Origin of the sequence: Micromonospora sp. II (assembly GCF_001709195.1) — a bacterium.
GTDB lineage: Bacteria > Actinomycetota > Actinomycetes > Mycobacteriales > Micromonosporaceae > Micromonospora > Micromonospora chalcea.
Window position 1 is genome coordinate 1 of sequence record NZ_LYXF01000004.1, and the last position, 56,990, is coordinate 56,990.

General features: G+C 72.5%; 53 protein-coding genes (1 of these 53 running past the window's edge). 31 read left to right on the forward strand and 22 right to left on the reverse strand.

Annotation, left to right across the window (positions count from 1 at the left end; all coding sequences use genetic code 11):
- Positions 1–169: 169 nt before the first annotated feature.
- Both A8711_RS01195 and A8711_RS01200 read right to left on the reverse strand, forming a co-directional pair.
- Complete coding sequence (locus A8711_RS01195) at positions 170–586, reverse strand: VOC family protein (protein ID WP_069087230.1); 417 nt, start codon at positions 584–586, stop codon at positions 170–172.
- On the reverse strand, positions 562–1,134 hold the full coding sequence (locus A8711_RS01200) for a cob(I)yrinic acid a,c-diamide adenosyltransferase (RefSeq protein ID WP_013475364.1): 573 nt from the start codon (positions 1,132–1,134) through the stop codon (positions 562–564). Before A8711_RS01200 ends, A8711_RS01195 begins: the two co-directional genes overlap by 25 nt.
- Between A8711_RS01200 and murA the strand changes: the two genes are divergently transcribed.
- Together murA and A8711_RS01210 are read left to right on the forward strand one after the other, a co-directional pair.
- Entirely contained in the window at positions 1,133–2,554 is a 1,422-nt protein-coding gene (gene murA, locus A8711_RS01205) for a UDP-N-acetylglucosamine 1-carboxyvinyltransferase (RefSeq protein ID WP_069087231.1), read from the forward strand. The two genes, A8711_RS01200 and murA, sit on opposite strands and share 2 nt — an antisense overlap.
- A gap of 69 nt (positions 2,555–2,623) precedes the next feature.
- Complete coding sequence (locus A8711_RS01210; RefSeq protein WP_069087232.1) at positions 2,624–3,472, forward strand: 3-hydroxyacyl-CoA dehydrogenase family protein; 849 nt, start codon at positions 2,624–2,626, stop codon at positions 3,470–3,472.
- Positions 3,473–3,512: 40 nt separating this feature from the next.
- Here the strand turns inward: A8711_RS01210 and A8711_RS01215 are convergent, their stop codons facing one another.
- From A8711_RS01215 to A8711_RS01225, 3 genes are all read right to left on the reverse strand, one after another.
- Positions 3,513–4,322, reverse strand: a complete 810-nt coding sequence (locus tag A8711_RS01215) for an alpha/beta hydrolase family protein (protein WP_069087233.1) — start codon at positions 4,320–4,322, stop codon at positions 3,513–3,515.
- Between the two features lie 86 nt (positions 4,323–4,408).
- Entirely contained in the window at positions 4,409–5,254 is an 846-nt protein-coding gene (locus A8711_RS01220) for an ABC transporter permease (RefSeq protein ID WP_043328679.1), read from the reverse strand.
- On the reverse strand, positions 5,251–6,099 hold the full coding sequence (locus A8711_RS01225; RefSeq protein ID WP_069087234.1) for an ABC transporter ATP-binding protein: 849 nt from the start codon (positions 6,097–6,099) through the stop codon (positions 5,251–5,253). The genes A8711_RS01220 and A8711_RS01225 overlap by 4 nt, the downstream gene beginning before the upstream one ends.
- An 86-nt stretch (positions 6,100–6,185) precedes the next feature.
- Between A8711_RS01225 and A8711_RS01230 the strand changes: the two genes are divergently transcribed.
- The 4 genes from A8711_RS01230 (at position 6,186) to A8711_RS01245 (ending at position 11,644) form a co-directional block, all read left to right on the forward strand.
- Positions 6,186–6,710 carry a PadR family transcriptional regulator gene (locus A8711_RS01230; protein ID WP_069087235.1) on the forward strand — a complete coding sequence of 175 codons (525 nt, stop codon included), beginning with the start codon at positions 6,186–6,188 and terminating at the stop codon, positions 6,708–6,710.
- Positions 6,707–7,387, forward strand: coding sequence for an ABC transporter ATP-binding protein (locus A8711_RS01235; RefSeq protein ID WP_069087236.1), 681 nt, complete (start codon positions 6,707–6,709; stop codon positions 7,385–7,387). The genes A8711_RS01230 and A8711_RS01235 overlap by 4 nt, the downstream gene beginning before the upstream one ends.
- Positions 7,384–9,537 (forward strand): FtsX-like permease family protein, encoded by a 2,154-nt coding sequence (locus A8711_RS01240; protein WP_069087237.1) that lies wholly within the window; start codon positions 7,384–7,386, stop codon positions 9,535–9,537. The genes A8711_RS01235 and A8711_RS01240 overlap by 4 nt, the downstream gene beginning before the upstream one ends.
- A 103-nt stretch (positions 9,538–9,640) precedes the next feature.
- Entirely contained in the window at positions 9,641–11,644 is a 2,004-nt protein-coding gene (locus A8711_RS01245) for a protein meaA (protein WP_069087238.1), read from the forward strand.
- A gap of 105 nt (positions 11,645–11,749) precedes the next feature.
- On the opposite strand, the gene A8711_RS01250 is transcribed toward A8711_RS01245, so the two are convergent.
- Both A8711_RS01250 and A8711_RS01255 read right to left on the reverse strand, forming a co-directional pair.
- Positions 11,750–12,046: a DUF1540 domain-containing protein gene (locus A8711_RS01250; RefSeq protein ID WP_043328704.1), complete on the reverse strand. Its 297-nt coding sequence runs from the start codon at positions 12,044–12,046 to the stop codon at positions 11,750–11,752.
- 59 nt (positions 12,047–12,105) lie between these two features.
- On the reverse strand, positions 12,106–12,723 hold the full coding sequence (locus tag A8711_RS01255) for a DUF4126 domain-containing protein (RefSeq protein WP_043328707.1): 618 nt from the start codon (positions 12,721–12,723) through the stop codon (positions 12,106–12,108).
- A gap of 71 nt (positions 12,724–12,794) precedes the next feature.
- Here A8711_RS01255 and nucS point away from each other — a divergent pair, with 71 nt between their 5' ends.
- Complete coding sequence (gene nucS / locus A8711_RS01260; protein WP_030503891.1) at positions 12,795–13,454, forward strand: endonuclease NucS; 660 nt, start codon at positions 12,795–12,797, stop codon at positions 13,452–13,454.
- Between the two features lie 9 nt (positions 13,455–13,463).
- On the opposite strand, the gene A8711_RS01265 is transcribed toward nucS, so the two are convergent.
- The gene (locus A8711_RS01265) at positions 13,464–14,966 is read right to left on the reverse strand and encodes an aldehyde dehydrogenase family protein (protein ID WP_069087239.1); all 1,503 of its coding nucleotides are present in this window, start codon (positions 14,964–14,966) and stop codon (positions 13,464–13,466) included.
- Between the two features lie 218 nt (positions 14,967–15,184).
- Here A8711_RS01265 and A8711_RS01270 point away from each other — a divergent pair, with 218 nt between their 5' ends.
- The 7 genes from A8711_RS01270 (at position 15,185) to A8711_RS01305 (ending at position 21,998) form a co-directional block, all read left to right on the forward strand.
- On the forward strand, positions 15,185–15,631 hold the full coding sequence (locus A8711_RS01270; protein ID WP_043328712.1) for an FHA domain-containing protein: 447 nt from the start codon (positions 15,185–15,187) through the stop codon (positions 15,629–15,631).
- 469 nt (positions 15,632–16,100) lie between these two features.
- The gene (locus tag A8711_RS01280) at positions 16,101–17,165 is read left to right on the forward strand and encodes an alpha/beta fold hydrolase (protein WP_069087241.1); all 1,065 of its coding nucleotides are present in this window, start codon (positions 16,101–16,103) and stop codon (positions 17,163–17,165) included.
- Positions 17,166–17,288: 123 nt separating this feature from the next.
- Positions 17,289–19,079: a 3-hydroxyacyl-CoA dehydrogenase family protein gene (locus A8711_RS01285; RefSeq protein ID WP_064447821.1), complete on the forward strand. Its 1,791-nt coding sequence runs from the start codon at positions 17,289–17,291 to the stop codon at positions 19,077–19,079.
- Positions 19,080–19,120: 41 nt separating this feature from the next.
- The gene (locus A8711_RS01290; RefSeq protein WP_064447820.1) at positions 19,121–19,615 is read left to right on the forward strand and encodes a SigE family RNA polymerase sigma factor; all 495 of its coding nucleotides are present in this window, start codon (positions 19,121–19,123) and stop codon (positions 19,613–19,615) included.
- Positions 19,612–20,691 (forward strand): hypothetical protein, encoded by a 1,080-nt coding sequence (locus A8711_RS01295; RefSeq protein WP_069087242.1) that lies wholly within the window; start codon positions 19,612–19,614, stop codon positions 20,689–20,691. Before A8711_RS01290 ends, A8711_RS01295 begins: the two co-directional genes overlap by 4 nt.
- 97 nt (positions 20,692–20,788) lie before the next feature.
- Entirely contained in the window at positions 20,789–21,121 is a 333-nt protein-coding gene (locus A8711_RS01300; RefSeq protein WP_069087243.1) for a hypothetical protein, read from the forward strand.
- Between the two features lie 67 nt (positions 21,122–21,188).
- Positions 21,189–21,998 (forward strand): alpha/beta hydrolase, encoded by an 810-nt coding sequence (locus tag A8711_RS01305; protein WP_064447817.1) that lies wholly within the window; start codon positions 21,189–21,191, stop codon positions 21,996–21,998.
- Positions 21,999–22,002: 4 nt separating this feature from the next.
- Here A8711_RS01305 and A8711_RS01310 read toward each other — a convergent pair whose 3' ends face one another.
- The 5 genes from A8711_RS01310 to mce form a co-directional block, all read right to left on the reverse strand.
- Positions 22,003–23,220, reverse strand: coding sequence for an AI-2E family transporter (locus tag A8711_RS01310; protein WP_069087244.1), 1,218 nt, complete (start codon positions 23,218–23,220; stop codon positions 22,003–22,005).
- 153 nt (positions 23,221–23,373) lie between these two features.
- Positions 23,374–25,470 carry a hypothetical protein gene (locus tag A8711_RS01315; RefSeq protein WP_069087245.1) on the reverse strand — a complete coding sequence of 699 codons (2,097 nt, stop codon included), beginning with the start codon at positions 25,468–25,470 and terminating at the stop codon, positions 23,374–23,376.
- A gap of 172 nt (positions 25,471–25,642) precedes the next feature.
- On the reverse strand, positions 25,643–26,893 hold the full coding sequence (locus A8711_RS01320) for a DivIVA domain-containing protein (protein WP_043328731.1): 1,251 nt from the start codon (positions 26,891–26,893) through the stop codon (positions 25,643–25,645).
- 263 nt (positions 26,894–27,156) lie between these two features.
- Complete coding sequence (gene ccrA, locus A8711_RS01325) at positions 27,157–28,512, reverse strand: crotonyl-CoA carboxylase/reductase (RefSeq protein WP_043328733.1); 1,356 nt, start codon at positions 28,510–28,512, stop codon at positions 27,157–27,159.
- Between the two features lie 300 nt (positions 28,513–28,812).
- Entirely contained in the window at positions 28,813–29,277 is a 465-nt protein-coding gene (gene mce, locus A8711_RS01330; RefSeq protein WP_043328735.1) for a methylmalonyl-CoA epimerase, read from the reverse strand.
- A 62-nt stretch (positions 29,278–29,339) separates the two neighbouring features.
- On the opposite strand from mce, the gene A8711_RS01335 reads away from it, so the two are divergent.
- The 3 genes from A8711_RS01335 to A8711_RS01345 all read left to right on the forward strand — a co-directional run bounded on the left by A8711_RS01335 (position 29,340) and on the right by A8711_RS01345 (position 32,218).
- A complete protein-coding gene (locus A8711_RS01335) occupies positions 29,340–30,533 on the forward strand; it encodes an acetyl-CoA C-acetyltransferase (protein WP_069087246.1) in 1,194 nt (397 codons plus the stop codon).
- A 78-nt stretch (positions 30,534–30,611) separates the two neighbouring features.
- On the forward strand, positions 30,612–31,547 hold the full coding sequence (gene meaB / locus A8711_RS01340) for a methylmalonyl Co-A mutase-associated GTPase MeaB (protein ID WP_240925857.1): 936 nt from the start codon (positions 30,612–30,614) through the stop codon (positions 31,545–31,547).
- A gap of 266 nt (positions 31,548–31,813) precedes the next feature.
- Positions 31,814–32,218 carry an Asp23/Gls24 family envelope stress response protein gene (locus tag A8711_RS01345; protein WP_030503875.1) on the forward strand — a complete coding sequence of 135 codons (405 nt, stop codon included), beginning with the start codon at positions 31,814–31,816 and terminating at the stop codon, positions 32,216–32,218.
- 15 nt (positions 32,219–32,233) lie between these two features.
- Here A8711_RS01345 and A8711_RS01350 read toward each other — a convergent pair whose 3' ends face one another.
- Positions 32,234–32,650: a GntR family transcriptional regulator gene (locus tag A8711_RS01350; RefSeq protein ID WP_069087247.1), complete on the reverse strand. Its 417-nt coding sequence runs from the start codon at positions 32,648–32,650 to the stop codon at positions 32,234–32,236.
- A 264-nt stretch (positions 32,651–32,914) separates the two neighbouring features.
- Here A8711_RS01350 and A8711_RS01355 point away from each other — a divergent pair, with 264 nt between their 5' ends.
- From A8711_RS01355 to A8711_RS31885, 5 genes are all read left to right on the forward strand, one after another.
- Positions 32,915–33,241, forward strand: a complete 327-nt coding sequence (locus A8711_RS01355) for a DivIVA domain-containing protein (RefSeq protein ID WP_369799366.1) — start codon at positions 32,915–32,917, stop codon at positions 33,239–33,241.
- Positions 33,238–33,495: a hypothetical protein gene (locus A8711_RS01360; RefSeq protein ID WP_043328742.1), complete on the forward strand. Its 258-nt coding sequence runs from the start codon at positions 33,238–33,240 to the stop codon at positions 33,493–33,495. The genes A8711_RS01355 and A8711_RS01360 overlap by 4 nt, the downstream gene beginning before the upstream one ends.
- 152 nt (positions 33,496–33,647) lie before the next feature.
- Positions 33,648–34,364, forward strand: a complete 717-nt coding sequence (locus tag A8711_RS01365) for a FadR/GntR family transcriptional regulator (protein WP_233607819.1) — start codon at positions 33,648–33,650, stop codon at positions 34,362–34,364.
- Between the two features lie 191 nt (positions 34,365–34,555).
- Complete coding sequence (locus A8711_RS01370) at positions 34,556–36,007, forward strand: P1 family peptidase (RefSeq protein WP_069087249.1); 1,452 nt, start codon at positions 34,556–34,558, stop codon at positions 36,005–36,007.
- A 265-nt stretch (positions 36,008–36,272) separates the two neighbouring features.
- A complete protein-coding gene (locus tag A8711_RS31885) occupies positions 36,273–36,473 on the forward strand; it encodes a hypothetical protein (protein WP_124778966.1) in 201 nt (66 codons plus the stop codon).
- Between the two features lie 156 nt (positions 36,474–36,629).
- On the opposite strand, the gene A8711_RS01375 is transcribed toward A8711_RS31885, so the two are convergent.
- The 3 genes from A8711_RS01375 to A8711_RS01385 form a co-directional block, all read right to left on the reverse strand.
- Positions 36,630–38,150, reverse strand: a complete 1,521-nt coding sequence (locus A8711_RS01375; protein WP_064447812.1) for an ABC transporter substrate-binding protein — start codon at positions 38,148–38,150, stop codon at positions 36,630–36,632.
- A 124-nt stretch (positions 38,151–38,274) separates the two neighbouring features.
- Complete coding sequence (locus A8711_RS01380; protein WP_069087250.1) at positions 38,275–39,231, reverse strand: formylglycine-generating enzyme family protein; 957 nt, start codon at positions 39,229–39,231, stop codon at positions 38,275–38,277.
- Between the two features lie 7 nt (positions 39,232–39,238).
- The gene (locus tag A8711_RS01385) at positions 39,239–40,327 is read right to left on the reverse strand and encodes a 3-isopropylmalate dehydrogenase (protein WP_043328752.1); all 1,089 of its coding nucleotides are present in this window, start codon (positions 40,325–40,327) and stop codon (positions 39,239–39,241) included.
- Positions 40,328–40,512: 185 nt separating this feature from the next.
- Here A8711_RS01385 and A8711_RS01390 point away from each other — a divergent pair, with 185 nt between their 5' ends.
- The 9 genes from A8711_RS01390 to A8711_RS01430 are packed head-to-tail and all read left to right on the forward strand — an operon-like array spanning position 40,513 to position 51,447.
- Positions 40,513–42,039, forward strand: coding sequence for a PLP-dependent aminotransferase family protein (locus A8711_RS01390; RefSeq protein WP_064447809.1), 1,527 nt, complete (start codon positions 40,513–40,515; stop codon positions 42,037–42,039).
- 11 nt (positions 42,040–42,050) lie between these two features.
- A complete protein-coding gene (locus A8711_RS01395; protein ID WP_043328753.1) occupies positions 42,051–43,286 on the forward strand; it encodes a M20 family metallopeptidase in 1,236 nt (411 codons plus the stop codon).
- Positions 43,283–44,725, forward strand: coding sequence for an aldehyde dehydrogenase family protein (locus A8711_RS01400; RefSeq protein ID WP_069087251.1), 1,443 nt, complete (start codon positions 43,283–43,285; stop codon positions 44,723–44,725). The genes A8711_RS01395 and A8711_RS01400 overlap by 4 nt, the downstream gene beginning before the upstream one ends.
- 22 nt (positions 44,726–44,747) lie before the next feature.
- Positions 44,748–45,692 (forward strand): ABC transporter permease, encoded by a 945-nt coding sequence (locus tag A8711_RS01405; protein WP_069087252.1) that lies wholly within the window; start codon positions 44,748–44,750, stop codon positions 45,690–45,692.
- Positions 45,689–46,573 carry an ABC transporter permease gene (locus A8711_RS01410; RefSeq protein WP_043328759.1) on the forward strand — a complete coding sequence of 295 codons (885 nt, stop codon included), beginning with the start codon at positions 45,689–45,691 and terminating at the stop codon, positions 46,571–46,573. Before A8711_RS01405 ends, A8711_RS01410 begins: the two co-directional genes overlap by 4 nt.
- Before the next feature lie 5 nt (positions 46,574–46,578).
- Positions 46,579–47,565 (forward strand): ABC transporter ATP-binding protein, encoded by a 987-nt coding sequence (locus A8711_RS01415; protein WP_223201327.1) that lies wholly within the window; start codon positions 46,579–46,581, stop codon positions 47,563–47,565.
- The gene (locus tag A8711_RS01420) at positions 47,562–48,386 is read left to right on the forward strand and encodes an ATP-binding cassette domain-containing protein (protein ID WP_030503861.1); all 825 of its coding nucleotides are present in this window, start codon (positions 47,562–47,564) and stop codon (positions 48,384–48,386) included. The genes A8711_RS01415 and A8711_RS01420 overlap by 4 nt, the downstream gene beginning before the upstream one ends.
- A complete protein-coding gene (locus tag A8711_RS01425) occupies positions 48,383–49,138 on the forward strand; it encodes an SDR family NAD(P)-dependent oxidoreductase (protein WP_043328763.1) in 756 nt (251 codons plus the stop codon). The genes A8711_RS01420 and A8711_RS01425 overlap by 4 nt, the downstream gene beginning before the upstream one ends.
- A gap of 8 nt (positions 49,139–49,146) precedes the next feature.
- On the forward strand, positions 49,147–51,447 hold the full coding sequence (locus tag A8711_RS01430; protein ID WP_069087253.1) for an arylsulfatase: 2,301 nt from the start codon (positions 49,147–49,149) through the stop codon (positions 51,445–51,447).
- 75 nt (positions 51,448–51,522) lie between these two features.
- On the opposite strand, the gene A8711_RS01435 is transcribed toward A8711_RS01430, so the two are convergent.
- The 5 genes from A8711_RS01435 to A8711_RS01455 form a co-directional block, all read right to left on the reverse strand.
- On the reverse strand, positions 51,523–52,818 hold the full coding sequence (locus A8711_RS01435) for a dihydrolipoamide acetyltransferase family protein (RefSeq protein ID WP_069087254.1): 1,296 nt from the start codon (positions 52,816–52,818) through the stop codon (positions 51,523–51,525).
- A 14-nt stretch (positions 52,819–52,832) separates the two neighbouring features.
- Positions 52,833–53,807, reverse strand: coding sequence for an alpha-ketoacid dehydrogenase subunit beta (locus A8711_RS01440; protein ID WP_043328770.1), 975 nt, complete (start codon positions 53,805–53,807; stop codon positions 52,833–52,835).
- Positions 53,808–53,834: 27 nt separating this feature from the next.
- Positions 53,835–54,965: a thiamine pyrophosphate-dependent dehydrogenase E1 component subunit alpha gene (locus A8711_RS01445; RefSeq protein ID WP_064447801.1), complete on the reverse strand. Its 1,131-nt coding sequence runs from the start codon at positions 54,963–54,965 to the stop codon at positions 53,835–53,837.
- Positions 54,966–55,081: 116 nt separating this feature from the next.
- Positions 55,082–56,413, reverse strand: coding sequence for an aspartate aminotransferase family protein (locus tag A8711_RS01450; protein WP_069087255.1), 1,332 nt, complete (start codon positions 56,411–56,413; stop codon positions 55,082–55,084).
- A gap of 20 nt (positions 56,414–56,433) precedes the next feature.
- Positions 56,434–56,990, reverse strand: partial view of a CoA-acylating methylmalonate-semialdehyde dehydrogenase gene (locus tag A8711_RS01455; protein ID WP_069087256.1) — the 3' portion only. Its footprint extends 976 nt past the window's final position; only the last 557 of its 1,533 coding nucleotides appear in the window; the start codon falls outside the window, past its right edge; it ends in the stop codon at positions 56,434–56,436.

The window sequence follows — 56,990 nt, forward strand, 5'->3', positions numbered from 1 at the left end:
ACATGCCCCTGACCAAGGCCGCCCAGACCGTCCAGGTCTCCGCCTACCCGGACCACTACGCCCAGTGGGAACAGCAGGCCGCCGACCTCGTCGCCCAGCACTGGAACAGCTAAGACGAACACGTAAGACACAGCGAAAGGCCGGCACCCCGAGACGGGTGCCGGCCTTTTCACGTCCTCGCGACCAGCTCGACCTCGTACCCCTGCCCGTCGCTGAGGTACGCGGCGTAGCTGTCCGGGCCGCCCGCGTGCGGGTGCCGGTCCGGGAACAGCAGCGTCCAGCCGTACTCTCCGGCGGCAGTGACCAGCCGCTCGACGGCGGCCGGCGGGCCGGCGTGGAAGGCCATGTGGTTCAGGCCGGGCGCGCGCCTGTCGTGGGTGCGGCCGGTGAGCGCGGGTGACTCCTCCAGCACGATGTAGGTCGCGCCGAGACGCCAGGAGCGGCCGGCGGGCCAGTCCTGGTAGAGCGTCCAGCCCAGCTCGCCGAGAAGCCAGCCCCACGAACGACTGGCCGCCGCCAGGTCGGGTACCCACACCTCCACGTGATGGAGGCCGCCGATGGTCAGCGCTTCCCGCCCGGAACCCATAGCACGTCGCCGTCCGGATTTGCCGTTCTTGACAGGATAAAGAGCAAATCGGAGAGCCGGTTGAGATACTTTGCCGGGAGGGGACTGGTCCGATCGGGGTCGTGTGCGACCAGCGCCCATGCCGCACGCTCGGCGCGCCGGGCGGTCGTCCGTGCCACGTGCAGCAGTGCCGCACCAGCGGTGCCGCCGGGGAGGATGAAGGAGTCGAGCTTGCTCAGGCGCGCGTTGTACTCGTCGCACCAGCCCTCGAGGCGCTCGACGTACTCCTCGGTCACCCGCAGCGGCGGGTACTTCGGGTCCGGCTCGACCGGCGTCGCCAGGTCCGCGCCGACGTCGAACATGTCGTTCTGCACGGACTCCAGCACGGCTCGCAGCTCGTCCGAGAGCTGCCCCAGGGCGAGCGCCACGCCGATCGAGGCGTTGCACTCGTCCACGTCCGCGTACGCGGCGATGCGCGGATCGGTCTTCGGCACCTGCTCGTTGTTGCTCAGCCTGGTCATGCCGGCGTCGCCGGCCTTGGTGTAGATGCGCGTGAGGTGGACGGCCATGACGCACAGCCTACGGATACCGGACCTGACCATCCCGGCCCGGCCGAGTCCGGTGGGGCCGGGGGACGCGAGCGATCCGGCGGTCAGCGACGTCGACGTCATCCGGGTACGCGGTGACGCCCGGCTCGACGGCACCGTGCACGTGGTGGGTGCGAAGAACTCCGCGCTGAAGCTGATGGCGGCGGCGCTGCTCGCGCCCGGCCGCAGCCTGATCACCAATGTGCCCCGGATCACCGACATCGCGATCATGGGCGAGGTGCTGCGGCGGCTCGGCTGCGGCGTACGTTTCGGGCCGGACGACCCGGTCGACCCGATGGTGGCCCACGGCGGTGTGGAGCGGTCCCGCTCGGTGCTCATCGACGTGCCGGAACGGCCGGGCGCGGAGGCCGACTACGACCTGGTGCGGCGGCTGCGCGCGTCGATCTGCGTGCTCGGTCCGCTGCTGGCCCGCCGGGGGTACGTGYGGGTGGCGCACCCGGGCGGCGACGCGATCGGCTCACGCGGCCTGGACATGCACATCGCCGGGCTGGCCCGGATGGGCGCGGAGATCTCCGGTGAGCACGGCTTCGTCATCGCCGAGGCCCCGGACGGGCTGCACGGCGCGGACATCGTGCTGGACTTCCCGAGCGTGGGCGCGACCGAGAACCTGGTGATGGCGGCGGTGCTGGCCCGTGGCGCCACGACTATCGACAACGCGGCCCGGGAGCCGGAGATCGTCGACATCTGCACCATGCTGAACCGGATGGGCGCCCGGATCGAGGGGGCCGGCACGTCGACGCTGCACATCGTCGGCGTACCCGGGTTGCGGCCGGTCCGGCACGCCACGGTGGGGGACCGGATCGTGGCCGGGACGTGGGCGTTCGCCGCCGCGATGACCCGCGGCGACGTGACGGTGACCGGCCTGGACCCGGCGTACCTGGAGGTCGCGCTGGACAAGCTGGTCGCGGCCGGCGGCCTGGTCGAGACGCGGGGTGACGCCTTCCGGGTACGGATGGACGACCGCCCGAAGGCGGTGGACGTGGTGACGCTGCCGTACCCGGGTTTCGCCACCGACCTGCTGCCGATGGCGATCGGGCTGGCGGCGGTCAGCGAGGGTGGCTCGCTGATCACCGAGAACATCTTCGACGGCCGGTTCATGTTCGCCAACGAGATGATGCGGCTGGGCGCGGAGATCCGTACCGATGGCCACCACGCGCTGGTGTGCGGCCGGGAGCGGCTGTCCGGCGCCCCGGTACGCGCGACGGACATCCGGGCCGGCGCCGGCCTGATCATCGCCGGGCTCTGCGCCGACGGGTTGACCGAGGTGTCGCACGTGCACCACGTCGACCGGGGCTACCCGGACTTCGTGGCGGACCTGCGGGCGCTCGGCGTCGAGGTGGAACGCGGGACCGCGCCGGAGGAACCGGACCTGGCCATCTGACAGCCGGTGCTTATCCGTCGTTAAGTAGGGTTCTGGCAGACGTTGCAGAACACGGCGAGGGAGAAGCAGATGGCGGGTCGACTCGCGGTCGTCGGTGCCGGGCTGATGGGCTCGGGCATCGCCCAGGTGGCGGCGCAGGCGGGCTGGCAGGTGACGCTGCGCGACATCGACGACGCGGCCACGAAGCGCGGTGTGGACGGCATCCGGAAGTCGCTGACGAAGTTCGCCGAGAAGGGCAAGATCGAGGCGTCCGACGTCGAGGCGACGCTGGCCCGGATCACGCCGACCACCGACCTGGAGGCCGCCGCCGACGCGGACATCGTGGTCGAGGCGGTCTTCGAGAAGATCGAGATCAAGCACGAGGTGTTCCGTGCGCTGGACAAGATCTGCAAGGCGGACGCGGTGCTGGCCACCAACACGTCGGCCATCCCGGTGACCCAGATCGCCACCGCCACCGAGCGCCCGGAGTCGGTCGTCGGCACGCACTTCTTCTCGCCGGTGCCGATGATGAAGCTCTGCGAGCTGGTACGCGGCTACAAGACCAGCGACGCGACCATGGACACGGTCAAGTCGTTCGCCGAGGGGATCGGCAAGACGGTGGTGGTGGTCAACCGGGACATCGCCGGTTTCGTCACCACCCGGCTGATCTGCGCGCTGGCGATGGAGGCGGTCAAGCTCGTCGAGGCCGGCGTGATCTCCGCCGAGGACCTGGACACCGCCTGCAAGCTGGGCTTCGGCCACGCCATGGGCCCGCTCGCCACCGTCGACCTGACCGGCGTGGACGTGCTGCTCAACGCCACCCGCAACATCTACACCGACACCGCCGACGAGAAGTTCTTCCCGCCGGAGCTGCTCCAGCGCATGGCCACCGCCGGCGACCTGGGCCGCAAGACCGGCCAGGGCTTCTACTCGTACTGACCGGCCCGTCCCGCCCCCGGCCCGAGCGGCCGGGGGCGGTTCACGTCCGGGGCGGGCTGAGCGCGGCGCCGATCAGCGCGAACGCGTCCGGGATGACAGTGCCCCAGTAGCCGAAGTTGTGCCGCCCGTCGGCCCAGGCGGCGCGTACCGGCTCCTCGGGCAGCGCCCGGGCCAGCGCGCGGACATCCTTGAGGAAGTTGTCCTGCCGCCCGCACCAGAGCCCGACCGGCGTGCCGCGCAGTTTGTCCACGCCGGTGAAGACCGCGTCGCCGGGGCTCACCGCGGGGGAGAAGGCCGCCGCCATCCGCAGCCATTTCGGGTACGTCTCGGCCAGCAGCAACGCGCCGAAGCCGCCCATCGACCAGCCCCACACGGCCAGCCGGCTGCTGTCGAACCCGCGCCGGGCGCACCATGTGGGCACCTCCTCGCGCACCATCCGCTGCGGGTCGTCGTCACCGGAGGCGCGCCAGGACAGCCGCCCGCCGGTGGCGCCCGCGAGCGCGAACGGCGGGGCGCCCCGGCGTACCGCGTCGGTGAGGAAGCGGGCCAGGCCGAACCGGCCGTAGTCGCGCGGGGTGGCCGACGCGCCGTGCAGCACCAGGCAGACGGGCAGGCCGCGGCCGTCGCCGTACCCGTCGGGCACCGCCGTCCAGAAGTCGACCTCGCGGCCGCGCGCGCCGGAGGCGATGCGGATCAGGCGTTCGTCGCCGGCCGGGGCGTCCGGCAGGGCCGGCGCCGGTCCCGGGCGGGGGCCGGCCAGTTGCCGGGCGGCCAGACCGCCGACCACCGCGGCGCCGGCCACGCCGGCGGCGGCGCCGAGCAGGGTACGCCGGGTCAGCGTGGGTGCCATGCCGGCGAGTGTGCCACCGCCGGGCGCGTGTTAAGAAGGGGCCCTTTCTCTACCGGAGGCGTTAAAAGGGGGCCCTTCCTTACACCTCAGCCGTCGCGCTTGGTGGTCCAGCGGAACGTGGTCAGGCAGAGCACCAGGCCGATGACGCACCAGGCGCCCAGCACCAGCGCGACGGTGCCCAGCTCGAACGACCCGCCCGGCTCCCGCGCGCCGAAGCTGTCCGGCAGGAAGACCGAGCGCAGCCCCTGGCACATCCACTTGAGCGGGAAGATCGCCGCGACCTGCTGCATCCAGGTGGGCAGGCTGGTGAAGACGAAGAACACGCCGGAGATGAACTGGAGCACCAGCGCGACCGGGGTGACCACCGCCGAGCCGCTGCGGGCGGTACGGGCCAGCGACGAGATGGCGATGCCGCAGAGCGTGCAGGCGGTGACGCCGAGGACGGAGACCCAGGCGAACGTCAGCCACTTGGCGGTGGTCTGCGGCAGGTCCAGGTCGAACATCGCCACCGAGACGGCGAGCAGCAGCACGGTCTCGGCGATGCCGATGACCACCACCATGATCACCTTGCCGGCGAACCAGACCCACTTCGGCATCGGCGTACCGCGGTAGCGCTTGAGCACGCCCCGGTCCCGCTCGATCGGGATCCAGATGCCGAGGTTCTGGAAGCTGACTGTCATCAGGCCGGTCGCGATCATGCCGGTGATGAAGTACTGGGTGTAGCTGACCCCGGGCGCGATCTCGTCGCTGAAGATCGCCGCGAAGATCAGAATCATGATGATCGGGAAGCCCATCGTGAACACGACGGACTCCCGGCTGCGCAGGAACTGGGTGATCTCCAGCCGCCCCTGGCGCAGCGCCAGCGCGCCCGCGCCGGGTCGCCGGGCCGCGGCGGCGGTGACCGGGGCCGCGGGGTTCGTCGTGGTGGTCATGAGTGTCCGATCATCCGCAGGTAGACGTCTTCCAGGGTCGGCCGGGTCACGGTGAGGCCGGGCACCTCGCCGCCGAAGCGCGCGGCCAGGTCGTACACCAGCGCCGTCGGCGTCGCGGTCTCCGCCGAGGCCAATGTCCCGTCGGGGGTACGCCAGGAGACGGTCGCGAGCGACTCCTGCCGGTTGCCCAACGCGTTGGGCGGCGCGACCTCGATCACCCGCCCGGCGGCGATCACGCCGACCCGGTCGGCGAGCGCCTCGGCCTCGTCCAGGTAGTGGGTGGTGAGCACGATCGTGGTGCCGGCGGCGGACAGGTCCCGGATCAGCTCCCAGAACTCGCGCCGGGCTTCCGGGTCGAATCCGGTGGTCGGCTCGTCGAGGAAGAGCAGCTCGGGGCGGCCGATGATGCCCAGCGCCACGTCCAGGCGGCGCTTCTGCCCGCCGGAGAGCGTGTGCGTACGCGCCTTGGCCTTGGCGCCCAGCCCGACCCGCTCGACCACCTTGTCCGGGTCGTCGGCGCCCGGGTAGAAGCCGGAGAAGTGCCGGACCACCTCGATGACGCTGAGCTCGTCGAACTCGCCGGTGCCCTGGAGCACGATGCCGACCCGGGAGCGCCAGGCGGCGTCGGGGTGGGCGGGGTCGGCGCCGAGGACGCGCACCTCACCGGCGTCGCGCTGGCGGTAGCCCTCCAGGATCTCGACCGTTGTGGTCTTGCCGGCGCCGTTCGGGCCGAGCAGGGCGAACACCTCGCCCCGGTGGACGTCCAGGTCCACCCCGGCCACGGCGACGTTGTCGCCGTACGCCTTGCGCAGCCCTCGCACGGAAATCGCGAGCTCGTTCTCCATGCCGTCAAGTGTGCGTCGTGCGGTGGCCCGTTCCGCTGCCGGGTCAGCTATATACGCGAGGTATACACTCGGTGTAGTCTCTGCTCATGACGGTTCCCCTGACCCTGCTCGGGCTGCTCGAACGCGAACCGAGCCACGGCTACGACCTCAAGCGCGACTACGACACCTTCTTCGGGCGCGGCAAGCCGCTGCCGTACGGGCAGGTCTACTCGACGCTGAGCCGGCTGGCCCGCGACGGCAAGGTGGTGGTCGGCGACGTGGCTCCCGGCGCGGGGCCGGACCGCAAGCGCTACGTGATCACCGACCTGGGCGCCACCGAGGTGGAGCACTGGCTGACCGAGCCGGTCGAACCGGAACCGCACCTGCAGACCCTGCTGTTCACCAAGGTCGTGCTCGCGCTGATGCTCGACCGCCCGGCCGAGGAGTACCTGGACACCCAGCGCGCCGCGCACCTGCGCCGGATGCGTGAGCTGACCGAGATCAAGCGCAGCGGCGAACTCGTCGACGTGATGTTGGCCGACCACGGCCTCTACCACCTCGAGGCGGACCTGCGGTGGATCGAGACGACGGGCGCCCGGCTGGACGCTCTGAGAAAGGCGGTACGGCCATGAGCCCGATGATCGAGGCACGTGACGTCACGTACGCGTTCGGCGAGACACCCGCCCTGCGCGGCGCGAACCTCGCCGTGGCCGCCGGCGAGGTGGTCGCCGTGATGGGACCGAGCGGCTCCGGCAAGTCGACGCTGCTGCACTGCCTGGCCGGCATCCTGCGCCCCGACTCCGGCGAGGTCCGGTTCGACGGCGCCCGGATCGACACGCTCGGCGAGGCCGACCGGAGCACGCTGCGCCGCGACAGCTTCGGCTTCGTCTTCCAGTTCGGGCAGCTCGTACCGGAACTCACCGCGGCCGAGAACGTGGCGCTGCCGCTGCTGCTGCGCGGTGTCCGCCGCACTCCGGCGCTGCGCGCCGCGCGGGGCTGGTTCGAGCGGCTCGGCCTGGCCGGCATGGAGCACCGCCGCTCCGGCGAACTGTCCGGCGGGCAGGCCCAGCGGGTCGCGCTGGCCCGCGGCCTGGTCGCGGAGCCCCGGGTGCTGTTCGCCGACGAGCCCACCGGCGCGCTCGACTCGCTCACCGGCGAGGAGGTGATGACGCTGCTGGTGGACGCCGCCCGAGAGAAGGGCACCACAGTCGTCCTGGTGACGCACGAGGCGCGCATCGCCGCGTACGCCGACCGGGAGGTCATGGTGCGCGACGGCCGGGTCAACGCGCCCGCCGGGGTCGTCTCGTGATCGGGCTGGCGCTCCGGCTCGCCGTCGCCGGTGGCCGGGAGGCGCTGCTCCGGCTGGTCGCCATCGCCGCCGCCGTCGCGGTCGGCACCGGGCTGCTGCTCACCACGCTTGCCGGTGTGAACGCCACCGACGCCCAGCTCACCCGCTACGCGTCGATGTACCCGCAGGAGACGGCGGGCGGGTCCGCCGACCCGCTGCTGTGGTCGACCCGGTTTGACTACTTCCGGGGCGATCAGATCGTCCGCGTCGACGTCGCCGCCACCGGCCCGGACGCGCCCACGCCGGTCGGCGTTCCCCGCGCGCCAGGACCCGGCGAGTTCTACGCCTCCCCGGCGCTGCGCAAGCTGCTGGCCACCACCCCCGCCGACCAGCTCGCCGACCGCTACCCGGGCCGGGACCTCGGCGAGATCGGGCCGGCGGCGCTCACCTCACCGGACACCCTGCTCGTCCTGGTCGGCGGCACCCCGGAGCAGGTGGGCGGGCTGGACCAGGTCCGCAAGGTCACCCGGCTCGACGGCAACAGCGCTCCGCTGCCCGGGGCCGCGGTCGACCTCATCCTCGGCGTGGTGGCGGGCGGACTGCTGTTCCCCGTACTCGTCTTCATCGGCACGGCGACCCGGCTCGGCGCCGCCCGCCGGGAGCAGCGGTTCGCCGCGATGCGGCTGGTCGGGGCCACGCCCCGGCAGATCTCGGCGGTCGCGGCCGTCGAGGCCGCGCTCGCGGCGGCGGCCGGCGCGGCGGCCGGCTTCGCGGTGTTCTTCGCGTTCCGCAGCCAGCTCGCCGGCATCCCGTTCACCGGCATGCCGTTCTTCCCCGGGGACATGGCCATCGGTGCGCCGGAGGCCCTCCTGGTGGCCCTCGGCGTGCCGGCGGGCGCGGCGGCCGCGGCCTGGGTCGCGCTGCGCCGGGTACGGATCTCCCCGCTCGGCGTCAGCCGCCGCGTCACGCCCCGACCACCACGGGCGTACCGGCTGATCCCGCTCGCGCTCGGCCTGGCCGGGCTCGGCTTCGCCCTGGTGTACCGGCCGCCCACGTCGGACGGTCAGACCGCGCTGTTCCTGCCCGCGCTGCTGCTGGTCATGGTCGGGCTGATCACCGGCGGCCCCTGGCTGACCATGGTCGGCGCCAAGGTGCTGGCCGCCCGGGCCGGCCGCCCGGCCGCGCTGATCGCCGCGCGCCGGCTCGCCGACAACCCGGCAGCCGGTTTCCGGGCGGTCAGCGGGGTGATGCTCGCGCTGTTCGTCACCACGGTCGCCGTGGGCGTGATGGGGACGATCACGTACGAGCGCGGTCCGGCGCCCCGGGGTTCCCTGGAGGCCGGCCGGCTGTCGATGGTGCTCACTGACGACCCGCCGGTGCCGGGCACGCTGCTGGCCGACCTGGCGGCGGTGCCCGGCGTCCGCAACCCGGTGCTCGTCCGGGAGAACCCGGTACGCGGTGACGGCCGCGACTCCGGGGTGATCGCCTGCGCGGACATCCCGCCCGCCTACGGGCGGTGTGCCGCCGGGGCGAGCGTCGCCGAGGTGCCGCCGGGCCTGATCCCGTGGCGGGAGTCCGCCTCGGCCGACCGGATCTGGCCGTCGTCCCCAGTGGACCCGGCTGCCCTCGCGGGACTCCCGGCGGGTTCGGTGGCGGTCGAGGCGGAGGATCCGGTCGCGGTGGAGCGGGCCCGGACGGTCCTCGAAGCCGCGTTCCCGACGTTCTACGTGGCGCCGAACGTGCCCGGCGACTTCGAGGCCGACTTCGCCGACACCATGCGGGGCTGGCAGCGGCTGGCCGACCTCGTCGTGGTGGCCGGTCTCGTGCTCGCCGGGTGCAGCCTGGCCGTGGCCGTGGCGGCCGGCCTCAGCGAACGGAAGCGGCCGTTCAGCCTGCTGCGGCTCAGCGGCGCCCCGGTTCGGCTGCTGCGCCGGGTGGTGGCCCTGGAGAGCGTGGTGCCGCTGCTGACCGTCGCCGTGGTGGCGGTCGGGATGGGACTGGTCGCCGCACACCTGTTCCTGCGCGCCCAGATGCAGTACGACCTGCGCGTACCGGGGATCGGGTTCGCCGCTGTGGTGGCCCTCGGCGTGCTGGGCTGCCTCGCGGTCATCGCGGCCACGCTGCCGCTGCTGGAACGGATCACCGGCCCGGAGACCGCCCGCAGCGAATGACCCGTACGGTGGGCCGGTGTGTGCGGCCGGCCCACCGTCGCGGGCCTGGGGTTGTGTGGTTTTCCACACTCTCTTTTACTAAACGGTAACTTAAACTCCGGCCATGGACGACGCGATGCCGGGACGGCTGCCCGAGCGGGACCGCCCGTGGGTGATGCGCACGTACGCCGGGCACTCCTCCGCCGCGGCCACCAACGCGCTCTTCCGCCGCAACCTGGCGAAGGGGCAGACCGGCCTGTCGGTCGCCTTCGACCTGCCCACCCAGACCGGGTACGACCCGGACCACGAGCTGGCCTCCGGTGAGGTGGGCCGGGTCGGCGTGCCGGTGGCGCACCTGGGCGACATGCGGGCGCTGTTCGAGGGCATCCCGCTCGCCGAGATGAACACCTCGATGACCATCAACGCCCCGGCCATGTGGCTGCTCGGCCTCTACGGCACCGTCGCCGCCGAGCAGGGCGCGGAGCTGAGCCGCTGCGCCGGCACCACGCAGAACGACATCATCAAGGAGTACCTGTCCCGGGGGACGTACATCTTCCCGCCGGCGGCGTCGCTGCGGCTGACCGCCGACATCATCGCGTACACGCTGCGCGAGATGCCCCGGTGGAACCCGGTGAACATCTGCTCGTACCACCTCCAGGAGGCCGGGGCCACGCCGGTGCAGGAGGTCGGCTTCGCGCTGGCCACCGCCGTCGCCGTGCTGGACACCGTGCGCGACTCCGGCCAGGTGCCGCCCGAGCGGATGGGCGACGTGGTCCAGCGGATCTCGTTCTTCGTCAACGCCGGGGTGCGCTTCGTCGAGGAGATCGCCAAGATGCGCGCGTTCGGCGCGCTCTGGGACGAGATCACCCGCGACCGCTACGGCGTGGCGGACCCGAAGCAGCGCCGGTTCCGCTACGGCGTCCAGGTCAACTCGCTGGGCCTGACCGAGGCGCAGCCGGAGAACAACATCCAGCGCATCGTGCTGGAGATGCTGGGCGTCACGCTGTCCCGCGACGCCCGCGCCCGGGCCGTGCAGCTGCCCGCCTGGAACGAGGCGCTCGGTCTGCCCCGCCCGTGGGACCAGCAGTGGTCGCTGCGCATGCAGCAGGTGCTGGCGTACGAGTCGGACCTGCTGGAGTACCCGGACCTGTTCGCCGGCTCGCACGTGATGACCGCGCTGGTCGACGACATCGTCTCCGGCGCCCGCGTCGAGCTGGAGAAGGTGCTGGAGATGGGCGGCGTGGTCACCGCCGTCGAGTCCGGCTACCTCAAGAGCGCGCTGGTGGCCTCGCTCGCCGAGCGCCGTCGCCGGATGGAGTCCGGTTCGGACGTGGTGGTCGGCGTCAACCGGTTCACCGAGACCGAGCCGTCGCCGCTCACCGCAGCGGGCGCCGAGGCGATCGAGCAGGTGGACCCGGCCGTCGAGGAGGCGGCCACCGACGGCGTACGCCGGTGGCGGGCCGACCGGGACGCGGCGGCTGTCGAGGCGGCGCTGGACCGGCTGCGCGCCGACGCCGCCACCACGGCGAACCTGATGCCGGCGACGCTTACCTGTGTACGGGCCGGGGTCACCACCGGCGAGTGGGCGGGCGCGCTGCGCCAGGTGTACGGCGAGTACCGCGCGCCGACCGGCCTGGCCGGGGCGGTCGGAACGGCCGGTGACGCGACCCTCGCCGGGGTGCGGGAGCGGGTCGCCGCCACCGCGCGGGAGCTGGGCAGCGGCCGGCTGCGGCTGCTGGTCGGCAAGCCGGGGCTGGACGGGCACTCCAACGGCGCGGAGCAGATCGCGGTACGCGCCCGCGACGCCGGGTTCGAGGTGGTCTACCAGGGCATCCGGCTGACCGCCGGGCAGATCGTGGCGGCCGCCGTGGAGGAGGACGTCGACCTGGTCGGGCTCTCCGTGCTGTCCGGCTCGCATCTGGCCGCCGTGCCGGCGGTGCTGGACGGGCTGCGCGCGGCCGGTCGGGGCGACCTGCCGGTGGTGGTGGGCGGGATCATCCCGGCCGCCGACGCCGAGGCGCTGCGGGCCGCCGGGGTGGCCCGGGTGTTCACGCCGAAGGACTTCGCGCTCACCGGCATCATCGACGAGCTGGTGACGGTGATCCGCGAGGCCAACGCCCTGTCGTGAAAGGAAGGGCCCCTTATTAACGCCTCCGGTAGGGAAGGGGCCCCTTCTTATCACCCGCGCGCGAAAGCGGCGCCTCCATGCGGACGGCGCCTCCGGACGGGTGGGTCAGCGGCTCTGGTAGGTCATGCAGTCGGCCATGTCCATGTCGGGACCGACGGTGATGGCCGGGGCGTGGCACTCCAGGTCGGCGTTGTGCCGGCAGTCGGCGCGCGAACACGCGCCGACCTGGGCGACCAACTGGTCGAGGCCGCCGCGCACCGGCATCTCCACGAACGTGTGGCAGTGGGCGTGGTCGCTGCTGCCGATCGTGATGGCGAACGCGTGGCAGTCGTTCGTGTGGTTGTAGGCGCAGGACCGGACGGCGCACTCCTGGACCCGGGGCATCTCCAACGACGCGGTCATCTCCCGTACCTCCTTGGGTTTCTTGCCCCGATTTTAGAGGTTTCGGGAGCCCGCGCGGGTCAGACGCGGAAGCCGGCCGCGCGGGCCGCGGCGCGTTCCCGTCGCCGCTCCCGGCGGCGGCGGAACAGCCACGGTACGAAGAACACCAGGCCGAGCAGGAACACCAGGACCAGCACCGGTAGCAGCAGCGCCACCACCGACATGACCACGCTCGTCGCGTCCTCGGCGGTGCTGGCCACCGGCGCGCCCACCCCGGCGGTGGTCGCGTTGATGACCGGCCGGGCGGCGGCCTTGAGCAGGTGCACGCCGAGTGCGATGAGCACGCCGACCACCACCGGCACCCACTGGTGCGAGGAGAAGAACGTGTCCGGGTCGCTGACGGTGACGGTCTCCGAGCCGGCGCCCGCGCCGAACGCGAGCCCGCCGGCGGTCGGCCGGACCACCGTCTGCACCACGTCGTTTACGTGGTCGACCACAGGCACCTTGTCGGCCACCACCTCGACCGCGAGCAGGACGGCGAGGATCAGCACCACCCAGCCGTTGCCGAGCCACTGCCAGCCGCTGGGCAGCTCGACCAGGTCGGTGTAGCGGGACAGCAGCCCCATCAGCAGCAGCGGGATGTAGGCGTTCAGGCCCGCCGAGGCGGCCAGACCGGAACCGGTGAGGACTTCGAGCACGATCTCAATATGGCACCGGTACGCCAGTGGCGCTCRTCGGCGTCCGCCGGGGCCTCGGCTACCCTCGGCGGGTGCGGTTGGTGATTGCGAAGTGCTCAGTGGACTACGTCGGACGGCTCTCGGCCCACCTGCCCCCGGCGACCCGGTTGCTGATGGTGAAGGCGGACGGCTCGGTGTCGATCCACGCGGACGACCGGGCCTACAAGCCGTTGAACTGGATGAGCCCGCCCTGCCGGCTGGAGGAGGCGCCAGGCGTCTGGCGGGTGGTCAACAAGGCCGGCGAGGAGCTGCGCATCACCCTGGAGGAGATCTTCCAGGACACCTCGTACGAGCTGGGCGTGGACCCGGGCCTGCGCAAGGACGGCGTCGAGGCGCACCTGCAGGAGCTGCTCGCCGCGAACCCGGAGACGCTGGGGGAGGGCTTCACGCTGGTCCGCCGCGAGTACATGACCGCGATCGGGCCGGTCGACCTGCTCTGCCGCGACGCGGTCGGCGGCGCGGTGGCGGTGGAGGTGAAGCGGCGCGGCGAGATCGACGGCGTGGAGCAGCTCACCCGCTACCTGGAGCTGATGAACCGGGACCCGCTGCTCGCGCCGGTGGCCGGTGTGTTCGCCGCGCAGGAGATCAAGCCGCAGGCCCGGGTGCTCGCCACCGACCGCGGCATCCGCTGCGTGGTGGTCGACTACGACAAGCTGCGCGGCATCGAACGCGACGAGCTGACGCTGTTCTGAGGCGCCGCCTCAGCGGCCCCGGCCGTACATCAGCTTGGCGATCTTGACGATGCGGGCGATGTCGGCCGGGGTGCGCTCGAACGTCATCGCCGGCAGCAGCGACCGGGCCCGGCGGCGGGTGACCGACTTGGGCCGGCCGAACTCGCGCAGCCCCTCCTCGCCGTGGATGCGGCCGATGCCGGACTCGCCGACGCCGCCGAACGGCAGCGTCGACATGCCGGCGAAGGTCAGCGCCGAGTTGACCGAGGCCATACCGGAACGCAGCCGCCGCGCCACCGCCACCGCCCGCGCCCGGCCGAAGACCGAACCCCCGAGCCCGTACGGCAGCGCGTTGGCCCGCTCGACCGCCTCGTCCATGTCCCGGACGCGATTGACGACGAGCGTCGGGCCGAACGTCTCCTCCTGCACGGCGGCCGAGTCCTCCGGCACGTCGACCAGCACGGTCGGGTGCACGTACGGCGGCTGGACCGCCTCTGGGCCGCCCAGCACCGCCCGGCCGCCCCGGTCGAGCGCGTCGTCGATGTGCCGGCGGATGATGTCGATCTGCGACGGCATGGTGATCGGGCCGAGGTCGGTCCCGTCGGGGCCGACAGTCAGCCGCCCGGCCTTCGCCACCACCTTCTCGACGAAGGCGTCGTAGACCTGGTCGACGGCGTAGACCCGCTCGATGCCGATGCACGTCTGGCCGGCGTTGGTCATTCCGCCCCACACGCACGCGTCGGCGGCGGCGTCCAGGTCGGCGTCGCTGTCCACGATCATCGCGTCCTTGCCGCCGGCCTCCAGCAGCACCGGGGTGAGCGTCTCCGCGCAGGCTGCCATCACCCGCTTCGCGGTGGCGGTCGAGCCGGTGAACGCGACCTTGCCGACGCCGGAGCGGCACAGCGCCGCGCCGACCGCGCCGAAGCCGTGCACCACCTGGAACACCGGCTGCTCCGGCACCACCTCGGCGAACCTGTCGACCAGCCACTGGCCGACCGCCGGGGTGTACTCGCTCGGCTTGAAGACCACCGCGTTGCCGGCCGCGAGCGCGTACGCGGCGGAGCCGATCGGGGTGAAGACCGGGTAGTTCCACGGGCCGATCACGCCCACCACGCCGTACGGCTGGTATTCCAGGTGGCCGGAGAACTCGGCGAGGACCAGCCGGGAACGGACCCGGCGCGGCCCGAGCACCCGCTGCGCGTTGCGGGCCGCCCAGTCGATGTGCTCCAGCGCGGTGAGGATCTCCACGACGGCGTCACCGACCGGCTTGCCGCCCTCGGTGTGCATCAGGTCGGCCAGTTCCTCGATCCGCCGCGCGAGCACGCCACGCCAGCGCTGGAGACGGTCCCGCCGGCCGGCGAAGCCGAGCCCGGCCCACCAGTCGCCGGCCGCCCGGGCGCGGTCGACCGCGGCACGCACGTCCGCCTCGGAGGCCAGCGGGAAACTGCCTGCCTCGGCGCCGGTGGCCGGGCTGGTCGACACCAGCCGACCTTCGGAGATGAGCGGGGCGCCCGGCACATGCACAGCGGTCATGGCCGAAGTCTAGACCCGAGGATTACTCGCCGGTAGGTGTCGCACGCGCCGTACGCTGCGCGGACGATCAGCCCTCGCATCGACGGAGATGCCGTCCGAAACGGCGAACGGGAGATGACCGGCCGGGGTCGCGGGGGTGACCGCGCGGTGGTGCAAGCCACTACGGTGAGGTGGCAGGCTGACGCCGCGGGGCGATGTGGGGTGGAGGTCGACTGTCCATGGAGGAGCATCCTGAGCTGATGCCGTTGCTGACGGTGTCCGGCGGGGCGATGCGGGGGCTCACGTTCCGGGTCGGCCAGGACGCGCAGGTGATCGGCCGGGCGCCGACCGCCGACATCGTGCTCGCCGATCCGCACCTGAGCCGGCGGCACGCCACCGTCCGGGCCACCCCCGAGGGGGTGCTGCTCACCGACCTCGGCTCGACCAACGGCACCTGGCTCAACGACACCCGGGTCACCGGCAGCGTGGCGATCGCCGACGGCGACGTGGTCCGGCTCGGCCGCACGGATTTGCGCCTCTACGACCCGGGGGTGGCCCGCACCGACCCGGTCGGGATGAGCTTCGGCGCGCTGCGCCGCGACCAGCGTCCCACCCTGCCGCTGCCGGTCCCGGCGCCCCGCCGGCCGATCGAGGCGCGCGAGGCGCAGCCGGCCGACGTGAGTTAGACCTCGGGCATCCGCTGGACCCGGGGGCCACTGAGTGCCGCCGATTCCCGGGCCCCGCTGACCCCTCACGCCCGCGCCGCCCCCGGCCGCGCACCCACCACCCACCACCCACCACCCGCCACCTCCCCACCCTCCCCGCCCCACCCACTCGCGGTGATCAAGGAGTTTGGGTACGGAAACGGCTCCCGTGGTGACGCAAACTCCTTGATCACCGCCGCGCCGCGCGGCGCCCCGCCGCGCCGCGCCCCGCCGCGACCGGCGCGCCGCGACCGGCGGAGGGTGGGCTGGGCGGGTTGGCGCTCCCAGGCCCGGTCGATCATGAAGTTGGCGGTGTTCTGCGTCCGATTTGTCGCCGCCAACTTCATGATCGACGCGGTGGCAGGGGGGTGGGTGCGCGCCATGGTCGGGTGGGGCGGTGTGGGGGTGGGGGACATGGACCGGGGGCGGGCGGGCGTGCCAGCATGCGCGGATGCGCAGCGCACGGCTCACGGTCCAGGCCAACGGCATCACCCAGGCGGTCCGAGTGGCCGGTCCGCCGGACGGCGTACCGGTCCTGCTGGTACACGGCAACGTCTCCTCCTCCGCCTTCTGGGAACCGCTGCTCGCCCGGCTGCCGGACACGCTCCGGGTGGTCGCCCCCGACCTGCGCGGCTACGGCGAGACCGACACCGCACCCGTCGACGCCACCAGGGGGCTCGGCGACTTCGCCGACGACGTGGCCGCGTTGCTGGACGCCCCGGGGCTGTTCCCGCCCGGCGCCCGGCCGGTGGTGGCCGGGCACTCGCTGGGCGGCGGCGTGGCGATGCGGCTGCTCGTCGGCCACCCCGAGCGGGTGTCCGGGCTGCTGCTGGAGGCGCCGGTGTCCCCGTACGGCTTCGGCGGCACCCGGGACCTCGACGGCAACCCCACCACGCCCGACTTCGCCGGGACCGGCGCCGGAGGCGCGAACCCGGACTTCGTGGCGCGGCTCGCCGCCGGTGACCGGAGCGCCGACGGCCCGACCAGCCCGCGGGCGGTGCTGCGCTCCGCGTACGTGGCCGACCCGGCCTCGCTGGGCGAGCACGAGGACCTGCTGCTGGACAGCATGCTGACCACCGCCACCGGGGACGACAACTACCCGGGCACCGCGGTGGCCTCGGCGCATTGGCCGGGGACCGCCGCCGGGCCGCGCGGCGTCCTCAACGCGTTGGCCCCGGCCCACTTCCGGCTCGCCGACGAGCTGGTCGCCGTGCCGGTCAAGCCGCCGGTGACCTGGGTACGCGGAGACGCCGACGTGATCGTCTCGGACACCTCGCTGTTCGACCTGACGTACCTCGGTCAGCTCGGCGTGGTGCCCGGCTGGCCGGGCCCGCAGGAGTGCCCGCCGCAGCCGATGGTGGGGCAGACCCGCGCGGTGCTGGACCGGTACGCGGCGGCTGGCGGGACGTACCGTGAGGTGGTGCTGCCCGGGTGCGGGCACAGTCCGCACCTGGAGCGGCCGGCGGAGTTCGTCGCCGAACTGCTGGCGCTGGCCGGGGAGAACGCCATCGACTGAGGCGCGGTGCGTGAAATATCCCACGGCGTCTCGACAACACAGCGTCACGTGGCAGACTCCGGCGCATAACCTTAGCGGCCGTTCATGTCGCGGACGGCGGAGTCGAGCCAGGGGAGGCCGGTCGTGGCGCGGGAGTTCACCAGGGTGGGCGTGGTGGGTCTGGGCACCATGGGTGCCGGCATCGTGGAGGTGTTCGCCCGCAACGGCCTCGACGTCACAGCCGTCGAGATCTCCGAGGCCGCCCTGGAGCGGGGGCGGGTCACGCTGACCGGCTCCACCGACCGGGCCGTCGCCAAGGGCAAGCTCGCCGAGGCCGAGCGGGACGCGCTGCTGGCGCGCGTCGACTTCCGGGTCGGGCTGGACGCGCTGCACGACGTGGACCTGGTGATCGAGGCGGTGCCCGAGCACCTGGACCTCAAGCAGCGGATCTTCGCCGAGCTGGACCGGGTCTGCAAGCCCGAGGCGATCCTGGCCACCAACACGTCCTCGCTGAGCGTCACCGAGATCTCCGTCGCCACCTCCCGGCCCAACCAGGTCATCGGCATCCACTTCTTCAACCCGGCCCCGGTGATGAAGCTGGTCGAGGTGGTCCGCACGGTGGTCACCTCGGCCGACGTGGTCGCCGACGTGGAGGCGCTCTGCGAGCGGCTCGGCAAGGTCGACGTGACGATCAGCGACCGGGCCGGCTTCATCGCCAACGCGCTGCTGTTCGGCTACCTGAACCACGCGGTCGGCATGTTCGAGGCCCGCTACGCCACCCGCGAGGACATCGACGCCGCCATGAAGCTCGGCTGCGGCCTGCCGATGGGCCCGCTGGCGCTGATGGACCTGATCGGTCTGGACACCGCGTACGAGATCCTCGACACGATGTACCGGCGCGGCGGCCGGGACCGCCGGCACGCCCCGGCCCCGCTGCTCAAGCAGATGGTCACCGCCGGGCTGCTCGGCCGGAAGTCCGGTCGCGGCTTCTACACCTACGAGCGGCCGGGCTCGCCGAAGGTCGTACCCGACGAGTACACGCCGCCGGCCGGTGACGCCGCGCTCGCCGACGGCGCCCGCGCCATCGCGAAGGTCGGCGTGGTCGGCTCCGGCACCATGGCCACCGGCATCATCGAGGTCTTCGCGAAGGCCGGCTACGAGGTCATCTCGGTGACCCGGGGCGCGGAGAAGTCCGCGAAGGTCTGCGAAACGGTGAAGACCTCGCTCAACAAGGGCGTGGTGCGGGGCAAGCTCAGCGAGACCGACCGGGACGCCGCGCTGGGCCGGATCACCTGGTCCGCGACGCTGGACCACCTGGCCGACGTCGACCTGGTGGTCGAGGCCGTGATCGAGGAGCTGAGCGTCAAGAAGGCGCTGTTCGCCAGCCTCGATGAGATCTGCAAGCCGGGCGTCGTGCTCGCCACCACCACCTCGTCGCTGCCGGTGATCGACGTGGCGATGGCGACCCAGCGCCCGGCCGACGTGATCGGCCTGCACTTCTTCAACCCGGCGCCGATCATGCCGCTGGTGGAGATCGTGCGGACCATCCGCACCTCCGCCGAGACGTCGGCCACCGCCCGCGCGGTCTGCGCGACGCTCGGCAAGACCGGCGTGGTCTGCGGCGACCGGTCCGGCTTCATCGTCAACGCGCTGCTCTTCCCGTACCTGAACGACGCGGTGCGGATGCTGGAGGCCAGCTACTCGACCGCCGACGACATCGACTACGCGATGAAGCTCGGCTGCGGTTACCCGATGGGCCCGTTCGAGCTGCTCGACGTGGTCGGCCTGGACGTCTCGCTGGCCATCCAGCGGGAGCTGTACCTGGAGCTGCGCGAGCCCGGCTTCGCCCCGGCGCCGCTGCTGGAGCACCTGGTGACGGCCGGCTACCTGGGCCGCAAGTCCGGCCGCGGGTTCCGCGACCACACCCGGCGCTGACCGTCGTCAACAGCCGGGCCCGGTGACGGCGTCTTCGAGGTGTGACCTTCGAGGAGTACGTCGGCAGCCGCGGCCCGGCGCTGTTGCGTCTGGCCCGGCTGCTGACCGGCGACGCGCACCGCGCCGAGGACCTGACCCAGGACGTGCTGGCGCGCGCGTACGTGCACTGGCGCAAGATCGCCCGGGCCGACCGGCCCGACGTGTACGTGCGCCGGATGCTCGTCAACGCCAACACGTCCTGGTGGCGGCGGCGGTCCAGCCATGAGCTGGCCGTCGACACGTTCGCCGACCGGCCCGAACGCGGCGACCTCGGCGGCGAGGCGGCGGACCGGGACGAGATGTGGGGGCTGATCCGCGCCCTCCCGGACCGCCAGCGCGCCGTACTGGTGCTGCGCTACTACGAGGACCTGGACGACGCCACGATCGCCCAGATCCTCGACTGCTCCCCGGTCACCGTCCGCACCCACGCGATGCGGGCGCTCGCCCACCTCCGGGAGCGCTGCGGCGTCCCGATGACAAAGGGGAGCCGGCTGTGACCGACCTCGACCAGCGAATCGTCTCGGTGTTGCGGGAGCACGCCGAGGGCGAGACAGACACCGGACGCCTGCTGCGCCGCTCCCGCGCGCTCGGCCGGCGCCGGCAGGTACGCCGCCGAGTCACCGCCGGCACCGCGCTCGCCCTGGTCGGCGTGCTCGGCTTCACCGGCGTGGTACGCGCGGACGTGGGCGGGCTGGCCGAGCGGATGCCCTGGACGGCCGCGACGCCGGAGGTGGCGCCACCCCCGGTGCCGCCGCTCGCCGACGGGGTGCCCGGGGCGCTTCAGCGTCCCGATCTGGTCGGTACCGATCCGCAGGTGCTGCACCTGGGCGTCGACACCACCCGGGCCCGCTACCTGGGCTGGTCCGTCCACAGCTCGAACGCGGTCGAGTCGATCCGACTCAGCGCCGACGGCGGACAGCCGGTCCTGCTCGAGGTGAGTCCGGTGGCGAAGGCGCTCGACGACACCTCGATCGAGGGTTTCCCGGTGCAGGCCGTCAGCGGCCGGCTGAAATTCGACGGTGGCGTGCTGCGCGTCGCCGGTACCGACGGTCTGGTCAAGTCATGGCAGCCCTTCCCCGGTCTCTACGCCCGGGCCGCCACGCTTCGCGGTGACGTGGCCGCCTTGGACCGGGTCGCCGGCCTGGTGCGCTGGGACGAGGCCCGGCGATGCACCGGGCCGGTGCGGCTGACCACGTTGCCGGCGAACGCGGCGGTGACGGCATGCGCGGTGGACGCGGCCGCCTTTCCGAAGAGCCTCACGGTTCAGCTCACCGTCGCCCGGGCGCCCTCCTCGACCATGTGGTTGCGGCTGATCTACGGGGCGGAGATGGGGGAGGACAAGGGCCGCGCCAGCAACCGTGACCTGGGTGGCCGCCCGGGCTTCCGCTATCCGAACGGCAACCGCCTGGAACTGCTCGGCCTGCCCAAGGTGCGCTTGACAGTCGACTTCGCCTGGCCCTTCCCCGGCGAGGGACCCCCGGGGCAGGTGAACTTCACCGAGGCCGACGCGGCGACCGTGCTGACCGGAGCGAAGGTGGCGGCAGACCTCACCCGTCCGCAGACCTGGCCCTGACCGGCCACCCGAGCGATCTTGGTACGGAACGGCCCTTGGAAGGGCGTACCCGTACCAAGATCGCTCGGGCCGGTCCGGCCGGCGGCCCGTACGCTTGGTGACCGTGAGCCCCCGTCGCAACCGGCCCCGCCGGGAAGAAGACCCCGGCCTGGACGCCGAGCGTGCCCGCCACGGCGTGCCGACAGTGCAGCAGTGGCGCGACGGCGACTGGCAGGTACGCGCGATCAGCGGCGGCGCATCGGTCAAGACGTACCGTTGTCCCGGCTGTGACCAGGAGATCCGGCCGGGCGTGGCGCACCTGGTGGCCTGGCCGGCCGACGACCGGGGCGACCTGACCGACCGCCGGCACTGGCACTCCGGCTGCTGGCGGGCCCGGGACCGGCGCGGCCCGAACCTCCAGCGCGGCCGGGGCGCCCCGCGCTACGGCTGAGCGATCTGGATCACCCGGTTCCCGTCCCACTGGGCGGCGGGGCCGCCGACACGGGAGACTGGCAGGCGTGAGCACTCCGATTCGCGCGTCGTCGATCCTGCCCGGCCGCCGGGAGGACATCGAGCTGCACACCGCCGACGGGCTGACGCTCGTCGGTGAGCTGGCCCGGCCGCTGGAGGGCGAGCCGTCCGCCACCCTGGTCTGCCTGCACCCGCTGCCCACCCACGGCGGGATGATGGACAGCCACGTGTTCCGCAAGGCGGCCTGGCGCCTACCCGCGCTGGCCGGCCTCGCAGTGCTCCGGTTCAACACCCGGGGCACCAGCAGCGTCCGCGGCACCAGCGAGGGCGCCTTCGACGGCGCCGTCGGCGAGAAGTTCGACGTGGCCGCCGCGATCGAGTACGCCGAGTTCCACGAACTGCCGAACATCTGGCTGGTCGGGTGGTCGTTCGGCACCGACCTGGCACTGAAGTACGGCTGCGACCCGGCGGTGGCCGGCGCGATCCTGCTCTCCCCGCCGCTGCGCTACTCCGCCCCGGAGGACCTGGCGGTCTGGGCCGAGACGGGCAAGCCGCTCACCGCGCTGGTCCCCGAGTTCGACGACTACCTGCGGCCGGAGGAGGCCGGGCAGCGGTTCGCCGCCGTCCCGCAGGCCGAGGTGGTCGGCGTGGACGGCGCCAAGCACCTCTGGGTCGGCGACGCGGAGAAGGTGCTGGACGAGATCGTCCGGCGGGTCGCCCCGGGCGTACCGCTGCCGCTGCCCACCACCTGGGACGGCCCGATGGAGACCGGCGACGTCAGCGCGTACGCGGACCGCACTGTCGCCGCGTTCGCCGACACCCCGGTGCCCGGCCCGGCCCAGCGGCGCGCCGAGTAACGGCTCAGCGGGCGTCCTGGCGGGGTAGCACCACCTCGCGCAGGATCAGCTGCAACGCGGCCACCGTGGGAATCGCGATGAGCGCGCCCACCACGCCCAGCAGCGCCACCCCGAGCAGCGCGGCCAGCAACGCGGCCACCTCGTTCACCGAGACCGCCCGGCGCATGATCTTCGGGTAGATCAGGTAGTTCTCCACCTGCTGGTAGACCACGAAGAAGACCAGGCAGGCGATGCCCACCGGCAGGTCGGTGGCGAGCCCGACGAGCGTCACCACCACCGCGCCCAGCGTCGCGCCGATCTGCGGGATCAGGTCGGTCACCGCGACCACCACGGCCAGGGCGAACGGGTACGGCAGGCCGACCGCCAGCGCGAACACGAACGTGCTGACCCCGGCCAGCACCGCGATGGCGAGCGCGCCCACCATGTACGCGCCGACCCGGGTCAGGATCTCGTCGCCGATCAGCCGGACCCGCTCCCGGCGCGAGCGCGGCACCAGCGCGTACCCGAGTTCGCGCAGCCGGTCGAAGTACGCCAGGAAGTAGATCGTCAGCACCAGCACGGTGAGCAGGCGGAAGAGCGTCCCGAAGATCAGTTGCGCGCCGCCGAGCACACCGCCGAGCGCCCGCCCGACGTTGTCCGCGTTCGCCGCCGCCTGGACCCGCTCCATCACGTCGTAGCGGATCACCAGGTCGTTGACAGTGGGGTTGCGGCGCAGCTCCTCGACGTACCCGGGTAGCTGCTGGATGAACTGGCCGGACTGGGTCACCACCGGCGGCACCAGCGCCAGCAGCCCGGCGACGATCAGCAGCAGCAGGGTGAGTGTCACGACCGCCACCGCCAGCCCGCGCGGCAGGCCCCAGTTGCGCAGCCGGACCACCGCCGGGTGCAGGCCGACCGCGAGGAACAGCGCGATCACCACGAGCACCAGGATGCCGGCCGCGTTCCGCACGCCCAGGAACAGCGCGTACGCCAGCAGCACGCCGAGCGCGCCGGTGAAGCCGATCAGGAAGGCGCTGCGCCGTAGCGGGCGCCCCGGCACGCCGAACCGGCCGCTCGGCTCGAACTCGGCCGGCTCGACGTCGGTCGGCCGCTCGCTGTCCGTGTCCGTGCCGGCTCGCGGGTTGCCGACGGCGGTCGTGGCGTCGCGTGCGGGTTCCGCCTCGCCGGTGGGGTTCACGGCCGCCGCCTCGTCATCAGGGGCGGCGGAGACCTCCTGCGACACCCGTGCCTCCCGGCTTCCGCGCTGCCGGCTCGCCCGCCGGTGCCGTCCACGGCCGACGCGCGGCCCTCTGCCCGCAGGGTAGTCCTCGCCGTCCGCCCCGACCATCCCACCACCGCTTCCGGCCGGGCCGTCCCGCCGGGTGCGGCGGGTGGGTCAGTCCTTGTCGACCGTCACCGTGCTGGGCTTGGCGCTGCGCTCGTCGGTGGTCGGCTTGGTCGGGCGCTTGCCGTTCTCACCGGTGCTGGTGATCTTCGTGGGGGTGGCGCCCCGGCCGCCCTCACCCGGTACGGCGGCAACAGTGGGCTCGCCGTCGACGCCCGCCCCGCCGGGGGAGTCCATCGTGGTCACCGGCTCGCCGACCGGCTTCGCCTTGCCCGCCTCGGCGGGCTCGCCGTCACCAGTGGCCGGCCCGGCGCCGTTGGGGACCGCGGTGGCGGTGCCCTTCGCGACCACCGGCGCACCTCCACCGGCCGGGGTGTCGCCGGCGCTCTCCGCGCCGCTGGTGACCAACGTGCCCTCGGCGGCCGGCGTGCCGTCGTCCGTGGACCGGCCGGTGGAGGCGGCGGCGAGGTCGTCCGGGTCGACCGGGGTGGCCGTGATGCCGGCCGAGTCGGCGTCGCGCCGCAGGTCCGCGAGCTGCCGCTGCAGGTCGTCGGACTCCTGCCGCGACTTCCACGTCTCGGTACGCAGGTCGGCCAGCTCCTGCTGCGCCTTGGCGATCTCCAGCATCACACCGGCGAGCTGCTGCCGGCCGGCGGCCACCTCCTGCTGGGTCGCGGCCAGGTGCTGCTGCGTCGTGGCGAGGTGCTGCTGGGTGGTGGCCGCGTACTCCTCGAACTGGCGGCGCGAGGCCGCGACGTGCTCGTCGGCCTTGCGGCGCTGCGCGGTGGCGTCCGCCTCGGCCCGGCGCAGCAGCTCGGCGGCCTCCAGCTCGGCCTGCTGCCGCATGCTCAGCGCGTCGGCCTCGGCGGCCTGCCGGACGTCGGCGGCGGTGCGCTCGATCTCGTCGCGGCGCGTGGTGTACGCCTGTTCCAGCTCCTCCTGCCGCTTGGCATGCTGCTTGTCCAGCTCGTCGCGGCGCTTGGCGAACTCCTGCTCGGCGGCAGCCCGGCGCTGGGCCAGCTCCTTCTCGGCGCTGTCCCGCCGCTCGGCGACCTCCTTCTCCACCCCGGCCCGCCAGGCGCCCAGCTCCTGCTGGGTCTGGGCGCGGGACTGCTGCACGTACGCCTCGGTCTCGGTGCGCATGCGCTGCACGTACGCCTCGACCTCGGCGCGGTTGCGCTTGCCGGCCTCGGCGGCCTCGGTGGTGAGCCGGTTGGCCTCGGTGCGGGCCCGGCCGCGGGTGGCCTTGGCCGCCTCCTCCGCGTCGTCCACGATCTTCTTGGCCTCGGCGAGCGCCTTGGCGTGCGTGGCCCGGCCGGCCTCGGCGGCGGCGTCGGTGAGCCGCTTGGCCTCCTGCTGGCCCTTGGCGTGCACCTCCTTGGCCGCCTCGCGGAGCTGGTTCGCCTCCTGCTGGGCCTTCGCCAGCGCCTCCTTGGCCGTCTCGCGCAGCCGGGCGGCCTCCTGCTGTGCCCGGGAGTGGATCTCCTTGGCGGTGTCGCGGAGCTGGGTGGCCTCCTGCTGGGCCTTCGCCAGCGCGTCCTGGGCGGTCCGGCGCAGCTTCTCCGCCTCGTCCCGGGCGGCGGCGCGCATCTTCTCCGACTCGTCCTGCGCGCTCTTGCGCAGCGTCGCCGACTCGTCCTTCGCGGCCTTCAGCGTGGCCTCGGCCTCGGCCTTGCGGGCGGCGGTGTGCCGCTCCTCCTCGCTCCGGCGGGCGGCCAGCGCGATCTCGAAGTCCTTCAGCGCCTGGGCGGCCTGCTCCCGGGCCTCCTCGACGATGTGCTCGGCGGCGGCCCGGCGGGCCTCGATCTCCTCGTTGGCGGCGGCGAGGATGTCGTCGGCCTGCTCCTCGGCCATGGTGAGGATCTGCTCGACACGCGGGCCCAGGTGCCGGAACGACGCCCGGTCCACCACCGCCGCCTGCTTGCGCACCTGGGCCAGGTCGCGCTGGAGCACCTCGACCTGACCGGCCAGCTTGTGGATCTGCGTGTACGCCTGTTCCCGCTCGGTCGTCAGCGCCGCGATCTCGTGCTCCGCGCGAGCGACGTAGCGGTCGACCTGCCGTTTCTCGTACCCCCGCAGGGCGGACTCGAAGCTGGGCTCCGTCGTCACGTCCCCGCCGAGCGCGAACAGTTCCTCGCCGTGCGACATGACCCCATCCTCACACGCATCCGGCTCTGCTGGGGCGATACGGACGCCCCTTCTGGGAGCTACTTCACCCTCCCGGCGAAACGGGCCCGCACAGCATGACGGCGCGAGGCGACACCGGTCACCCGGTGTCACCCCGCGCCGTGGCTCATGCCCCCGACAGCGGGTGTAACGGTCAGCCGGCCGACTCGGCCGTCACCTTCTGCCCGGAGGCGTCGGCCTTCGGGGTGTCGCCCTTGCCGCCGGCCGGCACGCCCGGCACGATGCCGGCCAGGCCGGACAGCATCTGCCCGAGCTGCGAGGTGACCGCGTCCTTCTGGCGGGTGAGGTCCTCGACCTCGCGGCGGGCCGCCTGCGTGGTCAGCTCGGCCTCGGTACGGGCCTCGTTGAGCACCCGCTGCGCCTCGGCGCGCGCCTCGTTGAGCGTCTTGTCGGCCAGCGCCTTGGCCTTGTCGACGGTCTCGTTGGCGGTGCGCTCGGACTCGACCCGGCGGGCCTCGGCCCGCTGCTCGATCTCCTTGGCCCGCTCCTGCGCGGCGCGGGCGCGCTGCTCGGCCTCGTTCACCAGCTTCTGGGTCTGCGCGACCTGGGCGGCGTGCCGCTCCGACTCCTCGCGCTCGGCCTTCTCCCGCCGCTCGGCGAGCTGGAGCTCCAGCGCCTGCAGGTCCTTGTCGCGCTTGTCGCGCGCGTCGGTGAGCAGCTTGGTCGCCTCGGCGCGCTTCTCCTCGGCCTCCCGGGCGGCCTTGGCCCGCTGCTGGGTGATCTCCCGCTCGGCGGTGGCGCGCAGCGTGGCGACCTCGCGCTCGACAGTCGACTTCAGCTCGGCCACCTCGTGCGCGGTGACCGTACGCAGCTGCTTGGTCTCGCGGTCGGCGTCGGCGCGCAGCGTGTCGGCCTCGCGGCGGGCCTGCACCCGGACCTCGGCGGCCTCGCGCTCGGCGGCGGTACGGACGCTGCCGGCCTCGCGCTCGGCGGTCGCCTTCATGGCGGCGGCCTCGGCGCGGGCCTTGTCGGTGATCTCACGCGCCTCGAGGCGGGCGGCGGAGAGGATGCCCTCCGACTCGCGCTTGGCCTCGTTGCGGTGGTCGTTGGCCTGCTCCTCGGCCAGCCGCAGGATCTGCTCGACGCGAGTGCCCAGGCCGGACAGGGTCGGCCGGCTGTTCTCCTCGAGCTGCTTGTTGGTCTCGGTGAGCTTCTGCTCGAGCGCGCTCTGGCGCTGCTCGGCCTGCCGCAGCCGGCGCTGAGCGTCGTTCATCCGCTGCTCGGCCTCGGCGCGGGCCTGCTCGGACTGGCTCAGGGCGGCGGTGAGGCGGCCGATGAAGTCGTCCACCTGGTTGGTGTTGTAACCGCGCAGGCCAACGGTGAAATCGGGCTGTGAGTTCGCGTTATCGAAGAACGCAAGAGGGGAGGACTGCTGCTGGGGCATTGGGACATACTGGCAGACGCCCCAGGGTGGTTCGCAAGAGCGGTCGGCACCTTTCGCGTCCTGTTTACATGGTCAACTCGGCCGCCCGGCGGGACCGGACCAATAGGCGATCTTGGCAGCTCCCGGGCGGGTCGGGCGGGTCGGGCTTCTGCGGGGAAGGCGGCGCGAAAAGGGCCGCGGGTTCGACACCCACGGCCCTTTGTGCGTACGCCGGTCGAATGGCGCCCGGGTCGTCCGAAAGGCAATCCGGGACGACCGTACGGTCAGTGACCGCGGAAGCGGTTGATCGCGCTTTCGTGCCGCGCGCGCATCTCGGTGTCCCGGACGCCCAGTCCGTCGGCGGGGGCGAGGCACCGCACGCCGACCTTGCCCTGGTGCGCGTTGCGGTGCACCTCGTACGCGGCCTGGCCGGTCTGCTCCAGCGCGTACGTCTTCGACACGGTCGGGTGCACCTTGCCGAGCGCGACCAGCCGGTTGGCCTGCCACGCCTCGTGGTAGTTGGCGAAGTGGCTGCCGACGATCCGCTTGAGGTGCATCCACAGGTAGCGGTTGTCGTACTGGTGCATGTAGCCGCTGGTGGAGGCGCAGGTGACGATCGTGCCGCCCTTCTTGGCGACGTAGACGCTGGCGCCGAACGTCTCCCGGCCCGGGTGCTCGAAGACGATGTCCGGGTCCTCGCCGCCGGTCAGCTCGCGGATGCGCTCACCGAAGCGGCGCCACTCGTCCTGGTCCTGGGTCTGCTCGTCGGACCAGAACTTGAACCCCTCGGCGGTGCGGTCGATGACCAGCTCGGCGCCCATCTTGCGGCACAGCTCGGCCTTCTCCGGCGAGGAGACCACGCAGACCGGGATCGCGCCGCCGTTGAGCGCCATCTGGGTGGCGTACCCGCCGAGGCCGCCGGACGCGCCCCAGATCAGCACCACGTCGCCCTGCTTCATGTTCGCGCCGTGGTGCGAGACGAGCTGCCGGTACGCGGTGGAGTTGACCAGCCCCGGGCTGGCCGCCTCCTCCCAGCTCAGGTGGCGCGGCTTCGGCATCAGCTGGTTGGCCTTGACGATCGCCAGCTCGGCCAGGCCGCCGAAGTTGGTCTCGAAGCCCCAGATCCGCTGCTGCGGGTCGAGCATCGTGTCGTCGTGACCGGCGGAGTCCTCCAGCTCGACCGACAGGCAGTGCGCGACCACCTCGTCGCCGGCCTTCCACTTGGTCACGCCCGGCCCGGTGCGCAGCACGACGCCGGCGGCGTCCGAGCCGACCACGTGGTACGGCAGGTCGTGGCGGCGGGTCAGCTCGGAGAGCCGGCCGTAGCGCTGGAGGAACTTGAACGTGGGCAGCGGCTCGAAGATGCTCGTCCACACCGTGTTGTAGTTGATCGCGCTGGCCATCACCGCGACGAGCGCCTCACCCGGGCCCAGCTCGGGGGTGGGCACCTCCTGCACGTGCAGCGCCTTGCGCGGGTCCTTGTCGCGGGTGGCCATGCCCTCGAACATGCGGGTGTCCTCGGCGCGCACCACCACGCCCCGGTAGCTCTCCGGCACGGGCAGGCCGGCGAGCCCGGCGAGCTCCCGCTCCGGCTGCGACGAACCCTCCGCCGCCATGATCGCTTCGAGGATGTCCTGCACGGTGACCTCCCGTTTGTCCGCACCCGCACACCGCGGGCAGGGGTGCTGCCATCGTCGGCGCCGGTGCGACGGGACCGCCATGTCGGCAATCGACACATTCGGCACCGGTCGCCGCTGCTGTTCGGGCGGACGTTACTTAACGGTAGCTAAAGCAGGAACCCCTCTGTGAAAAACTGCATCGACCGATGCGTGGAGGTGTACGTGGGAACGTGCAAGCGCGCACTGCCGCGCGCGTTCCCACTTGTTAGGAAGGGCCCCTTCTTAACAGACGTCTGTTAAGAAGGGGCCCTTCCTTGCGCATCAGGCGGGCTGGACCAGCTCGATCAGCACGCCCCCGGCGTCCTTCGGGTGCACGAAGTTGACCCGGGAGTTCGACGTGCCGCGCCGCGGAGCGTCGTAGAGCAGCCGCACGCCACGCTCGCGCAGCGCCGCGCAGGCCACGTCGATGTCCGCCACCGTGTACGCCACCTGCTGGATGCCCGGACCGCGCTTGTCCAGGAACTTGCCGATCGTGGTGTCCGGGGACAGCGGCGCGAGCAGCTGCACCATGCCGCCGGACGCGTCCGGCCCGACCGCCAGCATCGCTTCGCGTACGCCCTGCTCCTCGTTCGTCTCGGTGTGCATGCAGCGCATGCCGAAGGTGCGCTGGTAGAAGTCGATCGCGGCGTCCAGGTCGCCGACGGCGATCCCGACGTGGTCGATGCGGCGCAGCCCGATGTCTGTGACAAACTCGGCAGCGGGCTCGACGGGGGAGTTCTCAGCCATGACGCTAGTCTGACCGAACAATCGTTAAGGCGTACAGGTCGGCACCCCCTCGGAGGCAGGCAATGGCTTCGGTGATCGTCAGCGGCGCGCGGACCCCGATGGGGCGCCTGCTGGGCAACCTCAAGGACCTCCCCGCGACCAGGCTCGGTGGCATCGCGATCAAGGCGGCGCTGGAGCGCGCCGGCGTCGCGCCCGAGCAGGTCCAGTACGTGATCATGGGGCAGGTGCTCCAGGCCGGCGCCGGGCAGATCCCGGCCCGGCAGGCCGCCGTCGAGGCCGGCATCCCGATGTCCACCCCGGCGCTGACCATCAACAAGGTCTGCCTCTCCGGGCTGGACGCGATCGCGCTGGCCGACCAGCTCATCCGGGCCGGCGAGTTCGACGTCGTGGTGGCCGGCGGCATGGAGTCGATGACCAACGCCCCGCACCTGCTGCTCGGCCAGCGCTCGGGCTACAAGTACGGCGACGTGGCGGTCAAGGACCACATGGCGCTGGACGGCCTCACCGACGCCTGGGACTGCTGCTCGATGGGCGAGTCCACCGAGCGGCACGGCGCGAAGCACGGCATCACCCGCGGGGAGCAGGACGCGTTCGCCGCGGCCAGCCACCAGCGCGCCGCCGCCGCGCAGAAGAACGGCCACTTCGCCGACGAGATCACCCCGGTGGTCATCCCGCAGCGCAAGGGCGAGCCGCTGGTGATCAGCGAGGACGAGGGCATCCGGCCGGACACCACCGCCGAGTCGCTCGGGAAGCTGCGCCCCGCCTTCACCAAGGACGGGACCATCACCGCCGGCAGCTCCTCGCCGATCTCCGACGGCGCCGCCGCGGTCGTGGTGATGAGCAAGGCCAAGGCCAAGGAGCTGGGGCTCACCTGGCTGGCCGAGATCGGCGCCCACGGCAACGTGGCCGGCCCGGACAACTCCCTGCACTCGCAGCCGTCCAACGCGATCAACCACGCCCTGAAGAAGGGCGGCCTGAGCATCGACGACCTCGACCTCATCGAGATCAACGAGGCGTTCGCGGCGGTCGGTATCCAGTCCGCCCGTGACCTCGGCGTCGATGCCGACAAGGTGAACGTCAACGGCGGCGCGATTGCGCTCGGCCACCCGATCGGCATGTCCGGCGCCCGGCTCGTGCTCACGCTGGCGATGGAGCTGAAGCGCCGGGGCGGCGGCACCGGCGCGGCGGCGCTCTGCGGCGGTGGCGGGCAGGGCGACGCGCTGATCATCCACGTGCCGACCGGTGACGAGAGCTGATAGCTGATACCTGTGAGTGACGTACAGAACGCCCCGGCGGCGGCCACCGGCCCGGTGCGCCGCAGCCGGGACGTACCCATGCTTGTCGAGCGGGCCCGCGCGGGCGACCCCCGCGCGGTGGCCCGGCTGATCACCCTGGTCGAGTCCGGCGACGAGGTGCTGCCGCAGGTCGCGGCGGCGCTCGCGCCGTACGCCGGGCAGGCCCAGGTCGTCGGCCTGACCGGCTCGCCCGGGGTGGGCAAGTCGACCACCACGAACGAGCTGGTCCGGGCGTTGCGGGCGCGCGGTCACCGGGTCGGCGTGCTGGCGATCGACCCGTCCAGCCCGTTCACCGGCGGCGCCATCCTCGGCGACCGGGTCCGGATGCAGGACCACGCGACCGACCCGGGCGTCTACATCCGCTCGATGTCCAGCCGGGGCCACCTGGGCGGGCTCTCCGCGGCCACGCCGCAGGCGGTGCGGGTGCTGGAGGGCGCGGGCTGCGACGTGGTGCTGGTCGAGACCGTCGGCGTCGGGCAGGCCGAGGTGGAGGTGGCCTCGCTCGCCGACACCACGCTGGTGCTGCTCGCGCCGGGCATGGGTGACGCGATCCAGGCGGTGAAGGCCGGCATCCTGGAGATCGCCGACGTCTTCGTGGTCAACAAGGCCGACCGGGACGGCGCCGACGCCACGGTCCGCGACATCCAGGGCATGATCGCGCTCGGCGAGCGCGGGCCGGGGGAGTGGCGGCCGCAGGTGGTGCGCTCGATCGCCGCCCGCGCCGAGGGCATCGACGACATCGCCGCCGCGATCGACAAGCACCGCGACTGGCTGGAGCGCCACGGCGAGCTGCGCCGCCGCCGGGAGACGCGGGCCGCCGCCGAGATCGAGGCGATCGCGCTGGGCGTCCTGCGCGCGCGGATCGGCTCGCTGCGCGACGGTACGCAGCTCCCGACGCTCGCCGCCAAGGTGGCCGAGGGCGCCATCGACCCGTACGCGGCGGCCGACGAGCTGCTGGCCCAGCTAGGCTCCTGACCCGCCCCCGCCCCCGCCGAGATCTTGGTACGAATCGGCCCCCATAGGGGCCCTTTCGTACCAAGATCTCCACCGCTCCCACCTGGCGGAACGCCGATCTCGCGTGACGGGAGGCGCTCGCCGAACCTCGGGCCCACGCCACCCCCACAACCCCGCGATCTTGCAGTTGCGGCCCCGGGGGCGCCTGCTTCGCGGCTTCTGTCGGGGCCGCAACTCCATGATCGACGGTCGATGTACGCTCCCCCGGACGAGGGAGGGTGGGGCGCGTGGAGCACGACGCTACTCAGGAACTGCCGGTGACACCTGGCGTGGTCGCGGGCGGGAGCACTTCGGTGTCGGACGAGGTGGTCGAGAAGATCGCGGTGGCCGCCGCGAAGTCGGTGCCCGGGGTGGCCGAGCTGGGCGGCGACATCGCCCGCTTCTTCAACGCCGTGCTGGACCGGGTCGGGCTGGACCAGGTCGGGGACGCGCGGCGCGGCTGCTCGGCGCACGTCACCGACGGGTCGGCAGTGGTCAACCTCGTCCTCGTGATCGATGCCGGCCACCCGGTGCCGCAGGTGACGAACGAGGTGCGGGCCGCTGTGGCGTCCGCGATCGAGGCGTACGGACTGCGCGCCGCCGAGATCAACATCCGGGTCGACGACGTGGCGATGGGTACGCCCACCGTCTGACGAGCGCCGCCCGGCTCAGTCGTGTGCCGGGCGGGTCAGCTCCACCTCGTCGCCCGGCAGCAACTCCACGTCGCCCTCCGGGCCGTGGATCTCGAGCACCGGTACGCCCTCGTCCAGCAGCATGTTCCGGCGCTCGGCACCGGTAGGCATCCGCGCGACGACTCTCGCGCCCGCGGCCAGCTCCACCTGCCTGCGCTGCGGCGTCTCCCGGACCCGCGTGCCGAGCGGACGGCTGGTGGTGACGAGCCCTTCCGACCGCAGCAGCGAAATCGCCATCCGGACCGCGTCGCGGCCGATCTGGTGTTCCTGGCTGAGCCGCGACTMGCTGCCGACGCTCGCCCCGGGCGGCAGCGCGCCCGATTCGATCTGCTCCCGGATCAGGTCGGCGAGCTGGACGTAGACCGGCGTGTGCGAGCGCGGATCGATGGTCATGACGTAAGCCTTGTGCCCCGATAGATCTGATCCATCAAGGCTTTATGGCAATGATGGATTGTAGCCATGTTGGATTCTTGCTATGGTCGGAGCGTGTTCGCGCGGTAACCGGCGGACATGACTCCTTCGAGTGCGCTCAATCTCGACTGCCCCGGTGCCGTACCGCGAAGTGACGCTGCGGTGGCGGGGCGGGCGGGTCCGCCCGCGCGCGGCGGGCGGGTGGTCCCGCCCTTCCAGTCCTTCGACCACGAGAGGCAGGCGTTGGTGCGGTGGAACATCCGGTGGCCCGGTCGGCGCGCGCGAGCCGGTCGCGGCACCACCCAGCCGGGCTGCTACCGGGCGGCCAACTACACGCCGTTGCGCCCCTGGCAGGTGCGGGAACGGCGGTTCCGGACGACGCGGCTGGGCCGGCGCGGGCTCGACCCGGCCGAGGTGCACGAGTTCCTCGACCGGGTGGCGCTCGACCTGGCCGACGTCTACCGGGCGCTCGGCGTCAGCCGGGAGGAGACCGCGCGGGTCCGGGACGCGCTGCGGCGCTGGCAGTCCGAGCAGGCGCAGATGCGGATGAACGCGGGAGCGTACCGTCGATGAGTCCCCGCGAGCGGTTCGTCATCCACCTGCCGGTCGTCGCCGGTGACCTGGCCGGCGCCGTACGCCTGGCCCGGGTCGTGGCCCGCTGGTCGGGCGTGCTCGCCCAGGCCGACCCGGGCGAGACCACCGTCTCGGCCGAGGACGAGCAGGGCGTACGCCATCGGGTCTTCTGTGATCTGCGGATGGGCGACGGCCGGCGCTGCCTGCTGCGGGCCGACCACGACGGCCCGTGTGCCCGCCGGCCGCTCCGGTGACCCGCCGCCCGGCCTGCGCACTCGTGGTGACGGGCGGGGGCTGACCGCCGCACGGGTCGATGCACCGTACCGTTGTTCCCAGCGGCGCGAGGCCGCCGTGCGTCGGGAGGTTCGCCATGCCGAAGGGTGTCTCGTTCGCTCCAGTGCGAACCGTGAGGGCGTACGAGGGGATCGTCCGGCAGGTCGAGGAGCGGATCGCCGCCGGGGATCTGCGGCCGGGGGACCGGCTGCCGAGCGAGCGCGAACTGACGACGCAGTTCGACGTCAGTAGGTCCACTGTGCGTGAGGCGCTGCGCGTGCTGGAGAGCAGCGGCCTGATCCGTTCGCGTCCCGGTGACCCGCTCGGGCCGCAGGTGATCGCCTCGACCGCCTCGGCGATGCGCAAGCTGTTCGCCCGGGTCGTGGACAGCCGGCGGCTCGGCGTGGCGGAGTTGCTCCAGTTCCGGATGATCATCGAGTCGGCGGCCGGTTCCGTCGCCGCCCGGATGGCGTCACCGTCCGAGCTGGACGAACTGGAGCAGGCGTTGGCGGGCATGCGGGACGCGGTGGCCGACGGTTACGAGGCGTTCAGCGCGGCCGACGTGCGCTTCCACGAGCACGTCGCCCGGCTGTCCGGGAACGAGTTGCTCGTGCTCTGCCTCGACGCGGTCCGGAGCATGGTGCTGGACCTGATCTCCACCAAGCTCGCCGAGTCGCCGGACCGCGAGGCCCTGATGGAGCGCACCCTGGCCCACCACCGCCGCGTTCTCGACGCGATGCGCGCCGGTGAGGCCGACGAGGTCACCCGGCTGACCCGCGAGGAACTGCACCGCTACTACGCCGAGTACGTGCCGGAGGCGCGCCGCTCGATGGTGGACGTATTGCTCTGAATCCGCCTGATGTGGCCTGACCTCGGATTATGAGAGTCGGCCATCAGCTGAGCAGGCTCTTCCCTTCAACTGGTCTGACCAGTAGCCTCCCCCACATCTCGTCGTGTACCACGGGGGACCACCAGTTGCCCAATGCATCGACCGCCCCGGATTGGGGCGGAGGTCGCACCGCTTCACATGGGAGAAGCTGCATGAAGTCGTCCAGATTCGCCGCGATCGCCGCGGCAGCCCTGGTCTGTCCGGGACTCGTGCTCGTCGGGTCGCCCGCGTCGGCCAACCCCGCCGCCGGCGCCCCGGGCGCCCACAACGCCATCACCGACGTTCCCGGCATCCAGGTCGGCCAGGTCCAGTCCGACACCGCCCCGTACCTGACCGGCACCTCGGTCGTGTACATGCCGCAGATGTCTGTGGCGAGTGTGGACCAGCGTGGCGGCGCCCCCGCCACCAAGGAGACCGACCTGCTCAGCCCGCTCAACTCGAACCCGGGCGTCAACGCGATCCAGCTCGGTGGCAGCAGCATGTACGGGCTGTCCGCCACCAACGGCATCATCCGCTGGCTGGAGGACCGCGGCGAGGGCGTACGCGTCGGCGCCGGCGGTGTGGCCCCGATCGTCCCGGCCGCGGACATCTTCGACCTCGGCCGCGGCGGTGACCCGAAGGCGCGCACCTCCGCCGAGTGGGGCTACCTCGCGGCGCAGGCCACTTCGGACGGTCCGGTCCGTCAGGGCGGCGTCGGCGGCGGCACCGGCGCCCGCGGCGGCGGCCTGCGCGGCGGCGTCGGCACCGCCAGCGTCCACCTCGGCGACGGCATCTACGTCGGCGCGATGGTGATCGTCAACCCGGCCGGCTCCCCGGTCGACCCGGCCGACTGCACCCTGTACGGCGTCAAGTTCGGCATCGGCAACGAGTTCGCCGGCTACAAGGCTCCGAAGAAGCAGGAGTGCAACCCGCCGAGCACCGCCGCGCAGCAGCCGGCGAACACCACGATCGCCGTGGTCGCCACCAACGCGCCGCTGGAGAAGGCCGCCGCCCAGCGGATGTCCGGCAACGCGCACGACGGCATGGCCCGCGCGATCAGCCCGATCCACACCCTGGGCGACGGTGACACCGTCTTCGCCGTCTCCACCGGCAAGGGCGAGGCGCTGCAGATCAACGACCCGGCCGACACCCGTCAGCTGAACGCCATCTTCAACGCCGGCGCCAGCACGCTGGCCCGTGCCATCGCCAAGGCCGTTCTCTCGTCCGAGAGCATCGGCAACACCACCAGCTACTGCGACCGCTACCCCTCGGCCTGCAAGGGCATGAAGCAGCTCAAGCAGTGGCGTACGCAGGGCAACGCCCCGGACGTGACCCCGGAGACCTTCGCCCAGGCCACGCAGGCGCTGGCGCAGACCCCGGTCCCCGCGCCGGCCGGTGCCGACAACGGCAAGCCCAAGCCCAAGCCGAAGGCCGCTCCGGCGAGCAACACCACGCAGCAGGAGTCGCAGAACGGCATGGTCCTCGCCTCCGACAACACCGGCGGTCCCACGCTCTCCACGGGCGTGACCACGGGCCTGCTGGCCGCCGGCATCCTGGGCGTCGGCCTGCTGGGCATGCACCTGCGGGGTCGCCGCCGGGGGCAGGCTTCCGACCAGCTCGCCTGACACGCACGCCGTCTCACCCTCGCGCCGGTAGCTAGGCGCGTGTGAACGATCGAGGCGGGTTCCGTCCACCCCGGACGGGACCCGCCTCGCTGCGTTCGTCACCCCACCCGCCCCGCGCGGTGCGCCCGGCGTGCGCCCGGCGTGCGCCTTGCCGATCTTGGACTTGTGGTGGCTCACGAAAGTCGCCACTCGGGCATCCTGGGCGCCACAACTCCAAGATCGGCGGAGTGGGCCGTCACGGCCCGCGCACCTCGAAGCAGGGCAGATGCTGGGCGCGCCGGACGCAGCCGGCCAGGCGTGGGGAGCGCGCCGCCTCGGCGGGTTGCTGCGCAGCGCTGTCGCCGGACTCCAGGGCCGGGCGTACGCAGTTCAGCCCCGGCTCGGCGACGATCGTCGACGTCCCGCGTCCGGGCAACGCGAACCCGGCTCGGCGATGCTCGTGCCGGTGCCCCGGGCGTTGCCCTAGAGGCCGTCGGCCGGCCCGAGCCGCTGCCGGGCCAGCCGGTGTCGGGGCGACCCGAGGCACGCCTGCACCATCACCTCGACCTCCTCGCGGGTGCAGGCACACGTAGAAGGACCTGGTGGGCGGAGCCCACCAGGTCCTTCTACGTCGTGGTGCTGGCTACTTCTTGGAGACCTTGGTGACGTCGAACGACTGGGTCACCGCGTCCTTCGGGTAGCCCTCGACGCCGTCGCGGATCACCGCCAGGTTCGGCAGCAGGAACAGCCAGTCGCTGGCCGCCTCCTGCGAGATGACCTTCGCGGCCTCGGCGAACTTCTTGTCCCGGGTGGCTGCGTCCAGGGCCGTGTCGGCCTCGTTCATGAGCTGCGTGACGGCCGGGTTCTTGTACCGGTAGTAGTACTCCGGCTGGCCGTAGCGGACCAGGTCACGGGGCTCGACGTGGGCGATGATCGACATGTCGTAGTTGGCCTTGCCGAGCACCTTGTCCAGCCACTGCGGCATCTCGACGTTGTTCTGGGTCACCTTGATGCCGACCTCGGCGAGCTGCGAGGCGACGAACTGCGCGGAGGCGCGGGCGTAGCCGGGCGGCGGGACGTCCATGGTCAGGGTGAGCCCGTTCGCGTGACCGGCGTCGGCGAGCAGCTGCTTGGCCTTGGCGGGGTCGTGCGGGAAGTCACCGGTGCGGTCCTCGTACCACGGGTCGCTCGGCGGCACCATGCTGCCGATCTTCGTGCCGTAGCCGGACCACACGGTCTTGATCAGCGCGTCGTGGTCGATCGCGTGGCGGATCGCCTGGCGCACCCGGACGTCGGCCAGCGGGCCCTTGCTGTTGTTCATCGACAGGACGACCTCACCGGTCGTCTTGCCCTCGATCACCTGGAACTGCTTGTTGCCCTTGAACACCTCGAGCAGCTGCGGCGCCTGGATGTTCGCCACGATGTCGAGCTGGCCGGAGAGCATCGCGTTGTTCAGCGCGTTCGCGTCGGTGATGTAGCGGAAGACGGCGGTGGCGACCTTCGCCTTCTCACCCCAGTAGCCGTCGTTGCGCACCAGGGTGATGCTGTCGCCGCGGTTCCACTTGTCGAACTTGAACGGGCCGGTGCCGTTCGGCTTGGTCCCCAGGTCGGTGGCGTTCTCCTTGAGCACCACGCCGACGCGGCCGGCGACGTCGAACAGCCAGCTCTGGCTCGGCCGCGACAGCGTCACTTCCACCGTGGACGCATCCGGCGCCTCGACGGTCTTCACGACCGTCATCTGGGACTTGAACGGGTTCGTCGAGCCCTCCGCGGTCACCCGCTTGAAGCTCCACACCACGTCCTGCGCGGTGAGCTTCTGGCCGTCGTGGAAGGTCACGCCGTCGCGGAGCTTGAACGTGTACTTGGTGCCGTCGTCGGACATCTTCCATTCGCTGGCCAGCAGCGGCTCCACCTCACCGGTGTCCGCGTTCTGGCGCACCAGGCCCTCGTACACGTTGTAGAGCAGGACCTGCGGGATCGCGGCGCCGGCCTCGGCGGTCAGGTCGAGGCTCACCGGCTCGAGGTAGGCACCGAGGGTGACCGTACCGTTGCCGGAACCGCCACCGCCGGTGGTGGTCTCGGAGTCACCATCGCTACTGCACGCGGTCAGAGCCAGCGCCGTGGCGAGCAGCACGGCGGGCAGCGTTATCTTCAGCCGATTCATTCGTGTGTCCCATCGCGAAGAACGCCAAGGGCGCTCGTAGCCTGTGAGGCGGGACACTAGGAGTGTGGTACCCGATGCAAAAGGGCCAGTTCAGCGGGGTCGGCAGGTACCAATCGGCGTCTGACTACCGGGCCACCCGGAATCCGGTGTTGCCACTTGAGGAGTCAACGGTGGTCCGACTCCGTGCGGCCACGCGGTAACGGTTGCAATAAGAGTCGTGGCAGAGGTACGAACCACCCCTGATGACGCTCTCACCTGGTGAGACGTGTCCTCGGCGGTCGCGCCAGGGTTCGGCCGTGAGTTCCCAAACGTTGCCCGCGACGTCGTACAGGCCGTAGCCGTTCGGCGGAAACGTGGTCACCGGAGAGGTGCCCACGAACCCGTCGTCCGCGGTGTTGACAGCGGGGAAGGCGCCCTGCCAGATGTTGCACAGGTGCCGCCCGCCCGGGGTCAGCTCGTCGCCCCAGGCGTAGCGGGCCTGGGACAGCCCGCCGCGTGCCGCGTACTCCCACTCGGCCTCGGCCGCCAGCCGCGTCCCCGACCACTCGCAGTACGCCTCGGCGTCCCGGTGGGAGACGTGGACGACCGGATGCCGCTCGCGTCCGGACAGGCCCGAGCCGGGCCCGTCCGGGGCCGCCCAGCGCGCCCCCTCGACCGCCAGCCACCAGGGCGCGCCCGGCACCGTGGCGTCGAGCACCCACGAGCGTGCGGACGGGGCGAGCAGCAGGTGGAAGACGAAGGACCAGCCGTACCGTTCCGCGTCGGTGCGGTAGCCGGTGGCCTCGACGAAGCGGGCGAACTGCCGGTTCGTCACCGGTGTCGCGGCGATCTCGAACGGGGCCACGGTGACCGGGCGGACCGGCCCTTCCAGGTCCTCCGGGAAGCCCTCCGGATCGTCGGTGCCCATGAGGAAGGTACCGCCGGGCAGCGCGATCAGGTCGTCCGTACCGGCGGGGCCGGCGCGGACGGCACTGGGGCCGGCCGTCGATCCGGCGGCGGCGGGCGGGCGTTTCGGCGCGCAACACGGCGACGGCGGAGGGCTTCCTCCGCCGTCGTCCGGTTCAGCCGATTCAGTGCTCACATCCGTGCTACGCCGGCAGGACGTCCGCCTGGTACGCGTCCTCGCTGATGGCGGCGGCGACGGCGTCCCCGAAGTCCTCCGTCGACATGCCCATCTCCGGCCCGCGCATCGCGCCCAGGCGCGGCAGCACCGCCTTCACCCCGTCCTCCAGGCTGCGGGCCGCCTCCGGGTGGCCCAGGTGCTCCAGCATCAGCGCGGCGCTGAGGATCGACCCGGCGGGGTTGGCCCAGCCCCGGCCCGCGATGTCGGGCGCGGAGCCGTGCACCGGCTCGAACATGCTCGGCGCCGACCCGGTCGGGTTGAGGTTGCCGCTCGCGGCCAGGCCGAGACCGCCCTGCACGGCCGCGCCGAGGTCGGTGATGATGTCGCCGAACAGGTTGTCGGTGACCACGACGTCGAACCGCTCCGGCTGGGTGACCAGGTAGAGGCACATCGCGTCGACGTGCACGTACTCCACCGAGATCTCCGGGTACTCCGCCGCGACCTCCTCGAAGGTCCGCTGCCACAGGTCGCCGGCGTACGTGAGGATGTTCGCCTTGTGCACCAGGGTCACGTGCTTGCGGCGGGTCAGGGCCAGCCGGAAACCGTGCCGGATGAGGCGTTCGACCCCCTTGCGCGTGTTGACCGACTCCTGGGTGGCGATCTCGTCCGGCCCGCCCCGGTGGATGAAACCGCCGGCACCGACGTAGGCGCCCTCGGTGTTCTCCCGCAGGATCACCAGGTCGCACTGCTCCGGACGCAGCCCGCCGATGGGCGAGGGCACACCTGGTAGCAGCTTGACCGGCCGCAGGTTGACGTACTGGTCGAAAGCGGTCCGCAGATGGATGACCAGGCCGCGTTCCAGCACCCCGGGTGGCACCGAGGGGTCGCCGACGGCGCCGAAGAGAATGGCGTCCGCCTTGGCCAGTTCCCGCTCCACGTCCGGCGGCACGACCTGGCCGGTGATCCGCCAGTAGTCCGCGCCGAGTTCGTAGTCTTCCCAGACCAGGTCCAGCCCGAACCGCTGGGCGGCGGCGTCGCACGCCTTGACCGCCTGCGCGGTGACCTCCGGTCCGATGCCGTCGCCGGGCACCAGCGCGATTCGCTGGGCGCTCATTAGTCCACCTCTGTCCGCGTGCAGGAGACCCTCACCTGCCATCGTCGGCCAAGAGTGGCGGGATCGGGCCCTCCGCAACAGGTCCAGGTCTCCGGCTAGGCTGGTACCAGCGGGATGCGGATGGTGTGCGCAGGAGTGCGACGACGGGACGAGGCGAGATCCCCGCGAGAGGTGGGGAGGTCGAGATGGCGGATTTTCTGCTGCCGGTCAACCCGCAGAGCTCGGTTCCGCTCTACGAGCAGATCATCACGGGGCTCGAGGACGCGATCCTCGCGGGGCAGTACGACGACGGCCCGCTGCCCAGCACCCGCCGTCTGGCCGAGGCGCTGGGCGTCTCCCGGAACACGGTGCTGACCGCGTACGACCGGCTCATGGAGCAGGGCCTGATCGCGACGATTCCCCGGCGCGGCCTCTACGTCTCCTCCGAGGCGGTGGTCCGGATGCGGGCCGCGCGCCGGACCTCCCGCTCCGCGACACGGCCCATCGACTGGGAGGCACGGCTGCCCGAGCCGCCGCCCACCCCCGTACACCGGGACCCGGCGTGGTCGCGGGCGCCGTTCCCCTTCGTCGTCGGCCAGCCGGATCCCGGCATGTTCCCCACCGGCGCGTGGGAGCGGGCGCAGCGCGAGGCGGTACGGCAGGACGGGCTGTCCCGGGTGATCGGGGACGCCGGCCAGGCCGACGACCCGCAGCTCGTCCGCCAGCTCTGTGAGCACGTGCTGCCGTCGCGTGGCATCTCGGCCGAGCCGAACCAGGTGATGATCACGCTGGGCTCGACGCACGCGCTGCACCTGCTGGCGAGCGTCCTGGTCCGGCCGGGCAGCGTCGTGCTGGTGGAGGACCCGGGCTACCCCGACGCGCGGACGATCATGCAGATGGCGGGCGCCGACGTGGTGCCCGGCCGGGTGGACGAGGACGGCCTCGTCGTGGAGGACCTGCCGGCCGACCTGCACGGCGCGGAGCTGGTGTACGTCACGCCGAGCCACCAGTACCCGACCGGTGCGACGATGTCAGCGTCCCGGCGTGAGGAGCTGCTGCGCCGGGCCGGCGCGGCGGACGCGGTGGTGATCGAGGACGACTACGACCCGGAGATGACGTTCCGGGGCATCCCGGCGGTCGCGGTGCGGGCGCTGGACGACGAGGACCGCGTGGTCTACCTCGGCAGCTTCAGCAAGCTGCTGGCGCCGGGCCTGCGGCTCGGTTACGTGGTGGCGTCCCCGGCGCTGGTGGAGGCGATGCGGGCCCGCTCCCGCTACGTGCTGCGCCACCCGCCCGGACCGATGCAGCGCGCCCTGGCCCGGATGATCGCCAGCCGGGACCTCGCCCGCCACGTGCGGCGTATCCGCGCCCACTACCAGGGGCTGTACGAGGAGATGACGCGCGCGATCGAGCGCCACGTGCGCTGGGGGCCGCAGCCGGTGCCGCGCGGCGGCCTGGCCCGGTGGATCACCGGCCCGCCCGGTCTGGACGCCGGGCAGCTCGCCGTCGACCTGCGCCGCCAGGGTGTCCTGCTCGACCCGGGCGAGCCGTACTGGACCACCCGCCCCACCCCGCGTCACCACTTGCGGCTGGGGTACCAGGTGATGCCGCTGGACCGGATCGACGAGGGGGTCCGGCGGGTCGCCGCGGCCGTAGAAGACCAGGTCCGGCCACGGCTGGTACCCCCACCGACCCGGAAACTGGACGTTCCCCTCCGGGGTCGGAGTTCGTAACCTCCGACGCCATGACGTCGGACACCCATGCCTCCCTCCGCGCCGGCCATCTCGTGGACGAGCAAGCCGTCGTGTCGCTCACCCAGGACCTGGTCCGCATCCCCTCGACCTGGGACGCCGCGCAGGGGCGGAGCGAGCAGCCAGTGGCGGAGCTCGTCGCGCAGGTCATGCGGGGCTTCGGCTGGCGGCCGGAGGTCACCGAGGTCGTTCCCGGGCGGCCCAACGTGGTGGCGGTGGTGGAGGGCGGCCTGCCCGGCCCGACGCTGATGTTCGAGGGGCACACCGACGTCGTCACCGAGGGTTCTCCCGAGGAGTGGACGGTCGACCCGTTCGGCGGCGACATCGTCGACGGGCGGCTGTACGGTCGCGGCTCCGCCGACATGAAGGCCGGCGTCGCCGCGATGATCCACGCGGCCCGGGCCGTCGAGCTGGCCGGACCGTTCCCGGGCCGGATCGTGGTGGCGGCCCTGGTGGACGAGGAGGGCCAGATGCTCGGCGCGAAGCACTTCACCACCACCGCGCTGGCCCGCGAGGTGGACGCCGCGATCATCTGCGAGCCGGAGGCGGAGGAGATCTGCGCGGTCGCCAAGGGCGCGGTCCGCCTGCTGGTCACCTGCACCGGCAAGATGGCGCACGGCGCGATGCCGCAGCACGGCCGCAACCCCGTGCCGGCGGTGGCGGAACTGGTGGCCGCGCTCGGCCGGTACCAGAAGGAGCTGCAGGCCGACCCGGGGGAGCACGAGCACCTCGGCCTGACGTTCCTGACCCCCACGGTCCTGGACGCCGGCTCCGCCGACCAGCTCAACGTCATCCCCGGCCGCGCCGTGCTCGGCGTGGACTGCCGGACCGTCCCCGGTGTCGACCACGCCGCGCTCGCCGCGCGCGTGCGCTCCGACGCCGACGAAATCGGCGCCCGGCACGGCGTCAGCTTCGCCGTCGAGGTCGTCGACGACCGGCCGTGCGCGGTCACCCCGGAGGACCACCCGATCTCCCTGGCGGTGGCGCAGGCGCACAGCGCCGTCACCGGTACGGCGCCGGTCTTCGGCGGTGTGCCCGGCGCGACCGACGGCACCATCCTGTGGCGCGACAGCGGTATCCCGAACGTGGTGTACGGCCCCGGCCCGAAGTGGATCGCCCACCAGCCCGACGAGTACGTCGAGGTCGACGACATCGTCCGCAAGACCAGGGTCTACGCCGAGGCGGCGCTGGCCTTCCTCACCGGCGCCGCGACGGGTGCGGCGTCGTGACCGCGCAGGAGCTGCTGGGCGCGCTGCCCGCCGGACTGCCGATCGGCGCGGGCTGGGCCACCACCGCGCAGACCGCGCCGGTCCGCTTCCCGTACGACGGCAGCACCGTGACCCAGGCGCCCTGGGGTGACACCGCCGACGCGGAAGCGGCTGTCGACGCCGCGCACGAGGTCGCCGCGGAGATGGCCGGCCTGCCCGGTCACCGGCGGCGCGCCATCCTCACGACAGTCGCCGCCGAGGTCCGCGCCCGCGCCGACGACCTCGCCGAACTGCTGGTCCTGGAGACCGGCAAGCCGCTTGTCGACTGCCGGGTCGAGGTCGCCCGCACGCTCGTCACGCTGGAGACGGCGGCCGAGGAGGTCGGGCACCTCACCGGCGAGACGGTGGCACTGGACATGCAGCCGGCCGGCGAGGGCATGCTCGGCTTCTGGGTACGCCGACCGGTCGGCGTCGTCGTCGGCATCACCGGGTTCAACTACCCGCTGCTGCTGGCCGCGCACAAGGTCGCGCCGTCGGTGGCGGCGGGCTGCCCGGTGATCGTCAAGCCGGCGCCGAACACGCCGCTGGCCACGCTGGTGCTGATCGACCTGTTCCGCCGGGCGGGCTGCCCGGCCGCCGGCGTCCAGCTCGTCACCGGCGGTGTCGAGGTCGGCAAGCTCCTGACCACCCATCCGCGCGTCGCCGCCGTGTCGTTCACCGGGTCCGCGCAGGTCGGCCACCAGATCGCCCGCGCCGCGGCCCCGCGCAAGGTGCTGCTGGAACTCGGGTCCAACGCGGCGCTCGTCGTCGGCCGCGACGCCGACCTCGACCGGGCTGCGGAAGCGGTCGTACGCGGCGGGTTCTACGCCTCCGGCCAGGCGTGCATCAGCGTGCAGCGGGTGATCGTCGAGGAGCCGGTCCGCGAGGCGCTGCTGGACCGCCTCCGGCCGCTGCTGGCGAACGTCACCACAGGTGATCCCCGGTCCGCCGACACCCGCGTGTCCGCCCTGGTGGACGAGGCGTCCACCGAGCGGGTCCACTCGTGGGTGGACCGCGCGGTCGCCGCCGGGGCGCGCTGCCTGGCCGGCGGTACGGCGCAGGGCCGGGTGCTGCAGCCGACGGTGCTCGTCGACGTCCCCGAGGACGCCGAGTGCTGGGCGGAGGAGATCTTCGGGCCGGTGGTCTGCGTCCGGTCGGTGCCGGACATGGACGCGGCAGTCGAGCTGGTCAACCGGTCCCGCTACGGGCTCCAGGCCGCCGTCTTCACCCGCGACCTGGCGGTGGCCCTCGACGTGGTGCGCCGCCTCGACGTCGGTGGCGTGCTCGTCAACGAGGTGCCCGGCTTCCGCGCCGACAACATGCCGTACGGCGGCGTCAAGGACTCCGGCATCGGCCGGGAGGGACCGCGCTTCGCCATGGAGGAGCTGACCGTGACCAAGATGGTGATGATCAGGCCATGATTCGGAGTGGGAGCACACAGGCATGGTGATCTACTTCGTCCGGCGGCTGGCCATCCTCGCGGTATCCCTGTTCGCCGCGTCGATCCTCGTCTTCACGATGCTGTCGCTGCTGCCGGGCGACCAGGCGCAGGCGATGCTCGGCGTGAACGCCACCCCGGAGGCGCTGGAGGCGCTGCGGGAGCAGTTCGGGACGAACCGCCCCTTCACCGAGCGGTACCTCGACTGGGCCGGCGGCCTGATCCGCGGTGACTTCGGCATCTCGCCGCTGAGCGGGGTGTCGGTCGGCTCGGAGATCGGCGACAAGCTCGGCGTGACGGTGCCGCTGATCCTGGCCGGGATGACGCTGGCGCTGCTCATCGCCGTACCCCTGGGCATCCTCGCCGCGGTGAAGAGCCGGACCGCGATCGGCACGGCGCTGTCCGCGCTGAGCCAGGTCGGCATCGCCGTTCCGTCGTTCTGGCTCGGCATCCTGCTCATCACCGTGTTCGCGGTGAAGCTGCAGTGGCTGCCCGCCGGCGGGTTCACCGGATGGGACGACTTCGGCGGCGCCGTGCGGGCCCTGCTGATGCCGGCGCTGGTCCTCGGCGTGGCCCAGGGCGCGATCCTGATGCGCTACGTCCGGTCCGCGGTGGTCGAGGTCATGCAGGAGGACTTCATCCAGACCGCGCGGGCCAAGGGGCTCAGCCGCTCGCAGGCGCTGACCCGGCACGCGCTGCGCAACGCGGCCATTCCGGTCATCACCGTCCTCGGTCTGCAACTCGCGACGCTGCTCATCGGCACCGTCGTGATCGAGAACGTCTTCGGCCTGCCCGGTCTGGGCCGGATGCTGCTGCAGGACGTGGGCAACCGCGACCTGCTGAAGGTGCAGGGCACGGTGATGGTGCTGACCGCCGCGGTGCTTCTGATCAACTTCGTCGTCGACGTGGTGTACCACGCGGTCGACCCCAGGCTGAGGAGCAAGGCATGACATCAGTCGCCGACGCCCCACCGGACGCCACCGCCGACGTCGTCGCGGCCGGCCCGGTCAAGCCGCGCCGCCGCTGGAACCTCACGCTGGTGATCGGCGCCGGCCTGGTGGGCCTGGTCGTCCTCACCGCGCTGGTGTCGTTCCTCTGGACGCCGTACGACCCCACCCGGGTCGACCCGTCGCAGACGCTGCTCTCCCCGGGCGGCGACCACTGGCTCGGCACCGACCACTTCGGCCGGGACATCGTCAGCCAGCTCCTCGTCGGCGCGCGGACCACACTGTTCGTCGGCGTCGTCGCGGTGGCGATCGCGGCCGTCGTCGGCGTACCGCTGGGTCTGCTCGCCGCCACCGGGCACCGCTGGCTCAGCGAGCCGGTGATGCGGGCGCTGGACATCGTGTTCGCGTTCCCGGCCATCCTGCTGGCGATCATCCTGGCGGCAGGCTTCGGCGCGTCCACGCTCACCGGCATGATCGCGATCGGCGTCGCCAACGTCCCGGTGTTCGGCCGCCTCACCCGGGCCGGCGCGATGCAGGTGCTGCAGAGCGACTTCGTGCTGGCCGCGCGCAGCTACGGCCGCCGGGGCGTGGTGCTCATGGTCCGGTACGTGCTGCCCAACATCGCGGCCCTGCTGATCGTGCAGGCGTCGGTGTCGTTCGCGCACGCGGTGCTCGCCGAGGCGGCGCTGTCCTACCTCGGGTACGGCACCCCGCCGCCGACCCCCACCTGGGGCCGGATGCTCCAGGAGGCCCAGAACTACTTCGTCGTGCAGCCGATGCTGGCCGTCTGGCCCGGTCTGGCCATCGCCCTGTCGGTGCTCGGGTTCAACCTCATGGGCGACGGGCTGCGCGACGCCCTCGACCCGCGGCTGAGAGGACGGTGACCGGCGTGAGCGGGCTCGTGGTGGAGGACCTCGTCGTCAAGGTCCACGACATCCAGGCCGTCAAGGGCGTCTCGTTCGAGATCGGGCGGGGCCGGCGGATGGGGCTCATCGGCGAGTCCGGCTGCGGCAAGTCCCTGACCGCGCTCGCGCTGATGGGCCTGCTGCCGCACGGTGTGACGGCGTCCGGCCGGGTGCTGCTCAACGGGCGGAACCTGCTCGACCTGTCCGACAAGCAGATGTGCGCGGTCCGTGGCAACGACATCGCCATGGTGTTCCAGGAGCCGATGACGGCGCTGAACCCGCTGATGCGGGTCGGCAACCAGGTCGCCGAGTCGCTGCGGCTGCACAAGGGGATGAGCCGCGCGGCGGCCTCCGCCCGCGCCGTCGAACTGCTCGAACGGGTCCAGCTGCCCGAGCCCGACCGGACCGCGCGCAAGTACCCGCACCAGCTCTCCGGCGGTCAGCGCCAGCGGGTCGTGCTGGCCATCGCGCTGGCGTGCGACCCGGCCGTGCTGGTCGCGGACGAGCCCACCACCGCGCTGGACGTCACGGTGCAGGCGGAGATGCTGCGGCTGATGGACACGCTGGTGCGCGAGGAGGGCGCGTCGCTGCTGCTCATCACGCACGACCTGCCGGTGGTCGCCAGCATCTGCGAGGAACTGCTCGTCATGTACGGCGGCTCGATCGTCGAGCACGGCGACGTGGCGACCGTCTTCGACTCGCCCCGGCACCCGTACACGGCGGGCCTGCGGGCGTCGACGGTGCTGGAGAGCACCGACGGCAGCGGCCGACTGTCGACCATCCCGGGCCGCGTGCCGTCGCTCGGGTCGTTCCCCACCGGCTGCGTGTACCGCAACCGCTGCTCGCGCGCCGACGACGTCTGCGGCACCGTGCCGCTGCTGACGGCGCCGCCCGGCAGCACCCAGCGGGCCGCCTGCCACCACCCGATCGAGAGCGACCAGCCCCTAGGAAGCGGGAAGGCCAGCGCATGACCACCACCCCGTTGCTGGAAGCCGTCGACGTGGTGCGCGAGTACCGCGCCCCGCGGCGGTCGCTGCGTACGCCGGGCCAGCCGATCCGCGCGCTCGACGGCGTGAGCGTGCAGGTCCACGAGGGCGAGGCGTTCGGCATCGTGGGGGAGAGCGGCTCCGGCAAGTCGACGCTGTCGCGCATCCTCATGGCCCTCGACCAGCCGACGTCGGGCACCGCGTTCTACAACGGCCAGCGCATCAGCGGCGTACCGGAGCGGAAGCTCGCGTTCCTGCGGCGCGACGTGCAGATGGTGCTCCAGGACCCGATGTCGTCGCTGAACCCGCGGATGCGCGTCGCGGACATCATCGCGGAGCCGATGCGCGCGCTGCGCCTGCCCGGCGACCACCGGGCCCGGGTGGCCGAGCTGATGCACTCCGTCGGCCTGCCCGAGGAGGCGGTGACCCGCTACCCGCACCAGTTCTCCGGCGGTCAGCGGCAGCGCATCGCGATCGCCCGCGCCCTCGCGGCCGGGCCCAAGGTCATCGTCGGGGACGAGCCGGTCAGCGCGCTCGACGTGTCGGTGCGCGCGCAGATCCTCAACCTGCTCACCGACCTGGCCGAGCAGTTCAAGCTGACCCTGATCCTGGTCTCCCACGACCTGTCCGTGGTCCGGTACCTCTGCGACCGGATCGCGGTGATGAACCAGGGCCGGATCGTCGAGACGGGTGACACCGAATCGATCTACTCCGACCCTCAGCACCCCTACACCCAGAGGCTGCTGTCCGCGGTGCCCACCCTGAGCGGCGACCTCCTGGACCGATTCAACAGGAGCAGCACATGAGGTTGGTTGACCGCGTCGCCGTCGTCACCGGAGGCGCCAGCGGCATCGGACTGGCCACCGTCGGCCGGCTGGTCGAGGAGGGCGCGCGCGTCGTCATCGCCGACCTCGACGGCGACCGCGCCGCCGAGGCGGCCGCCGGCTTCGGGTCCGCCGTCGTCGGCGTGGCCTGCGACGTCACCCGGGCGCAGGACTGCCGCGCCGCCGTCGAGACCGCCGTCGAGCGGTTCGGGCGGCTCGACCTCATGCACGCGAACGCCGGTACGCCGTTCACCGGACCGGTCGACGAGGTGGACCAGGCGACGCTGGACCGCGTGATCGACGTCAACCTCAAGGGCGCGTTCTGGACCGCGCAGGCGGCCGTGCCCGCGCTGATCGAGGCCGGCGGCGGCGCGATCGTGTTCACCGCGTCCCTGCAGGCCGTCATCGCCCGCCCCCGGTACGCGCCGTACACCGCCGCCAAGCACGGCGTCATCGGCCTGATGAAGGCGCTGGCGCTGGAACTCGCGCCGCACGGCATCCGGGTCAACGCGATCGCCCCGGCGGCGACCGAGACGCCGATGCTGTCGGCGTTCCTCGGTGGCATGGGCGACGTGCCGGACAGCGCCCGGGAGAACTTCCGCGCGTCCATTCCGCTGGGCCGCATGGCGACGCCACGGGACTCCGCCGACGCGGTGGTGTTCCTCGCCAGCGAGGAGGCGCGGATGGTCACGGGCCACACGCTCGTCCTCGACGGCGGCACGACGGCCGGCTGAGGCGTACCGTGACCAGTTCGCTGGCGGACCCTTCGTACGAGGGCACGATCGGACGCACCTACCACGACTCGACGGAGCACTGGAGCGCGCCGCCGTCGGCCGCCCCGGGCACCCCGAACGTGGTGTACGTGCTGCTGGACGACGTCGGGTTCGCCGACTTCGGCTGCTTCGGCGCCGAGATCGACACCCCGACGATCGACCGGCTGGCCGCGTCCGGGCTGCGGTACACCAACTTCCACACGTCGCCGCTGTGCTCGCCGACCCGGGCCAGCGTGCTCACCGGCCGCAACCACCACAGCGTCGGCATGCGCATGCTGTCCAACTTCGACAGCGGCTTCCCCAGCGGCCGGGGCCGGATCACCCACGCCGCCGCCACCGTCGCGGAGATGCTCGCCGACGCCGGGTTCAACACCATGGCGGTCGGCAAGTGGCACGTCGCGCCGCTGGAGCACACCACGCCGTCCGGGCCGTACGACCAGTGGCCGCTGGGGCGCGGCTTCGAGCGGTACTACGGCTTCCTGGAGGCGGAGACCGACAACTTCTATCCGGAGCTGGTCCACGACAACCACCAGGTGGACCCGCCGGCCACCCCGGAGGAGGGTTACCACCTCACCGAGGACCTGACCGACCGGGCCATCGGGTTCGTCCGGGACCAGACGTCGTTCACCCCGGAGAAGCCGTTCTTCCTTTATCTGGCGTACGCCGCGGCGCACGCCCCGCACCAGGCCCCGCCGGAGTACCTGGCGAAGTACCGGGGCCGCTACGACGCCGGCTGGGACGTCGTCCGCGCGGACCGGCACCGGCGGCAGATCGGGCTGGGCATCATCCCGCCGGACGCGCCGCTGCCACCGCACAACCCCGGCGTCGTGCCGTGGGACGACGTGCCGCCGGAGCAGCGCCGCCTGTTCGCCCGCATGCAGGAGGCGTACGCGGCGATGGTCGACCACACCGACGCCCAGCTCGGGCGCCTGGTCGACTTCCTGGAGCGGATCGGCCGCCTCGACAACACGATCTTCGTCCTCATGTCGGACAACGGGGCCAGCCCCGAGGGCACGCCGCTCGGCACGCTCAACCCCACCGCCTTCCAGAACCGGGTGCCGGAGAACCTCCAGGACAGCCTGGACCGGATCGACGAGATCGGCGGCCCGCGGGCGCAGAGCAACTACCCGCTGGGCTGGGCGCAGGTCAGCAACACCCCGTTCCGCCGTTACAAGCAGCACACCCACGAGGGCGGGGTCCGGGTGCCGTTCGTGCTGAGCTGGCCGGCCGGTGACGTGCCCGGCGGGCAGGTGCGCACGCAGTTCCAGCACAGCATCGACGTCACCGCGACGGTGCTCGACCTGGTCGGGGTGCAGCCGCCCGCGGTGCGCCGGGGCGTACCGCAGATGCCGCTGCACGGCCGCAGCTTCCGCGACGGGCTGCGCGACCCGGCGGCGCCGCCGTCGCGGGACCGCCAGTACTTCGAGATGTTCGGCCACCGGGGCATCTACCACCAGGGCTGGAAGGCTGTCGCGTTCCACGAGCGCGGCACCTCGTGGGACGAGGACCGCTGGGAGCTGTACCGGATCGACGAGGACCCGACCGAGAGCCGGGACCTCGCCGCCGAGTACCCGGAGGTGCTGCGGCGTCTCATCGAGGAGTTCTGGATCGAGGCGGCCCGCTACGACGTGCTGCCGCTGGACGACAGGGGATTCGCGGTCCGGGCCCGGGTGCCACGCCCCGGGTCGGTGCGGGACCGGCTTGTCTTCACCTACCTGGCGGGCGTACCGACTGTGTCCGGCGCGGCGGTGCCGCCGACGATGAACCGCTCGCACGCCATCACCGCGCGGGTGCGCCGCACCGACGCGGCGCAGGGCGGCGTGATCGTGGCGCTCGGCAACGTCAGCGGCGGCTACGTGCTGCACATCAAGGACAACCGCCTGGCGTACGAGTACAACTACCTCGGCGAGCACCACGTGCTGCGGTCCGAGGGCGAGCTGCCGCTGGGCCCGGTGGAGCTGACGTTCGAGCTGACCAAGACCGCCGACTGCCAGGGCGTCGGCCGGCTGTACGTGGACGGCGAGGCGGCGGGCGCGGCGCTGTTCCCGCGGTTGCTGCCGTTCTTCCACGGGTTCGCGGGCATGGACATCGGGCGCAGCATCCACTCGCCGGTGTCGCCGAGCTACCCGGCCCGGCACGAGTTCTCCGGCGAGCTGGAGTACGTGCGGTTCCGGCTGGCCGCGTCCGAGGAGGTCGGCGAGCCCATCGCGGCGGCGGACGACGTCGCGCCACGGCCGTCGGCCGGCGTCGGGTTCGAGGTCGTGGACTGACGCGCGCGGCGCGTACGGCGACGGCGCGTGGACGGACCTCGTTGTCCGTCCACGCGCCGTCTGTCTACCGGGGCCTCAGCGCAGGGCCAGGCCCCACAGCGGGTCCTCCAGGAACCGCCCGACGTGGGCGAGCACCCGGCTGCCCAGCTCCCCGTCCACGAGCCGGTGGTCGAACGACAGCGACAACTGCACCGTCCACCGGGGAACGACCTGCTCGTCGACGACCCACGGCATGCGGCGCAGCGCGCCGAGGCAGAGGATCGCCGCCTCACCGGGGTTGAGGATCGGGGTGCCCGCGTCCACCCCGAACACTCCGATGTTGGTGATGGTGACGGTGCCGCCGGCCAGGTCGGCGGGACGGGTGCGGCCCTCCCGCGCGGTGGCTGCCAGCTCGTTCAGCGCGACCGCGAGGTCCCGTACCGGAAGGGTCTGCGCGGCCTTGACGTTCGGCACCAGCAGGCCGCGCGGCGTCGCGGCGGCGATGCCGAGGTTGACGTCGGCGAACCGGACGATCTCCTGGTTCTCCTCGTCCCACCGGGCGTTGACGTCCGGGTGCCGGCGGATCGCGTCCAGCAGCGCCAGCGACGCCACGAGCAGCGGGCTGACCTTGATGCCTTGGAAGGACGGGTCCTGCTTCAGCCGGTCCACGAACTCGACGGTGCCGGTCATGTCGACGGTGAGGAACTCCGTGACGTGCGGCGCGGTGAACGCGCTGGCGACCATGGCGGCGGCCGTCGCCTTGCGCACCCCGCGTACGGGCAGGCGCTCGTCGCTGCGGTGCTCGGCCACCGGCGCGGGGCCGGTGGTGTGGTCGAGCAGGTCCTGGCGCGTGATCCGGCCGCCGGGGCCGCTGCCGCGCACGTCGGCCAGTTCCACGCCGAGGTCCTTCGCGAGCTTGCGCAGCGGCGGCTTGGTGAGCACCGGCGGCCGGGACGTGTGCGGCCGGCGGGCCGGCTCGGCCGGGCGGACCGACGGCGTGGCGCGGCGGGGCCGGCGGGTCCGCGCCTGGGCGGACACCCCGTAGCCCACGAGCACCGCGGTACGTTCCGCCGCCGGCTCGTCAACGGCCGGTTCGTCAGCGGTCGGCGGCGCGGCCGCGGGCTCGTCGGCGGGCGTCGCCGGGCCGTCCCCCGGCACCCGGATCGCGATGATCGGCGCGCCGACCTCGACGGTCTGCCCCTCCTCGGCGAGCAGGCGGTCCACCACCCCGGCGTACGGGCTGGGCAGCTCGACGACGGCCTTTGCCGTCTCGATGTCCACCAGGATGTCGTTGAGGCCGACCGGATCGCCCGGAGCGACCCGCCAGGTGACGATCTCGGCCTCCGTGAGGCCCTCGCCGACGTCGGGCAGGCGGAACTGCTGAACGCTCACTGGTACCTCTCCCTTCACGCGGCCAGGACGCGGTCGACGGCGTCGAGGATCCGGTCCAGGTCGGGCAGGTACTCCTCCTCGACCTTGGCCGGCGGGTACGGCAGGTTGAACCCGCCGACCCGCTCGACCGGCGCCTCCAGCGAGTAGAAGCACCGGCTCGTCACCTGCGCGACGACCTCGGCGCCGAACCCGGCGAACGTGGGGGCCTCGTGGACCACCACCGCCCGCCCGGTACGGCGGACCGACTCCTCGATGGTCGCCACGTCCAGCGGGGAGATGGACCGCAGGTCGATCACCTCGATGTCGCGGCCCTCCTGCGCCGCGGCCTCGGCGGCGGCGACGCAGGTGGCGACGGTGCCGCCGTACGTCAGCAGCGTGACGTCGGCACCGGGACGCACGACGCGGGCGCGGTGAAGCGGCATCGGCGGCCCGGCGTCCTCCGGTGTCACCTCGCCCTTGACCCAGTAGCGGCGCTTCGGCTCGTAGAAGATCACCGGGTCGTCACCGGCGACGGCCTGGCGGATCATCCAGTGCGCGTCGTCCGGGCTGGCGCAGTAGACGACCCGCAGCCCGGCGGTGTGCGCGAAGTACGCCTCGTTCGACTCGCTGTGGTGCTCCACCGCGCCGATGCCGCCGCCGACCGGGATGCGCACCACCACCGGCAGGGCGGTACGGCCGCCGGTGCGGGCCCGCATCTTGGCGAGCTGGGAGACGATCTGGTTGAACGCGGGGTAGACGAAGCCGTCGAACTGGATCTCGCAGACCGGGCGGTACCCGCGCAGCGCCAGCCCGATGGCGGTGCCGATGATCCCGGACTCGGCGAGGGTGGTGTCCACCACCCGGGCCTCGCCGAAGTCCTTCTGCAGACCGTCGGTGACCCGGAAGACGCCGCCGAGCCGGCCGACGTCCTCGCCCATCAGGAGGACCTTGTCGTCGTCCTCCATGGCGCGGCGCAGGCCGCTGTTCAGTGCCTGACAGAGAGTGAGCATGAACGAGTTCTCCGATCGGGGCGGACGTCAGTCGAGGAAGGAGCCGCGGTAGGCGACGAACGCGTCGCGCTCCTCCCGCAGAAGCTGGGGCACGTCGGACAGCACCGTGGCGAAGGCGTCCGCGAGGTCCGGGGCCGTCAGGGCCAGGCACTCCCGGCGGGTCCGGTCGGCGAGTTCGTCCGCCTCGGCCTGGATCTGGCCGAGGAACGTCTCGTCGCTCCAGCCCTCGGCGCGCATCAGCGCCTCGACCCGGGCCAGCGGGTCCCGCGCCCGCCAGGCTTCCAACTCGTCGTCGGTGCGGTACCGGGTCGGGTCGTCGGACGTGCTGTGCCCGCCCATCCGGTACGTGGTGGCCTCGACGATCGCGGGGCCGGCGCCGGCGCGGGCGTGCTCGGTCACCGCCGACGTCACCGCGTACACCGCCAGCACGTCGTTGCCGTCGACCCACTCGCTGCGCAGGCCGAACCCGGCGCCGCGCCGGTGGATCGGGGTACGCGTCTGCGACGCGGTCGGCGTGGAGATGGCCCACTGGTTGTTCTGGCAGAAGAACACCATCGGGGCGGCGTTGACGGCGGCGATGTTCATTGCCTCGCTCGCGTCGCCCTCACTGGCCGCGCCGTCACCGAAGTACGTCACTACCACCGTGTCGCTGCCGTCGCGCTGCACGCCGAGCGCGTACCCGGTGGCGTGCAGCAGCTGCGCGGCCAGCACCAGCGTGTAGATGTGGAACGAGTACGGCTCCGGGTCCCAGCCGCTGTGCGCGACGCCGCGCCACTGCCGGAGCAGGTCGGCCGGGCCGATGCCGCGCCACAGCGCCGCCGCGTGCTCGCGGTAGCTCGGGAAGACGTAGTCGTCGGCGCGTACCGCCGCGACGGAGCCGACCTGTGCGGCCTCCTGGCCACGGCACTGCAGCCACAGGCCCAGCTCGCCCTGTCGCTGCAACGCGAACGCCTCGTCGTCGAGGCGGCGGGCCAGCCGCATCCCCCGGTACAGGTCGCGGGTGAGGCGGCCGAGGGCGTCTCGGTCGACGTCCACGTCCGGGTGCAGGCGTCCGTCCGGGGTGACGAGCTGGGTCCAGCCCTCGGCGGCGCGCGGAAGGTCGGTGGTGCCGGTGAAGGGGTTGGTGACCGGTGGGTCGGCGAGATCTACGGTAGTCATTCGTCACCTTCTGGGTGCGTCGGTCTCCGCGTCACCGGGGTCGCCGGCCGTCTCGCGGATCTCGGATATGGGACCGCCCGCCGGAGTGGACCCGGCGGGCGGTGATGGGCGTACGTCTAGACCGTGTGCCGGTCGGCGAGTGTCAGCGCCTCGTCGAGGACCGCCAGTCCCGCCTTGGCCTCCGTCTCCGACACGGTGCAGGGCGGCACCACGTGGATCCGGTTGAAGTTGGCGAACACGACCAGGCCGCCCCGCTTGCACTCGGCCAGCACGTCGTTCATCTCCGGCGACGAGGCCCCGTACGGCGCCAGCGGCTCCCGGGTCTCGCGGTCGCGGACCAGTTCCAGCGCCCAGAAGACGCCGAGCCCGCGTACGTCCCCGACGCTCGGGTGCCGCTCGGCGATCTCGCGCAGCCCCGGGCCGAGCACGTCCGCGCCGATCCGGGCGGCGTTCTCGACGATGCCCTCGTCCCGCATCGCGTTGATGGTCGCGACGGCGGCGGCGGTGGCCAGCGGGTGGCCGGAGTAGGTCAGCCCGCCGGGGTAGGGGCGGGTGGCGAACGTGTCGGCGACGTGGTCGGCGATCACCACCCCGCCGAGCGGCACGTAACCGGAGTTCACGCCCTTGGCGAAGGTGATCAGGTCGGGCGTCACGCCGTAGTGGTCGATGGCGAACCAGGCGCCGGTACGCCCGAACCCCGCCATCACCTCGTCGGCGATGTAGAGGATGCCGTGCCTGTTGCACAGCTCGCGTACGCCGGCCAGGAAGCCCGGCGGCGGCGGCATGATGCCGGCGGTGCCCGGCACGGTCTCCAGCACGATCGCGGCGATGGTGGACGGGCCCTCCATCTCCACGACGCGTTCGAGGTGGCGCAGCGCGAGCCGGCTCTCCTCCTCCTCGGTCGTGGCGCCGAACTCCGACCGGTACAGGAACGGGCCGAAGAAGTGCACGACCCCGGCGGTGCCGTTGTCGCTGGGCCAGCGACGCGGGTCGCCGGTCAGGTTCACCGCGGTCTGGGTGCCGCCGTGGTAGCTGCGGTACTGGGACAGCACCTTCGGCCGGCCGGTGTGCAGCCGGGCCATCCGGACGGCGTGCTCGATCGCGTCCGCGCCGCCGTTTGTGAAGAACACCTTCTCCAGGCCCGCCGGGGTCCGCTCGGCGATCAGCCGGGCCGCCTCGCTGCGGGCGTCGTTGGCGTACGACGGCGCGATGGTGCACAGCTTGGCGGCCTGCTCCTGGATCGCCGCCACGACCGCCGGGTGCTGGTGGCCGATGTTGGTGTTGACGAGCTGGGAGGAGAAGTCCAGGTAGCGGTTCCCGTCGCCGTCCCAGAAGTACGAGCCCTCGGCGCGCTCGACGACCATCGGGTCGAGCAGGGCCTGGGCCGACCAGGAGTGGAAGACGTGGGCGCGGTCGAGTTCGTAGGTGCGGCGTGCGCTGGTGCTCATTGTCGCGTCTCTCCCGCTGCTCAGACGTTCTCGGGGAAGCCGAGGTTGATTCCGCCGTGGCTGGGGTCGAGCCAGCGGGAGGTGACGACCTTGCCGCGGGTGAAGAAGTGCACGCCCTCGGCGCCGTGGGCGTGGGAGTCGCCGAAGAGGCTGTCCTTCCAGCCGCCGAACGAGTAGTAGGCCATCGGCACCGGGATCGGCACGTTGACGCCGACCATGCCGACCTCGACCTCGTTCTGGTACCGGCGGGCCGCGCCGCCGTCGTTGGTGAAGATGGCGGTCCCGTTGCCGTACGGGTTGGAGTTCACCAGCTTGAGCGCCTCGTCGTAGCTGCCGACCCGCACCACGGACAGCACCGGCCCGAAGATCTCGTCGGTGTACACGCTCATCTCCGGCGAGACCCGGTCCAGCAGGCTCGGCCCGAGCCAGAACCCGGACTCGTCGCCGTCGACCTGCACCTTCCGCCCGTCCACCACCAGTTCGGCGCCGGCCTCGACGCCCGCGTCCAGGTACGACGCGACCCGGTCGCGGTGCTCCCGGGTGACCAGCGGCCCCATGTCGCAGGAGCGGCGGCCGT

Bases quoted from the DNA above. Each gene is read 5' to 3' on its own strand.
- A8711_RS01195 (WP_069087230.1), bottom strand. From the start codon at position 586: ATGGGTTCCGGGCGGGAAGCGCTGACCATCGGCGGCCTCCATCACGTG.
- A8711_RS01200 (WP_013475364.1), bottom strand. From the start codon at position 1,134: ATGGCCGTCCACCTCACGCGCATCTACACCAAGGCCGGCGACGCCGGC.
- A8711_RS01270 (WP_043328712.1), top strand. From the start codon at position 15,185: ATGGAGGAGCATCCTGAGCTGATGCCGTTGCTGACGGTGTCCGGCGGG.
- A8711_RS01410 (WP_043328759.1), top strand. From the start codon at position 45,689: ATGACATCAGTCGCCGACGCCCCACCGGACGCCACCGCCGACGTCGTC.
- A8711_RS01395 (WP_043328753.1), top strand. From the start codon at position 42,051: ATGACGTCGGACACCCATGCCTCCCTCCGCGCCGGCCATCTCGTGGAC.
- meaB (WP_240925857.1), top strand. From the start codon at position 30,612: ATGCTTGTCGAGCGGGCCCGCGCGGGCGACCCCCGCGCGGTGGCCCGG.
- A8711_RS01440 (WP_043328770.1), bottom strand. From the start codon at position 53,807: ATGCTCACTCTCTGTCAGGCACTGAACAGCGGCCTGCGCCGCGCCATG.
- A8711_RS01230 (WP_069087235.1), top strand. From the start codon at position 6,186: ATGACGGTTCCCCTGACCCTGCTCGGGCTGCTCGAACGCGAACCGAGC.
- A8711_RS01335 (WP_069087246.1), top strand. From the start codon at position 29,340: ATGGCTTCGGTGATCGTCAGCGGCGCGCGGACCCCGATGGGGCGCCTG.
- A8711_RS01370 (WP_069087249.1), top strand. From the start codon at position 34,556: ATGAAGTCGTCCAGATTCGCCGCGATCGCCGCGGCAGCCCTGGTCTGT.
- A8711_RS01450 (WP_069087255.1), bottom strand. From the start codon at position 56,413: ATGAGCACCAGCGCACGCCGCACCTACGAACTCGACCGCGCCCACGTC.
- A8711_RS01215 (WP_069087233.1), bottom strand. From the start codon at position 4,322: ATGGCACCCACGCTGACCCGGCGTACCCTGCTCGGCGCCGCCGCCGGC.
- A8711_RS01390 (WP_064447809.1), top strand. From the start codon at position 40,513: ATGGCGGATTTTCTGCTGCCGGTCAACCCGCAGAGCTCGGTTCCGCTC.
- A8711_RS01360 (WP_043328742.1), top strand. From the start codon at position 33,238: ATGAGTCCCCGCGAGCGGTTCGTCATCCACCTGCCGGTCGTCGCCGGT.
- A8711_RS01235 (WP_069087236.1), top strand. From the start codon at position 6,707: ATGAGCCCGATGATCGAGGCACGTGACGTCACGTACGCGTTCGGCGAG.
- A8711_RS01385 (WP_043328752.1), bottom strand. From the start codon at position 40,327: ATGAGCGCCCAGCGAATCGCGCTGGTGCCCGGCGACGGCATCGGACCG.
- mce (WP_043328735.1), bottom strand. From the start codon at position 29,277: ATGGCTGAGAACTCCCCCGTCGAGCCCGCTGCCGAGTTTGTCACAGAC.
- A8711_RS01405 (WP_069087252.1), top strand. From the start codon at position 44,748: ATGGTGATCTACTTCGTCCGGCGGCTGGCCATCCTCGCGGTATCCCTG.
- A8711_RS01280 (WP_069087241.1), top strand. From the start codon at position 16,101: ATGCGCAGCGCACGGCTCACGGTCCAGGCCAACGGCATCACCCAGGCG.
- A8711_RS01210 (WP_069087232.1), top strand. From the start codon at position 2,624: ATGGCGGGTCGACTCGCGGTCGTCGGTGCCGGGCTGATGGGCTCGGGC.
- A8711_RS01265 (WP_069087239.1), bottom strand. From the start codon at position 14,966: ATGACCGCTGTGCATGTGCCGGGCGCCCCGCTCATCTCCGAAGGTCGG.
- A8711_RS01420 (WP_030503861.1), top strand. From the start codon at position 47,562: ATGACCACCACCCCGTTGCTGGAAGCCGTCGACGTGGTGCGCGAGTAC.
- A8711_RS01315 (WP_069087245.1), bottom strand. From the start codon at position 25,470: ATGTCGCACGGCGAGGAACTGTTCGCGCTCGGCGGGGACGTGACGACG.
- A8711_RS01425 (WP_043328763.1), top strand. From the start codon at position 48,383: ATGAGGTTGGTTGACCGCGTCGCCGTCGTCACCGGAGGCGCCAGCGGC.
- A8711_RS01250 (WP_043328704.1), bottom strand. From the start codon at position 12,046: ATGACCGCGTCGTTGGAGATGCCCCGGGTCCAGGAGTGCGCCGTCCGG.
- A8711_RS01320 (WP_043328731.1), bottom strand. From the start codon at position 26,893: ATGCCCCAGCAGCAGTCCTCCCCTCTTGCGTTCTTCGATAACGCGAAC.
- A8711_RS31885 (WP_124778966.1), top strand. From the start codon at position 36,273: ATGCTGGGCGCGCCGGACGCAGCCGGCCAGGCGTGGGGAGCGCGCCGC.
- A8711_RS01220 (WP_043328679.1), bottom strand. From the start codon at position 5,254: ATGACCACCACGACGAACCCCGCGGCCCCGGTCACCGCCGCCGCGGCC.
- A8711_RS01225 (WP_069087234.1), bottom strand. From the start codon at position 6,099: ATGGAGAACGAGCTCGCGATTTCCGTGCGAGGGCTGCGCAAGGCGTAC.
- A8711_RS01445 (WP_064447801.1), bottom strand. From the start codon at position 54,965: ATGACTACCGTAGATCTCGCCGACCCACCGGTCACCAACCCCTTCACC.
- A8711_RS01245 (WP_069087238.1), top strand. From the start codon at position 9,641: ATGGACGACGCGATGCCGGGACGGCTGCCCGAGCGGGACCGCCCGTGG.
- A8711_RS01375 (WP_064447812.1), bottom strand. From the start codon at position 38,150: ATGAATCGGCTGAAGATAACGCTGCCCGCCGTGCTGCTCGCCACGGCG.